52 protein-coding genes (2 of these 52 cut by a window edge) are annotated in these 57,671 nt (G+C 69.5%); 7 read left to right on the top strand and 45 right to left on the bottom strand.

Annotated features, from left to right (window positions below; all coding sequences use genetic code 11):
- From carB to pyrR, 6 genes are all read right to left on the bottom strand, one after another.
- Positions 1 to 2,588: the 5' portion of a carbamoyl-phosphate synthase large subunit gene (gene carB, locus AB0D12_RS10905; RefSeq protein WP_362679470.1), read on the bottom strand. The gene continues 724 nt to the left of window position 1, outside the view; 2,588 of the gene's 3,312 nt are visible here — the first part of the coding sequence; its start codon is at positions 2,586 to 2,588; its stop codon lies beyond the left edge, outside the window.
- On the bottom strand, positions 2,581 to 3,717 hold the full coding sequence (gene carA / locus AB0D12_RS10900) for a glutamine-hydrolyzing carbamoyl-phosphate synthase small subunit (RefSeq protein ID WP_362679467.1): 1,137 nt from the start codon (positions 3,715 to 3,717) through the stop codon (positions 2,581 to 2,583). Before carA ends, carB begins: the two co-directional genes overlap by 8 nt.
- Entirely contained in the window at positions 3,714 to 4,277 is a 564-nt protein-coding gene (locus AB0D12_RS10895) for a hypothetical protein (protein WP_362679464.1), read from the bottom strand. Before AB0D12_RS10895 ends, carA begins: the two co-directional genes overlap by 4 nt.
- Positions 4,274 to 5,560: a dihydroorotase gene (locus AB0D12_RS10890; RefSeq protein WP_362679461.1), complete on the bottom strand. Its 1,287-nt coding sequence runs from the start codon at positions 5,558 to 5,560 to the stop codon at positions 4,274 to 4,276. Before AB0D12_RS10890 ends, AB0D12_RS10895 begins: the two co-directional genes overlap by 4 nt.
- A 2-nt stretch (positions 5,561 to 5,562) precedes the next feature.
- The gene (locus tag AB0D12_RS10885; protein WP_327322283.1) at positions 5,563 to 6,549 is read right to left on the bottom strand and encodes an aspartate carbamoyltransferase catalytic subunit; all 987 of its coding nucleotides are present in this window, start codon (positions 6,547 to 6,549) and stop codon (positions 5,563 to 5,565) included.
- Positions 6,550 to 6,692: 143 nt separating this feature from the next.
- Positions 6,693 to 7,271 carry a bifunctional pyr operon transcriptional regulator/uracil phosphoribosyltransferase PyrR gene (gene pyrR, locus AB0D12_RS10880; protein ID WP_327322284.1) on the bottom strand — a complete coding sequence of 193 codons (579 nt, stop codon included), beginning with the start codon at positions 7,269 to 7,271 and terminating at the stop codon, positions 6,693 to 6,695.
- Positions 7,272 to 7,504: 233 nt separating this feature from the next.
- On the opposite strand from pyrR, the gene bldD reads away from it, so the two are divergent.
- On the top strand, positions 7,505 to 8,005 hold the full coding sequence (gene bldD, locus AB0D12_RS10875) for a transcriptional regulator BldD (protein ID WP_030355502.1): 501 nt from the start codon (positions 7,505 to 7,507) through the stop codon (positions 8,003 to 8,005).
- Positions 8,006 to 8,178: 173 nt separating this feature from the next.
- Here bldD and nusB read toward each other — a convergent pair whose 3' ends face one another.
- The 15 genes from nusB to rpsD all read right to left on the bottom strand — a co-directional run bounded on the left by nusB (position 8,179) and on the right by rpsD (position 22,799).
- Positions 8,179 to 8,607 (bottom strand): transcription antitermination factor NusB, encoded by a 429-nt coding sequence (gene nusB, locus AB0D12_RS10870; protein ID WP_327322285.1) that lies wholly within the window; start codon positions 8,605 to 8,607, stop codon positions 8,179 to 8,181.
- Positions 8,608 to 8,609: 2 nt separating this feature from the next.
- Positions 8,610 to 9,176 (bottom strand): elongation factor P, encoded by a 567-nt coding sequence (gene efp, locus AB0D12_RS10865; RefSeq protein ID WP_326648583.1) that lies wholly within the window; start codon positions 9,174 to 9,176, stop codon positions 8,610 to 8,612.
- Positions 9,177 to 9,236: 60 nt separating this feature from the next.
- Complete coding sequence (locus tag AB0D12_RS10860) at positions 9,237 to 10,343, bottom strand: aminopeptidase P family protein (RefSeq protein WP_362679455.1); 1,107 nt, start codon at positions 10,341 to 10,343, stop codon at positions 9,237 to 9,239.
- Between the two features lie 77 nt (positions 10,344 to 10,420).
- Positions 10,421 to 11,404 (bottom strand): AAA family ATPase, encoded by a 984-nt coding sequence (locus AB0D12_RS10855; protein ID WP_362679452.1) that lies wholly within the window; start codon positions 11,402 to 11,404, stop codon positions 10,421 to 10,423.
- Between the two features lie 123 nt (positions 11,405 to 11,527).
- The gene (aroQ, locus tag AB0D12_RS10850) at positions 11,528 to 11,968 is read right to left on the bottom strand and encodes a type II 3-dehydroquinate dehydratase (protein ID WP_362679449.1); all 441 of its coding nucleotides are present in this window, start codon (positions 11,966 to 11,968) and stop codon (positions 11,528 to 11,530) included.
- Positions 11,965 to 13,059, bottom strand: coding sequence for a 3-dehydroquinate synthase (aroB, locus tag AB0D12_RS10845; protein WP_362679446.1), 1,095 nt, complete (start codon positions 13,057 to 13,059; stop codon positions 11,965 to 11,967). Before aroB ends, aroQ begins: the two co-directional genes overlap by 4 nt.
- Positions 13,056 to 13,571, bottom strand: a complete 516-nt coding sequence (locus AB0D12_RS10840) for a shikimate kinase (RefSeq protein ID WP_362679443.1) — start codon at positions 13,569 to 13,571, stop codon at positions 13,056 to 13,058. The genes aroB and AB0D12_RS10840 overlap by 4 nt, the downstream gene beginning before the upstream one ends.
- On the bottom strand, positions 13,568 to 14,752 hold the full coding sequence (gene aroC, locus AB0D12_RS10835; protein ID WP_362679439.1) for a chorismate synthase: 1,185 nt from the start codon (positions 14,750 to 14,752) through the stop codon (positions 13,568 to 13,570). Before aroC ends, AB0D12_RS10840 begins: the two co-directional genes overlap by 4 nt.
- A gap of 252 nt (positions 14,753 to 15,004) precedes the next feature.
- Positions 15,005 to 15,841: a shikimate dehydrogenase gene (locus AB0D12_RS10830; protein ID WP_362679436.1), complete on the bottom strand. Its 837-nt coding sequence runs from the start codon at positions 15,839 to 15,841 to the stop codon at positions 15,005 to 15,007.
- Complete coding sequence (gene mltG / locus AB0D12_RS10825; RefSeq protein ID WP_362679433.1) at positions 15,838 to 17,547, bottom strand: endolytic transglycosylase MltG; 1,710 nt, start codon at positions 17,545 to 17,547, stop codon at positions 15,838 to 15,840. The genes AB0D12_RS10830 and mltG overlap by 4 nt, the downstream gene beginning before the upstream one ends.
- A 104-nt stretch (positions 17,548 to 17,651) precedes the next feature.
- On the bottom strand, positions 17,652 to 18,116 hold the full coding sequence (gene ruvX, locus AB0D12_RS10820; protein ID WP_362679430.1) for a Holliday junction resolvase RuvX: 465 nt from the start codon (positions 18,114 to 18,116) through the stop codon (positions 17,652 to 17,654).
- A gap of 5 nt (positions 18,117 to 18,121) precedes the next feature.
- Complete coding sequence (gene alaS, locus AB0D12_RS10815; RefSeq protein ID WP_362679427.1) at positions 18,122 to 20,806, bottom strand: alanine--tRNA ligase; 2,685 nt, start codon at positions 20,804 to 20,806, stop codon at positions 18,122 to 18,124.
- Positions 20,806 to 21,135: a DUF6167 family protein gene (locus tag AB0D12_RS10810; protein WP_327322297.1), complete on the bottom strand. Its 330-nt coding sequence runs from the start codon at positions 21,133 to 21,135 to the stop codon at positions 20,806 to 20,808. Before AB0D12_RS10810 ends, alaS begins: the two co-directional genes overlap by 1 nt.
- A 6-nt stretch (positions 21,136 to 21,141) precedes the next feature.
- Entirely contained in the window at positions 21,142 to 21,576 is a 435-nt protein-coding gene (locus tag AB0D12_RS10805; RefSeq protein ID WP_362679424.1) for a DUF948 domain-containing protein, read from the bottom strand.
- Positions 21,577 to 22,184: 608 nt separating this feature from the next.
- Positions 22,185 to 22,799, bottom strand: coding sequence for a 30S ribosomal protein S4 (gene rpsD / locus AB0D12_RS10800; RefSeq protein WP_108147628.1), 615 nt, complete (start codon positions 22,797 to 22,799; stop codon positions 22,185 to 22,187).
- Positions 22,800 to 22,987: 188 nt separating this feature from the next.
- On the opposite strand from rpsD, the gene AB0D12_RS10795 reads away from it, so the two are divergent.
- Entirely contained in the window at positions 22,988 to 23,698 is a 711-nt protein-coding gene (locus AB0D12_RS10795; RefSeq protein WP_362679419.1) for a DUF2470 domain-containing protein, read from the top strand.
- A gap of 61 nt (positions 23,699 to 23,759) precedes the next feature.
- Here AB0D12_RS10795 and AB0D12_RS10790 read toward each other — a convergent pair whose 3' ends face one another.
- The 4 genes from AB0D12_RS10790 to AB0D12_RS10775 all read right to left on the bottom strand — a co-directional run bounded on the left by AB0D12_RS10790 (position 23,760) and on the right by AB0D12_RS10775 (position 28,036).
- Entirely contained in the window at positions 23,760 to 25,127 is a 1,368-nt protein-coding gene (locus tag AB0D12_RS10790) for a replication-associated recombination protein A (protein WP_362679416.1), read from the bottom strand.
- Between the two features lie 45 nt (positions 25,128 to 25,172).
- A complete protein-coding gene (locus AB0D12_RS10785) occupies positions 25,173 to 25,808 on the bottom strand; it encodes a vitamin K epoxide reductase family protein (RefSeq protein ID WP_362679413.1) in 636 nt (211 codons plus the stop codon).
- Positions 25,809 to 26,053: 245 nt separating this feature from the next.
- A complete protein-coding gene (hisS, locus tag AB0D12_RS10780; protein WP_362679410.1) occupies positions 26,054 to 27,316 on the bottom strand; it encodes a histidine--tRNA ligase in 1,263 nt (420 codons plus the stop codon).
- A 12-nt stretch (positions 27,317 to 27,328) separates the two neighbouring features.
- Complete coding sequence (locus AB0D12_RS10775; RefSeq protein WP_362679407.1) at positions 27,329 to 28,036, bottom strand: MBL fold metallo-hydrolase; 708 nt, start codon at positions 28,034 to 28,036, stop codon at positions 27,329 to 27,331.
- A 154-nt stretch (positions 28,037 to 28,190) separates the two neighbouring features.
- On the opposite strand from AB0D12_RS10775, the gene AB0D12_RS10770 reads away from it, so the two are divergent.
- Both AB0D12_RS10770 and AB0D12_RS10765 read left to right on the top strand, forming a co-directional pair.
- Positions 28,191 to 28,979 carry a peptidylprolyl isomerase gene (locus AB0D12_RS10770; RefSeq protein ID WP_362679404.1) on the top strand — a complete coding sequence of 263 codons (789 nt, stop codon included), beginning with the start codon at positions 28,191 to 28,193 and terminating at the stop codon, positions 28,977 to 28,979.
- Positions 28,980 to 29,133: 154 nt separating this feature from the next.
- On the top strand, positions 29,134 to 30,363 hold the full coding sequence (locus AB0D12_RS10765) for a DUF349 domain-containing protein (RefSeq protein ID WP_327322305.1): 1,230 nt from the start codon (positions 29,134 to 29,136) through the stop codon (positions 30,361 to 30,363).
- Between the two features lie 94 nt (positions 30,364 to 30,457).
- Here AB0D12_RS10765 and AB0D12_RS10760 read toward each other — a convergent pair whose 3' ends face one another.
- The 15 genes from AB0D12_RS10760 to pgsA form a co-directional block, all read right to left on the bottom strand.
- Positions 30,458 to 33,016 (bottom strand): RelA/SpoT family protein, encoded by a 2,559-nt coding sequence (locus tag AB0D12_RS10760; protein WP_362679401.1) that lies wholly within the window; start codon positions 33,014 to 33,016, stop codon positions 30,458 to 30,460.
- A gap of 270 nt (positions 33,017 to 33,286) precedes the next feature.
- Positions 33,287 to 33,829: an adenine phosphoribosyltransferase gene (locus AB0D12_RS10755; protein ID WP_362679398.1), complete on the bottom strand. Its 543-nt coding sequence runs from the start codon at positions 33,827 to 33,829 to the stop codon at positions 33,287 to 33,289.
- Positions 33,826 to 34,935: a protein translocase subunit SecF gene (gene secF, locus AB0D12_RS10750; protein ID WP_362679396.1), complete on the bottom strand. Its 1,110-nt coding sequence runs from the start codon at positions 34,933 to 34,935 to the stop codon at positions 33,826 to 33,828. The genes AB0D12_RS10755 and secF overlap by 4 nt, the downstream gene beginning before the upstream one ends.
- A 1-nt stretch (position 34,936) precedes the next feature.
- Positions 34,937 to 36,703, bottom strand: a complete 1,767-nt coding sequence (secD, locus tag AB0D12_RS10745) for a protein translocase subunit SecD (RefSeq protein ID WP_362679393.1) — start codon at positions 36,701 to 36,703, stop codon at positions 34,937 to 34,939.
- Positions 36,704 to 36,849: 146 nt separating this feature from the next.
- On the bottom strand, positions 36,850 to 37,374 hold the full coding sequence (gene yajC / locus AB0D12_RS10740) for a preprotein translocase subunit YajC (protein WP_362679391.1): 525 nt from the start codon (positions 37,372 to 37,374) through the stop codon (positions 36,850 to 36,852).
- 166 nt (positions 37,375 to 37,540) lie between these two features.
- Positions 37,541 to 38,620, bottom strand: a complete 1,080-nt coding sequence (gene ruvB, locus AB0D12_RS10735; protein ID WP_327322311.1) for a Holliday junction branch migration DNA helicase RuvB — start codon at positions 38,618 to 38,620, stop codon at positions 37,541 to 37,543.
- A 19-nt stretch (positions 38,621 to 38,639) separates the two neighbouring features.
- The gene (gene ruvA / locus AB0D12_RS10730) at positions 38,640 to 39,272 is read right to left on the bottom strand and encodes a Holliday junction branch migration protein RuvA (RefSeq protein WP_362679388.1); all 633 of its coding nucleotides are present in this window, start codon (positions 39,270 to 39,272) and stop codon (positions 38,640 to 38,642) included.
- Positions 39,269 to 39,799: a crossover junction endodeoxyribonuclease RuvC gene (ruvC, locus tag AB0D12_RS10725; RefSeq protein ID WP_362679385.1), complete on the bottom strand. Its 531-nt coding sequence runs from the start codon at positions 39,797 to 39,799 to the stop codon at positions 39,269 to 39,271. Before ruvC ends, ruvA begins: the two co-directional genes overlap by 4 nt.
- A gap of 145 nt (positions 39,800 to 39,944) precedes the next feature.
- A complete protein-coding gene (locus AB0D12_RS10720) occupies positions 39,945 to 40,697 on the bottom strand; it encodes a YebC/PmpR family DNA-binding transcriptional regulator (RefSeq protein ID WP_327322314.1) in 753 nt (250 codons plus the stop codon).
- 109 nt (positions 40,698 to 40,806) lie between these two features.
- Positions 40,807 to 41,400 (bottom strand): pyridoxal 5'-phosphate synthase glutaminase subunit PdxT, encoded by a 594-nt coding sequence (gene pdxT / locus AB0D12_RS10715; RefSeq protein WP_362679382.1) that lies wholly within the window; start codon positions 41,398 to 41,400, stop codon positions 40,807 to 40,809.
- Positions 41,400 to 42,314 carry a pyridoxal 5'-phosphate synthase lyase subunit PdxS gene (gene pdxS, locus AB0D12_RS10710; RefSeq protein ID WP_175259218.1) on the bottom strand — a complete coding sequence of 305 codons (915 nt, stop codon included), beginning with the start codon at positions 42,312 to 42,314 and terminating at the stop codon, positions 41,400 to 41,402. Before pdxS ends, pdxT begins: the two co-directional genes overlap by 1 nt.
- Positions 42,315 to 42,433: 119 nt before the next feature.
- Complete coding sequence (locus tag AB0D12_RS10705) at positions 42,434 to 42,979, bottom strand: hypothetical protein (protein WP_362679379.1); 546 nt, start codon at positions 42,977 to 42,979, stop codon at positions 42,434 to 42,436.
- A gap of 767 nt (positions 42,980 to 43,746) precedes the next feature.
- Complete coding sequence (locus tag AB0D12_RS10700; protein ID WP_362679377.1) at positions 43,747 to 44,910, bottom strand: glycosyltransferase family 4 protein; 1,164 nt, start codon at positions 44,908 to 44,910, stop codon at positions 43,747 to 43,749.
- Positions 44,907 to 45,824, bottom strand: a complete 918-nt coding sequence (locus AB0D12_RS10695; RefSeq protein ID WP_362679374.1) for a phosphatidylinositol mannoside acyltransferase — start codon at positions 45,822 to 45,824, stop codon at positions 44,907 to 44,909. Before AB0D12_RS10695 ends, AB0D12_RS10700 begins: the two co-directional genes overlap by 4 nt.
- Complete coding sequence (gene pgsA / locus AB0D12_RS10690; protein ID WP_362679371.1) at positions 45,824 to 46,489, bottom strand: phosphatidylinositol phosphate synthase; 666 nt, start codon at positions 46,487 to 46,489, stop codon at positions 45,824 to 45,826. The genes AB0D12_RS10695 and pgsA overlap by 1 nt, the downstream gene beginning before the upstream one ends.
- Before the next feature lie 264 nt (positions 46,490 to 46,753).
- Between pgsA and AB0D12_RS10685 the strand changes: the two genes are divergently transcribed.
- Both AB0D12_RS10685 and AB0D12_RS10680 read left to right on the top strand, forming a co-directional pair.
- Positions 46,754 to 48,961 carry an elongation factor G-like protein EF-G2 gene (locus AB0D12_RS10685; RefSeq protein WP_362679368.1) on the top strand — a complete coding sequence of 736 codons (2,208 nt, stop codon included), beginning with the start codon at positions 46,754 to 46,756 and terminating at the stop codon, positions 48,959 to 48,961.
- A 166-nt stretch (positions 48,962 to 49,127) separates the two neighbouring features.
- Positions 49,128 to 50,783, top strand: a complete 1,656-nt coding sequence (locus AB0D12_RS10680; protein ID WP_362679365.1) for a hypothetical protein — start codon at positions 49,128 to 49,130, stop codon at positions 50,781 to 50,783.
- An 87-nt stretch (positions 50,784 to 50,870) separates the two neighbouring features.
- On the opposite strand, the gene AB0D12_RS10675 is transcribed toward AB0D12_RS10680, so the two are convergent.
- The 4 genes from AB0D12_RS10675 to AB0D12_RS10660 all read right to left on the bottom strand — a co-directional run bounded on the left by AB0D12_RS10675 (position 50,871) and on the right by AB0D12_RS10660 (position 55,544).
- Positions 50,871 to 51,428, bottom strand: coding sequence for an HIT domain-containing protein (locus tag AB0D12_RS10675; RefSeq protein WP_327322322.1), 558 nt, complete (start codon positions 51,426 to 51,428; stop codon positions 50,871 to 50,873).
- A 101-nt stretch (positions 51,429 to 51,529) separates the two neighbouring features.
- Entirely contained in the window at positions 51,530 to 53,506 is a 1,977-nt protein-coding gene (gene thrS / locus AB0D12_RS10670) for a threonine--tRNA ligase (protein ID WP_362679362.1), read from the bottom strand.
- A 263-nt stretch (positions 53,507 to 53,769) separates the two neighbouring features.
- Positions 53,770 to 54,978: a hypothetical protein gene (locus AB0D12_RS10665; RefSeq protein ID WP_362679360.1), complete on the bottom strand. Its 1,209-nt coding sequence runs from the start codon at positions 54,976 to 54,978 to the stop codon at positions 53,770 to 53,772.
- Positions 54,978 to 55,544: a DUF4365 domain-containing protein gene (locus AB0D12_RS10660; protein ID WP_362679357.1), complete on the bottom strand. Its 567-nt coding sequence runs from the start codon at positions 55,542 to 55,544 to the stop codon at positions 54,978 to 54,980. The genes AB0D12_RS10665 and AB0D12_RS10660 overlap by 1 nt, the downstream gene beginning before the upstream one ends.
- 172 nt (positions 55,545 to 55,716) lie before the next feature.
- Between AB0D12_RS10660 and AB0D12_RS10655 the strand changes: the two genes are divergently transcribed.
- Positions 55,717 to 56,442 carry a 3'-5' exonuclease gene (locus AB0D12_RS10655; RefSeq protein WP_362679355.1) on the top strand — a complete coding sequence of 242 codons (726 nt, stop codon included), beginning with the start codon at positions 55,717 to 55,719 and terminating at the stop codon, positions 56,440 to 56,442.
- A 71-nt stretch (positions 56,443 to 56,513) separates the two neighbouring features.
- Here AB0D12_RS10655 and AB0D12_RS10650 read toward each other — a convergent pair whose 3' ends face one another.
- Positions 56,514 to 57,671: the 3' portion of a carbohydrate binding domain-containing protein gene (locus AB0D12_RS10650; RefSeq protein WP_362679352.1), read on the bottom strand. 513 nt of this gene lie beyond the right edge of the window; only the last 1,158 of its 1,671 coding nucleotides appear in the window; its start codon lies beyond the right edge, outside the window; its stop codon occupies positions 56,514 to 56,516.

The following is a 57,671-nucleotide window of genomic DNA, read 5'->3' as shown; positions in this document are numbered from 1 at the left end:
GGCACTGCGGTCGCCTTCGAGGTGAAGGGGACGGTGCGCGAGGCACGCGGGTTGGCCTCGAGGACATACAGGATGTCGCCGGCCAACGCGAACTGGATGTTGATCAGTCCGCGGACGCCGACGCCCTTGGCGATGGCCTCGGTCGAGGCCCGCAGCCGCTTGATGTCGAAGCCGCCGAGCGTGATCGGGGGCAGCGCGCACGCCGAGTCGCCGGAGTGGATTCCGGCCTCCTCGATGTGCTCCATCACGCCGCCGAGGTAGAGCTCGGTGCCGTCGTAGAGCGCGTCGACGTCGATCTCGATCGCGTCGTCGAGGAAGCGGTCGACCAGGACGGGACGGGTGGGGCTGATCTCGGTGGACTCGGCGATGTACGACTCGAGGCGGGCCTCTTCGTACACGATCTCCATACCGCGCCCGCCCAGCACGTACGACGGGCGTACGAGGACGGGGTAGCCGATCTCGTCGGCGATGGCCTTGGCGCCGGCGAAGGTGGTCGCGGTGCCGTGCTTGGGAGCCGGGAGGCCGGCCTCGGCGAGTACGCGGCCGAAGGCGCCGCGGTCCTCGGCGGCGTGGATCGCCTCGGGCGGGGTGCCCACGACCGGCACGCCGTTGTCCTTGAGCGCCTGCGCGAGACCCAGCGGGGTCTGGCCGCCGAGCTGGACGATGACGCCCGCGATCGGCCCCGCCTGGGACTCCGCGTACACGATCTCCAGGACGTCCTCCAGGGTGAGCGGCTCGAAGTAGAGCCGGTCGGAGGTGTCGTAGTCGGTGGAGACGGTCTCGGGGTTGCAGTTGACCATCACGGTCTCGTAGCCGGCGTCGCTCAGCGCGAAGGAGGCGTGGACACAGGAGTAGTCGAACTCGATGCCCTGGCCGATACGGTTCGGTCCCGAGCCGAGGATGATCACGGCGGGCTTCTCGCGCGGCGCGACCTCGCTCTCCTCGTCGTACGAGGAGTAGAAGTACGGCGTTTTGGCGGCGAATTCGGCGGCGCAGGTGTCGACCGTCTTGTAGACCGGGCGGATGCCGAGCGCGTGCCGGACCTCGCGGACGACGTCCTCGCGCAGCCCGCGGATCTCGGCGATCTGGGCGTCGGAGAAACCGTGGCGCTTGGCGTCGGCGAGCAGCTCGGGGTCGAGCTTCTCGGCGGCGATGAGCTCGTCCGCGTACTCCTTGATCAGGAAGAGCTGGTCGACGAACCACGGGTCGATCTTCGTCGCCTCGAAGACCTCCTCGGGGGTGGCGCCCGCGCGGATGGCCTGCATGACGGTGTTGATCCGGCCGTCGGTGGGGACCTTGGCGGTGAGCAGCAGCTGCGCCTTGTCGCCCGGCTCACCGGTGAAGGAGAACTGCGAGCCCTTCTTCTCCAGCGAGCGCAGCGCCTTGTTGAGCGCCTCGGTGAAGTTCCGGCCGATCGCCATGGCCTCGCCCACCGACTTCATGGTGGTGGTGAGGGTGGCGTCGGCGGACGGGAACTTCTCGAAGGCGAAGCGCGGCACCTTGACGACGACGTAGTCGAGCGTGGGCTCGAACGACGCCGGGGTCTTCTCGGTGATGTCGTTGGGGATCTCGTCGAGCGTGTAGCCGACGGCGAGACGGGCGGCGATCTTGGCGATCGGGAAGCCGGTGGCCTTGGAGGCGAGCGCCGAGGAGCGGGAGACACGCGGGTTCATCTCGATGACGATGATCCGGCCGTCGTCCGGGTTGACGGCGAACTGGATATTGCAGCCGCCGGTGTCGACGCCGACCTCGCGGATGATCGCGATACCGACGTCGCGCAGCCGCTGGTACTCGCGGTCGGTCAGCGTCATCGCCGGAGCGACGGTGATCGAGTCGCCGGTGTGCACGCCCATCGGGTCGAAGTTCTCGATGGAGCAGACGACCACGACATTGTCGTGCTTGTCGCGCATCAGCTCCAGCTCGTACTCCTTCCAGCCGAGGATGGACTCCTCCAGGAGCACCTCGGTGGTCGGCGAGAGCGTGAGGCCCTGACCGGCGATACGACGCAGCTCGTCCTCGTTGTGCGCGAAGCCGGAGCCGGCGCCGCCCATCGTGAACGAGGGGCGGACGACGACGGGATAGCCGCCGAGCGTCTCGACGCCCTTCAGCACATCGTCCATGGAGTGACAGATGACCGAGCGGGCGGACTCACCGTGGCCGATCTTGGCTTTGACGGCCTCGACGACGCCCTTGAACAGCTCGCGGTCCTCGCCCTTGTTGATCGCCTCGACGTTGGCGCCGATGAGCTCGACGCCGTACTTCTCCAGCACACCCTGCTCATGCATGGAGATCGCGGTGTTGAGCGCGGTCTGGCCACCGAGGGTGGGCAGCAGCGCGTCGGGGCGCTCCTTGGCGATGATCTTCTCGACGAACTCCGGGGTGATCGGCTCGACGTAGGTGGCGTCGGCGATCTCCGGGTCGGTCATGATCGTCGCCGGGTTGGAGTTCACCAGGATGACCCGCAGGCCCTCGGACTTGAGGACGCGGCAGGCCTGGGTGCCGGAGTAGTCGAACTCGGCGGCCTGACCGATGACGATCGGGCCGGAGCCGATGACCAGGACGGACTGGATATCGGAGCGCTTAGGCACGCTGGCCCTCCATCAGGGTTACGAAGCGGTCGAAGAGGTACGCGGCGTCGTGCGGGCCCGCGGCCGCCTCGGGGTGGTACTGGACGCTGAAGGCCGGCTGGTCGAGCAGCTGCAGGCCTTCGACCACGTTGTCGTTGAGGCATACGTGGGAGACCTCGGCGCGGCCGTAGGGGGTGTCGGAGATCTTGTCGAGCGGCGCGTCGACGGCGAATCCGTGGTTGTGCGCGGTGACCTCGACCTTGCCGGTGGAGCGGTCCTGAACGGGCTGGTTGATGCCCCGGTGGCCGTACTTCAGCTTGTACGTGCCGAAGCCGAGCGAGCGGCCGAGCAACTGGTTGCCGAAGCAGATGCCGAAGAGCGGCGTCCTGCGCTCGAGGACGCCCTTGACGACGGTCAGATCGGCGGTGGCGGGGTCGCCGGGGCCGTTGGAGAGGAACACACCGTCGGGGTTGACCGCGTACACGTCCTCGACCGTGGCGGTGGCGGGCAGGACGTGCACCTCGATGCCGCGCTCGGCCATGCGGTGCGGGGTCATGCCCTTGATGCCGAGGTCTATGGCGGCGACGGTGAACTTCTTGGTGCCGATCGCCGGGACGACGTACGTCTGCTCCGTCGCGACCTCGGCGGAAAGGTTCGCGCCCTTCATCTGGGGGGCTTCCTGCACCCGGGCCAGCAGTGTGGCCTCGTCGGCGAGAGAGTCACCCGAGAAGATACCGACGCGCATCGCGCCGCGCTCGCGCAGATGGCGGGTGAGCGCGCGGGTGTCGATGTCGCTGATGCCGACCACGCCCTGGGCGACGAGCTGGTCGTCCAGGGAGCGCTGGGAGCGCCAGTTGGAGGGCACGCGCGCGGGGTCACGTACGACATAGCCCGCGACCCAGATCCGCTGCGACTCGTCGTCCTCGTCGTTGACGCCGGTGTTGCCGACGTGCGGGGCGGTCATCACCACGACCTGGCGGTGGTACGACGGGTCGGTGAGGGTCTCCTGGTAGCCGGTCATGCCGGTGTTGAACACCGCCTCGCCGAAGGTCTCCCCCACGGCCCCGTAGGCGCGGCCGCGGAATGTGCGGCCGTCCTCCAGGACGAGTACGGCGGGGGCCTTGGCGGCTCCCCGGGTGGAGATCGTCATCGTGCGGTGCCTTCCGTCGTGTTGATCATGCTGTTGATGGATTCGACCCAGGCGGTGTGCTCGGCCGCGTGGTCGGCGCGGAACCCGGAGTCGATCAGCTTGTCGCCGTGCGCCCAGGTGACGACGAGGAGTCCGCCCTCGGCGAGGACCTTGCCGGCGATGCCCTTGTCGAGCCTGGCCTCGCGCAGCTGCGCTGCCGGGATGAAGAAGTCGGTCGCACCGGGGCGTACGACGTCCAGGCCCGCGTCGGTGAGCGTGAGCTCCACGCGACTGCGGGTGCCCAGGCCGTGGGCCACGATCCGGTCGAGCCACTGTCCGGCGGTCGTGGAGCCGTGGTAGCGGCCGGTCAGCTCAAGTTTCGCCTCGCCGGGCGCGTCGGGCGCGGGGAGCAGCTCGGGGAGGTCGGACTGGAGGCTGCCGCGCCACTTCCATCCCTGGCGCATCAGCCAGTAGACGAAGGCGATGAAGAGCAGCAGTCCGACGACCCAGCCGATGCGGGCCGCCCAGTCGGTGACCTCCGCCGACTTCTGCTCGGCGGCGATGTCGATCAGAGTTGTCACGCCAGCTTCCCGTCCACGACCGTTGCCCGGCCCCGCAGGAAGGTGTGGGTGACGCGTCCCGGCAGCTCACGCCCTTCGTAGGGGGTGTTGCGGCTGCGGGATGCGAAGCCCGCGGGGTCCACCACTCCACGGTATGCCGGATCGACGAGCGTGAGGTTCGCGGGCTCACCTGCCGAGACGGGCCTTCCGTGGCCCTCCAGCCGGCCGATCTGCGCGGGCCGGAAGGACATCCGGTCCGCGACGCCGGCCCAGTCGATGAGGCCGGTGTCGACCATCGTCTGCTGGACGACGGAGAGCGCGGTCTCCAGGCCCACCATGCCCATGGCGGCCGCGGCCCACTCGCAGTCCTTGTCCTCGTGCGGGTGCGGGGCGTGGTCGGTGGCGACGCAGTCGATGGTGCCGTCGGCGAGAGCCTCGCGCAGCGCCAGCACATCGGTCTCGGTGCGCAGCGGCGGGTTCACCTTGTAGACGGGGTTGTACGAGCGTACGAGCTCGTCCGTGAGCAGCAGGTGGTGCGGGGTCACCTCGGCGGTGACGTTCCAGCCCTTGGACTTGGCCCAGCGGACGATCTCGACGGAGCCGGCCGTGGAGAGGTGGCAGATGTGCACCCGGGAGCCGACGTGGGCGGCGAGGAGGACATCGCGGGCGATGATCGACTCCTCGGCGACGGCCGGCCAGCCGCCGAGGCCGAGCTCGGCGGAGACGATGCCCTCGTTCATCTGGGCGCCCTCGGTGAGACGGGGCTCCTGGGCGTGCTGGGCCACGACGCCGTCGAAGGCCTTCACGTACTCCAGAGCGCGGCGCATGATCACCGCGTCGTCGACGCACCTGCCGTCGTCGGAGAAGACCTTCACACCGGCGGCGGAGTCGTGCATCGCGCCGAGTTCGGCGAGCTTCTTGCCCTCGAGGCCGACGGTGACGGCGCCGATGGGCTGCACGTCGCAGTAGCCGGACTCCTTGCCGAGGCGGTAGACCTGCTCGACGACGCCGGCGGTATCGGCGACCGGGAAGGTGTTGGCCATGGCGTGCACGGCGGTGAATCCGCCGACAGCGGCCGCCTTGGTGCCGGTGAGGACGGTCTCGGAGTCCTCACGGCCCGGCTCACGCAGATGGGTGTGCAGGTCGACGAGGCCCGGCAGCAGGATCTGCCCCTCCGCCTCGACGACGGTCGCGTCGTCCGCGCTCAGCCCGGCGCCGACCTGTGCGATGGTCTCGCCGTCGATCAGGACGTCCTGCGCCTCGCCGCCCAGCACCTTCGCGCCACGGATAAGAATCTTGCTCATGGTTACTTGCTCTCCTCGGTGCGCGCGTGGGTGGGGCTGACGGCGGGCTCATTGCCGCCCAGAAGCAGATACAGGACGGCCATGCGGGTCGAGACGCCGTTGGCGACCTGCTCGACGGCCGTGCAGCGGTCGGAGTCGGCGACCTGCGCCGTGATCTCCATGCCGCGGTTCATCGGTCCGGGGTGCATCACGATGGCGTGCTCGGGCATCCGGGCCATGCGGTCGCCGTCCAGGCCGTAGCGGCGTGAGTATTCGCGCTCGGTCGGGAAGAAGGCGGCGTTCATGCGCTCGCGCTGCACACGCAGCATCATCACGGCATCGGACTTCGGCAGCACCTCGTCCAGGTCGTACGAGACCTCGCACGGCCAGTTCTCGACACCGATCGGCACCAGGGTGGGCGGGGCGACGAGGGTGACCTGGGCGCCGAGGGTGTTCAGCAACAGGACGTTGGAGCGGGCCACCCGGCTGTGCAGCACGTCGCCGACGATCGTGATGCGGCGTCCTGCGAGGTCACGCCCTATCCCGGCATCCGGGCCGACCAGGCGACGGCGCATGGTGAAGGCGTCGAGCAGCGCCTGGGTGGGGTGCTCGTGGGTGCCGTCGCCGGCGTTGACGACCGCGCCGTCGATCCAGCCGGAGGTGGCGAGCCGGTAGGGGGCTCCGGAGGCGCCGTGCCGGATGACGACGGCGTCCGCGCCCATGGCCTCCAGGGTCAGCGCGGTGTCCTTGAGGGACTCGCCCTTGGAGACCGAGGATCCCTTGGCGGAGAAGTTGATCACGTCGGCGGAGAGCCGCTTGGCGGCAGCCTCGAAGGAGATCCGGGTCCGGGTCGAGTCCTCGAAGAAGAGGTTGACGACGGTACGGCCGCGCAGGGTCGGCAGCTTCTTGATCGGCCGGTCCGCGACCCGGGCCATCTCCTCGGCGGTGTCGAGGATGAGAACGGCGTCGTCGCGGGTGAGGTCGGCGGCCGAGATGAGGTGACGCTTCATCTGGGTGTGCTCCGTTGTCTGGAAGTCGTGGGTCCGGGGGCCTGCGGCGGAGCCGCCGTCGGGATGCGGCCCCGGACAGCACAGCGGCATGCGGGCGCGCGGGTGGCACGTCCGTACGAGGGTTCGGAGGGCGTACGGAGGTGCTACTGCTCGCCGGCCGGGGCGGTCTCGCGCACACCGAGCAGCACGGTGTCGCGACCGTCCTCCTCGGCGAGCTGAACCTTGACCGTCTCCCGCAGCGACGTGGGGAGGTTCTTGCCGACATAGTCGGCGCGGATGGGGAGTTCGCGGTGGCCGCGGTCGACCAGGACCGCGAGCTGTACGGCGCGCGGTCGGCCGATGTCGCCCAGAGCGTCGAGCGCGGCGCGGATGGTGCGGCCGGAGAAGAGCACGTCGTCGACGAGGACGACCAGCCGGCCGTCGACGCCGTCACCGGGGATCTCGGTGCGCGCCAGCGTGCGGGCGGGCCGCATACGCAGGTCGTCGCGGTACATGGTGATGTCGAGGGAGCCGACCGGAATCTTTCGGCCGGTGATCTCTTCGAGCTTGTCGGCCAGCCGGCGGGCAAGGAACACACCGCGGGTCGGAATGCCGAGAAGCACCACGTCGTCGGCGCCTTTCGCGCGTTCGACGATCTCGTGGGCGATGCGGGTCAGTACCCGCGCGATGTCGGGAGCCTCAAGAACGGGGCGTGCCACATCGGAACTGTCGTGCGAGTCCATATGAAACGGACCTCCTTCTCCGCCTCACGGGACGGATCTTAAAGGACGTCGGAATTACGCCATCAACGGTACCAGGGCCTTGCGCGGCCCCGGCTCCCGCCCCTCGTCCCGCCCCCGGCAGCACCCGCTACGGACCATTCGGCTTGACGAGTCCAAGTAACGCTGCGTAACCTCACAGTGAGTGACCAGCCGCGCGGCGGAGCCGCACGTCGACACAGTGTCCGGGGAGCTATATGTCCAGCGAATACGCAAAACAGCTCGGGGCCAAGCTCCGCGCCATCCGCACCCAGCAGGGGCTTTCCCTCCACGGCGTGGAAGAGAAGTCCCAGGGCCGCTGGAAGGCCGTCGTGGTCGGCTCGTACGAGCGTGGCGACCGTGCCGTGACCGTGCAGCGCCTTGCCGAGCTGGCGGACTTCTACGGCGTCCCGGTGCAGGAACTGCTTCCTGGCACCACGCCGGGCGGGGCCGCCGAGCCGCCGCCGAAGCTCGTCCTGGATCTGGAGCGCCTGGCCCACGTCCCGCAGGAGAAGGCCGGCCCTCTCCAGCGGTACGCCGCCACGATCCAGTCCCAGCGCGGCGACTACAACGGCAAGGTGCTGTCGATCCGCCAGGACGACCTGCGCACCCTCGCCGTCATCTACGACCAGTCGCCGTCGGTCCTGACCGAGCAGCTCATCAGCTGGGGTGTGCTCGACGCGGACGCGCGGCGCGCAGTCGCGCATGAAGAAGGCTGACGCCACTTCAGGAGAAACGTCACGTCGGAGGGCGAACCCGGTTGTTCCGGGTTCGCCCTCCGATGCGTTCGGGGCCTCCCCGGGCAGCGTCAGACGCGGAAGCCGAACATGCACCGGGCCCGTGGCGGAAGACTGTTCGTCTTCCGCCACGGGCCCGGTGGAACCGTCGCGCCCTAGTCTCGGCGCAGGCTCGGCTTGAGGTCCTTGAAGCGGCCCAGCAGGCCGTTCACGAACGACGGGGACTCGTCGGTGGAGAACTCCTTGGCGAGTTGTACCGCCTCGTCGATCACCACCGCGTCCGGGGTCTCGTCCACCCACACCAGCTCGTACGCCCCGAGCCGGATGATGTTCCGGTCGACGACCGGCATCCGGTCGAGCGTCCAGCCGACCGAGTAGGTGGCGATGAGGTCGTCGATCCGGTCCGCGTACTCCGCGTACCCCTCGACCAGCTCCATCGTGTATTCGCCGACCGGCGGCTGCCGGTCGTCGGTCCGCGCGTGCCGCACCCAGTCCGCGAGGACCGTCTGCACGGAGGTACCGCGCTGGTCGGCCTCGAAGAGGATCTGGAAGGCGCGCTTACGGGCCTTGTTCCGGGCAGCCACGGTTAGCTGTTCACCCGGCCGAGGTACTCACCGGAGCGGGTGTCGACCTTGATCTTCTCACCGGTGGTGATGAAGAGCGGGACGCCGATCTCGAAACCGGTCTCCAGCGTGGCCGGCTTGGAGCCACCGGTGGAGCGGTCGCCCTGGACGCCCGGCTCGGTGTGCTGGATGACCAGCTCGACGGCGGCCGGCAGCTCGACGTAGAGCACCTCGCCCTCGTGCGTGGCGACGCTGGCCGTGAAGCCCTCGATCAGATAGTTGGCGGCGTCGCCGACGGACTTGCGGTCGACCATCAGCTGGTCGTACGTCTGCATGTCCATGAAGACGAAGTACTCGCCGTCCATGTACGAGAACTGCATGTCGCGGCGGTCGACGGTGGCCGTCTCGACCTTCACGCCGGCGTTGAACGTCTTGTCGACGACCTTGCCGGAGAGCACGTTCTTGAGCTTGGTGCGCACGAAAGCAGGGCCCTTGCCGGGCTTGACGTGCTGGAACTCGACGACGGACCAGAGCTGGCCTCCGTCGAGCTTGAGCACCATGCCGTTCTTGAGGTCGTTCGTGGAAGCCACGGTTGCGGAATCTCCTGGACTGACGCTGGTGGACGACCGAGGAAGCGCGCTGCAGCGAAGCTAGAGCGCGAGCAGCTCCTTGGTCGTGATGGTGAGTAGCTCGGGTCCGCCGTCCGCCTCCTGGCGTACGACGAGCGTGTCATCGATCCGGACACCGCCCCGGCCCGGGAGGTGGACCCCCGGTTCGACGGTGACCGGCACACAAGCGTCCAGTTTACCCATGGCCGCAGGTGCCAGCTGCGGGTCCTCGTCGATTTCGAGCCCGACACCGTGCCCGGTGAGCGGCGCGAGGCCCTCTCCATGGCCCGCGGCGTCCAGGATCTGCCGGGTCGCATGGTCCACGTCGCGGTACGCGGCGCCCGGTACGAGAGACTCCCGGCCGGCCCGCTGAGCGGCGAAGACAAGGTCGTACAGCTCGATCTGCCAGTCCGCCGGGGTCGCCCCGATCACAAACGTACGGCCGATCTCGCACCGGTAGCCGCGGTAATTGGCGCCGACGCAAACGGAGAGGAAATCGCCCTCCTCGACCCGGCGGTCGGTGGGCCGGTGGCCGCCTTGCCCGGAGTTGGGTCCGGTGGCGACCGAGGTCGCGAAGGCGGGGCCGTCGGCGCCGTGGTCGACGAGCCGGCGCTCCAGCTCGAGCGCGAGATGCCGCTCGGTGCGGCCCACCAGGATCGACTCCAGCAGCTCGCCGAGGGCCTGGTCGGTGATCTCCGCCGCGATCCGCAGGCAGGCGATCTCCTCCTCGTCCTTGACGAGGCGCTGCTGCTCGACGGCAAGACCGAGGTCGGTGAGGCGCAGCCGGGGCGCCACCGAACCCAGCGCCCGATGCCTGGCGACGGTCAGATGGTGTTCCTCGACGGCGAGCGACTCCACCCCCACCGTCCTCGCCAGCTCTGCGGCCGCGACCGCCGGATCGCCGGCCGAGGTCGGCAGGACGGTCAGCCGCAGCTGTTCGTCGGGACGGCCGTCGGCGGGATCGCCGGTGGGCGTACGAGGGCAGAGCAGGATGTCTTCGCCCGGGCCGACCAGCAGTACGGCGCCGGGCGGCGCTCCGCCCGCGAGATAGCGGACGTTGGCGGGGCGGGAGACCAGGGCCCCTGCGCTGCCGGTCGCCGCGCACCGGTCGCGCAGCCTGCCGCGGCGGATCCCATAGACCTCTGACATGCCACGAGCCTACGAGCGTGGGCCCGGCACGGCCTGATCAGCGCGTCCGACCGGGGGTGGGCACGCGAGTGCGCGGCCTACCAGTTCGGCGGGCTGGCGATGGAACGGGCGAGTACGTCGTCGAGGACCCGTGCCGTGGTCTCCACGTCGTACTTGGAGTTGTCGATGATCGGCAGCCCCGATCCGTACCAGCCGGCCATCCGGCCGTGGATGCTCGCGACTTCCTCGTCCGAGAGGCGGCGGTTTCCGCTGCGCTCGGCATTGCGTTCCAGGACGATCTCGAGGCCCGGGAGAAGGACCACGGGCAGCAGACCGGGGCCGACATGGCGCTTCCAGCCGCCTAGGCCGACGACGGGCCGGTCGGGGAAGACCGCGTCGTCGAGGATGCAGGAGATCCCGTTGGCCAGGAAGTTGCGGGCGGCGAAGCCGCAGGTGCGGCGGGCGAGGCGGTACTGGGCCTCGGAGTGGTCGTTCCAGCCGGACTGCGGGTCCGCGAAGCCGGAGCAGACCCATTCGCGTACGTCGTCGAGGCTGATGTGCGCGGTGGGGACGCGGCGTCCGGCGGCCCAGTGGCGCGCCACGGTCGTCTTCCCGGCGCCGGCCGGGCCGATCAGCAGGACGGCGAGGGTGGTCGCGCCGGTGCCGATCTCGGCGGGTGGCGGGGCGGGTATGGGAACCGGCCCGCCCGGCGGCAGCTGGATGTGCCCCGTCGTGTCGCGGGACGGCGGCGCGGAGTCGTGCTGAGGGGCGGGACTCGTCCAGCCGGGGGCGGGACGGCCGCCTTGCGGCTGCGGAGGTCCGGCGGGAGCCGCGGGATGCCCGCCGTGCGGCCGTCCCTGTGGCGGCGGAGGCCCGGCAGGGGCCACGGGCGGAGGTCCGGCGGGAGCCGCGGGATGGCCGCCCTGCGGCACACCCTGCGGCGGCGGAGGGCCGACGGGCGGCGGCGGTCCGGCGGGAGCCCCCTGCACAGGCCCCGGGTGCTGGGCACTGTGTGTCCATCCGGCCGGTCCGTGCCCCGGTCCGTGGGGCGGCGGCAGCGGAGCCCCCACTGCATGCTGCATCCGGTGCCACTCCGTCTCGTACGACTGTCGCTGGTCAGGCGGCAGCTGGGCCGCCTTGCTACCGAACGGTACCTCCCCCGGCCGCCAGAGTGGGAACGGCCGGGGCAGGCCCAAAGTGCCCTGTCAGCCGGTCAATTCTTCGGCCAGCGCGCGCAGGGCGAGCCGGTACGAGCCGACGCCGAAGCCGGCGATCGTGCCGCTGGCCACGGCCGCGACCACCGAGGTGTGCCGAAATGCCTCGCGCGTATACGGGTTGGAGATGTGTACCTCGATGAGCGGGGCGGTCCGCTGAGCGGCCGCGTCGCGCATCCCGTACGAATAGTGGGTGAAGGCACCGGGGTTGAGAACGACCGGAATTGAGCCGTCCGCGGCCTCGTGCAGCCAGCGGATCATCTCGCCCTCGTCGTTCGTCTCGCGTACGTCGACATCGAAGCCGAGCTCCTTGCCGAGCTCCTTGCAGGCCTCCACCAGCCCGGCGTAGGAGGTCGCGCCGTAGACGTCGGGCTCGCGGGAGCCGAGCCGCCCGAGGTTGGGGCCGTTGAGGACCAGCACCCGACGGGTCACGCGGACACCTCTCCGTAGGCGGCGAGCAGTACCGCCGGGTCCGGGCCTTCCAGCACGGTCGGCTTGGCGAGACCGTCGAGAACGATGAAGCGCAGCAGGTTGCCGCGGGACTTCTTGTCGACCTTCATGGTCTCCAGGAGCTTGGGCCACTGGTCGCCGCGGTAGGTCAGCGGCAGTCCGACGGACTCCAGGACGGAGCGGTGCCGGTCGGCGGTCGCGTCGTCAAGACGCCCTGCCAGCCGGCCCAGTTCGGCGGCGAAGACCATACCGACCGACACGGCCGCGCCGTGCCGCCACTTGTAGCGCTCGTTCTTCTCGATCGCATGCGCGAGGGTGTGGCCGTAGTTGAGGATCTCGCGCAGTCCGGATTCCTTGAGGTCGTTGGAGACGACCTCGGCCTTGACCCGGATGGAGCGCTCGATCAGCTCGGCGGTGTGCTGCCCCGTCGGCGTACGCGCACCCTGCGGGTCGGCCTCGACCAGGTCGAGGATCGCGGGGTCGGCGATGAAGCCGGCCTTGATGATCTCAGCCATGCCGCTGACGTAGTCGTTGACCGGCAGCGAGTCCAGGGCGGCCAGATCGCACAGCACTCCGGCCGGCGGATGGAAGGCCCCGACGAGATTCTTGCCCTCGGCGGTATTGATGCCGGTCTTCCCGCCGACCGCCGCGTCGACCATGCCGAGCACGGTCGTCGGGACGGCGATCCAGCGCACCCCGCGCAGCCAGGTCGCCGCGACAAAGCCGGCGACGTCGGTGGTGGCTCCGCCGCCGACGCCGATGATGACGTCGCTGCGGGTGAATCCGGTCTGGCCGAGCGCCTTCCAGCAGTACGCCGCGACCTCGACGGTCTTGGCCTCCTCGGCGTTCGGCAGCTGGATGGCGATGGCTTCGTAGCCCTGGGAGGCCAGATCCTCGCGGATCGTGTCACCGGTGCCGGCGAGCGCCTCGGGGTGCAGCACCGCCACCCGCTGGGCGCGCGGGCCGATCAGTCCGGGCAGCTCGCCCAGCAGTTGCCGGCCGACGAGTACCTCGTACGGATCGGAGCCTTCCGTACCGCCGACCTGAATACGGGTCACTGCCTGATCGGTCATACGTCCTTCAGCTCCAGTGCGTCGAGGACCGCCTGGGCGACCTCTTCGGGGGTGCGGTCGTCGGTGGCCACGACGACGCGTGCCACTTCGGTGTAGAGATGGCGGCGGGCGTCCATCAGCTCCCGCCACTGCCGGCGCGGATTGACCGCGAGCAGCGGGCGCGCCTGGTTGAGTCCGACCCGCCGGACCGCCTCCTCCACGTCCATCGAGAGATAGGCGACGGGCAGGCCCGCCAGCAGTTCACGGGTCGAGTCGTCGAGGATCGCGCCGCCGCCGAGTGCGAGCACTCCGGGGTGCTCGGTCACGGCGGCCCGTACGGCCTTGCGCTCGAGGTCACGGAAGTACGGTTCGCCCTCGTCGACGAAGATGTCCGAGATCTCCCGGCCCTGGGCCGCGACGATATCGGCGTCGGTGTCCCGGTAGGCCACGCCGAGCCGCTCGGCGAGCAGTTCACCCACGGTGGACTTGCCCGAGCCCATGGGCCCGACCAGGACGATCAGCGGGGCGTTCACCGGATGTGCAGATTGTCGAGGTAGGACTGCACGTTGCGGCGAGTCTCGGAGACGCTGTCTCCGCCGAACTTCTCCGCGACGGCGTCCGCGAGGACGAGCGCCACCATCGCCTCGGCCACGATCCCGGCGGCCGGTACGGCGCAGACGTCGGAACGCTGGTGGTGGGCGGCCGCGACCTCGCCGGTGGCGACGTCGACCGTGGCCAGCGCACGCGGCACGGTCGCGATCGGCTTCATCGCGGCCCGTACGCGCAGCAGTTCACCGGTGGACATGCCGCCCTCCGTACCGCCGGAGTGGCCGGATGTGCGGCGGATGCCGTCCTCGGTCGGCACGATCTCGTCGTGCGCCTTCGACCCGGGTACCCGCGCCAGCTCGAAGCCGTCTCCGACCTCGACACCCTTGATGGCCTGGATGCCCATCAGGGCGGCCGCGAGACGGGCGTCGAGGCGCCGGTCCCAGTGCACATGCGAGCCGAGACCGACGGGCACGCCGTAGGCCAGCACCTCGACAACGCCGCCGAGGGTGTCACCGTCCTTGTGGGCCTGGTCGATCTCCGCGACCATCGCCTTCGACGCGTCCGCGTCCAGGCAGCGCACCGGGTCCGCGTCGAGCTTCGCCTCGTCGGCGGGGACGGGAACCACGCCGTGCGGAGCCTTGGCGGCGGCCAGCTCGACGACGTGGGAGACGATCTCGATGCCCGTCGTCTCCTTGAGGTACGAGCGGGCGACCGCGCCGAGCGCGACACGCGCCGCGGTCTCGCGGGCGCTGGCCCGCTCCAGGATCGGCCGGGCCTCTTCGAGCGCGTACTTCTGCATGCCGGCCAGGTCGGCGTGGCCGGGACGCGGCCGGGTCAGCGGGGCGTTGCGGGCCAGCTTCGCGAGCTCATCGGGGTCGACCGGGTCGGCCGACATGACCTGCTCCCACTTCGGCCACTCGGTGTTGCCCACCATGACCGCCACCGGCGAGCCCATGGTCAGTCCGTGCCGTACGCCACCGAGGAAGGTGACCTCGTCACGCTCGAACTTCATCCGCGCACCGCGTCCATAGCCGAGGCGCCGCCGGGCAAGGTGGTCCGCCACCATGTCGGTGGTGATGGGCACACCGGCGGGAAGACCCTCCAGCGTCGCCACCAGTGCGGGTCCGTGCGACTCCCCCGCCGTCAGCCAACGCAACCTGCTCAACGGTGCTCCTCCTGCTCGCGCCTGGAACTGCGACGGCGCGACCGGGTGCGCGGCCCTGGCCCGCCTCCTCCGATCCTCCCACGTCCGGAGCCGTGACCTGGTCTCCGGTCCATCAACCGGACGCCCGAGCCCGCCTCAGCCTCACCAGCAGCACGATCACGGCGATACCGGCGGCCAGTCCGGCGTACACCTGGAGAGGCACCATGTGCAGAAGGAACCTGACGGTGATCTCCGGGACGCGCCCTGCGAGATTTACGCGGTTCCGCCGCTGGTCAGCGCCTTCTCCCCGGCGGCCCGCATGGCCGCGAGCGGCGCGGGGGTCCGCCCCGTCATCTGCTCGACCTGGAGCACCGCCTGGTGGACCAGGAGGTCGAGGCCGCCGACGACATCTCCGTCGTGCCGCGACCAGGCGGCGGCCAGTGCGGTCGGCCAGGGGTCGTACAGCACGTCGAAGAGCGTCCCGGGGCGGGCCGGTACGGCGTGCGCCAGCTCGTCGGTGGCACCGGCCGGCGTGGTGGCGATGACCAGCGGCGCACGCAGCGCCGCGGTGGCCTCGGCCCAGTCGGCGATACGCACCTCGACACCGAGCCGCTCGCCCCAGCCGCGCATCTCGTCCGCCCGGGCGGCACTGCGTACATAGGCGGTGACCGGTCCTGTACAGACCCGCGAGAGCGCGGCGACAGCGGACGACGCGGTCGCGCCCGCGCCCAGCACCGCGGCCGATTCGACCTTGTCGACGCCCCGCTCGCGCAGTGCGGCGATCATGCCGGGGATATCGGTGTTGTCGCCGAGACGGCGGCCGTCCTCGGTGAGGACCACCGTGTTGACGGCTTCCACCGAGGCCGCGGTGTCACTGATGCCGTCGAGCAGCGGAATGATCGCGCGCTTGAGCGGCATGGTCAGCGACAGCCCGGCCCAGGAGTCGTCGAGCCTCTCCACGAACTCCGGCAGCCCCGCCTCGTCCACCTCGAAACGGTCGTACGACCAGTGGGTGAGGCCGAGTTCCGCGTAGGCCGCCCGGTGCAGCGCCGGAGAGAGGGAGTGGGCGATCGGCGATCCGAGGACCGCCGCCCGCTTCGGAGTGCTCACTGCCCGTTCTTCTCCTGCTGCTCTTCGTACTTCTTACGGTTCCGCTCGTGCTCCGCGTTGGTGACCGCGAAGAGCGTCTCGTCCTCGGTGATCGACACGAAGTAGTACCAGGGGCCGGGCGTCGGGTTGAGCGCCGAGCCGAAGGCGTCCAGGCCCGGGTTGCTGATCGGGCCCGGCGGCAGACCCTTGATGTCGTACGTGTTGTACGGATCTTTTATCTTCCGCAGGTTGTCCACGGAACCGACGTCGAGAGTGCTCTCGCTCTTGATGAAGTTGATCGTCGAGTCGAACTCGAGGCGCCCGACCGTCTCGGCGTTGTTCGGCTTGAGGCGGTTGTAGACGACTCGCGAGACCTTGTCGAAGTCCTGCTGGTACTTGCCTTCGGCCTGGACGAGGCTCGCGACAGTGAGCACCTCGAGCGGCGACTTCAGGCCCAGCCTCGCGGCCTCTGCCTTGAGGTCCTTCTTGCCGAATGCCTCGTTCGCCTGGGCGACCATCTTCTGAAGGACAGCTTCCGGCTTCATGCCCTTGGCGACCGGATACGTATCGGGGTAGAGGAAGCCCTCCAGCGGGTCCTTGATGTCCCGGTTGTCATCGGCCCAGTCGGGCAGGCCCAGGGTCTTCACCTTGGCCGTCGCCACGGCCTTGGTGGTTCCTGCCTTGACTCCGAGGCGCTTGTCGATCTGCTCGTAGACCCAGGAATTGCGCTTGCCCGGGGGGACGATCAGGTTGTTGCGGCTGGCCGGGTTGAGCATGGCGGCTACCGCGTTCTTGCCGGACATGCCCTTGGCGAGCGTGTAGACGCCGGCCTCGATGCTCTTTCCGTCGGCGGCGGAGACGAAGGCGCCCGAGCTCTTGACGACACCGGCCTCCCTGAGGATCGCGCCGATCTCTCCGAGGCCCGCCCCCTTGGGGATGTCGATCTGGGCCGAGCCGCTTCCGGCGCCGGTGTAGTCCTCGGGCGCGCCGAACTGGCCCTGCCAGTACTGGTAACCGAAGTAGCCGACACCGCCGAGGCCGCCGACGAGGATCAGCGAGACAACCAGACAGGCGACGCCGTTGCGGCTCTTCTTCTTGGTCTTGCCGCGGCCCTCGCGGCCGCCGCCCCGGCGCGGGTCGTCGTCGTACTCACCGTCGTCGTCCCGGCCGTCGTCGCCGGTGAAGAAGGGGTGGGTCTCCTCCTGCGGCGCCTCCGCATCCCAGTCGGACGTGGGCGGCTCCGGCTCGGCCTGGCGTCGGCCGGGGGGCTGCGGCGGCGGGTAGGCCTCAGGAGTGGCGTAGTAGTCGGCCTCCTGCTGGCTGCCGTAGCCGGGGTGCCGGCCGCCGTAGGTGTCGGCGGGGTCCGCTCCGTACGGCATGGCGGGGTGCTGGCCGGTGTCCCAGGCACCGTTGTACTGCTGCTGGCCGTTGTACTGCTGCTGTTGTTGCTCGCCGTACTGCTGTTGTTGCTGGCCGTACTGCTGTTGTTGCTGGTTGTACTGCTGCTGTTGCTGGTCGAACTGCTGCTGTTGCTGGTCGAACTGCTGCTGGTACGGGTCCTGCTGGTTGCCGTACTGCTGCGGCTGCTGCGGGTACTGCTGCTGCGGCTGGCCGCCGTACGGAGGCTGGCCGGCTGCAGCCTGCTGTCCTCCCCATCCCTGGTCCCCGTACAAGGGGTCCTCGGGATGCCACGGTTCGGAGCCGGGGCTCCGGCCATACTCAGTCATCGATCCCCTAGGGCCGCGAGGCGGGCGTTGGGCCGTCCCGCCTCTTTACTGTGCGGCAGCTGTTCGAACACCGCCGCATCGCGCGGAACGTTACCGTATCGCGATCAGACAACCACTTCGACGCCCTCGCCGGGTGCCTCACCGGACGCCCGTTCGGACTCCAGAGCGTTCTGAAGGATGACCACAGCGGCAGCCTGGTCGATGACGGACCGGCCCTTTTTGGACTTCACGCCCGAAGCGCGCAGCCTCTGACTGGCCGTCACTGTGGTCATCCTCTCGTCGACCAGTCGGACCGGAATGGGAGCGATGCCGCGTGCGAGCTCCTGCGCGAAGCCGCGGACCTTGACCGCGGCCGGGCCCTCACCGCCGCTGAGCGAGCGGGGCAGGCCCACGACGACCTCGATCGGTTCGTACTCCTCGACGATCTGCCGCAGCCGCCGGTGGGCGGCCGGGACATCGCGTCCCGGCACGGTCTCCACCGGCGTGGCGAGGACCCCGTCGGGGTCGCACGAGGCGACCCCGATCCGGGCGTCTCCGACGTCGATCGCGAGACGGCGTCCCCTGCGCATCAGCGTCAGGCCGTCTCGGCGACGAGGCGCTCGACGGCGGCCACGGCGTCGCCGATGGCATCCGGGTTCTGGCCGCCGCCCTGGGCGACGTCCGGCTTGCCGCCACCGCCGCCGCCGAGGGTCTTGGCGGCGGTACGGACCAGGTCACCGGCCTTGAGACCGCGCTCGCGGGCGGCCTCGTTGGTGGCGATGACCGTGAGCGGGCGGCCGTTGGCCGTGGTGAACAGGGCGACCACGGCCGGACGGTCGCCGGCCCCCGACGACTGATCCAGCCGGCCGCGGACGTCGAGGACCAGCTTGCGCAGATCGTCGGCGCCGGTGCCGTCCGGCACCTGGCCGGTGACGACAGCCACGCCACGTACGTCCTTGGCACCCGAGGCGAGACCGGCGGCGGCCTGCAGAACCTTCTCCGCGCGGAACTTCTCGATCTCCTTCTCGGCGTCCTTCAGCTTGCCGAGCATGGCGGAGATCTTCTCGGGGAGCTCCTCGGAACGGCCTTTGACCAGCTCCTGGAGCTGGGCGACGACCGTGTGCTCCTTGGCGAGGAAGTTGTAGGCGTCGACGCCGACGAGAGCCTCGATACGGCGCACCCCGGAGCCGATCGACGACTCGCCGAGCAGCTTCACCAGGCCCAGCTGGGCGGTGTTGTGCACGTGCGTACCGCCGCAGAGCTCCTTGGAGAAGTCGCCGATGGTGACGACACGCACGCGCTCGCCGTACTTCTCGCCGAACTCGGCGATGGCGCCCTGCTTCTTGGCCTCGTCGATGCTCATGACCTCGGCCTGGACGTCGAGTTCACGGGCGAGGACTTCGTTGATCTTCTGCTCGACGTCGGTGAGGACCGTGCCGGGTACGGCGGCGGGCGAACCGAAGTCGAAGCGGAAGCGGCCCGGCGAGTTCTCCGAACCGGCCTGGGCGGCAGTCGGGCCGAGGGCGTCGCGCAGCGCCTGGTGCGTGAGGTGCGTGGCGCTGTGGGCGCGGGCGATGGCACGGCGGCGCGTGATGTCGATGGCGGCGTAGGCGGAGGCGCCGACCGTCACCTCGCCGACCTGCACCGAACCCTTGTGCACGCTGACACCCGGGACCGGCTGCTGCACATCGCGGATCTCGATGACGGCGCCGGTGTCGAGCTTGATCCGGCCCTGGTCGGCCAGCTGGCCGCCGCCCTCGGCGTAGAAGGGCGTGCGGTCGAGCACGACCTCGACCTCGTCGCCCTCGGTGGCGGCGGGCGACGGAACACCGTCGACCAGCAGGCCGACGATCGTCGACTCGCCCTCGGTGGCGGAGTAGCCGGTGAACTCGGTGGAGCCGGAGTTGTCGGCGACCGCACGGTAGGCGGACAGATCGGCGTGACCGGTCTTCTTGGCCTTGGCGTCGGCCTTGGCGCGCTCCCGCTGCTCCTTCATCAGACGGCGGAAGCCGTCCTCGTCCACGGAGAGCCCCTGTTCGGCAGCCATTTCCAGGGTGAGGTCGATCGGGAAGCCCCAGGTGTCGTGGAGCAGGAACGCCTTGTCGCCGGAGAGGACCCTGCCGCCCGAAGCCTTGGTCTCGGTGACGGCGGTGTCGAGGATGTTGGTGCCGCCCTTGAGGGCCTTGAGGAACGCGGCCTCCTCGGCGAGGGCCACGGCCTCGATGCGCTTGCGGTCGGTGATCAGCTCCGGGTACTGCTCGCCCATGGTCTTGATGACCGTGTCGGCGAGTTCGGCGACGACCGGTCCGGTGGCGCCCAACAGCCGCATATTGCGGATGGCGCGGCGCATGATGCGGCGCAGCACATAGCCGCGACCCTCGTTGCCGGGGGTGACTCCGTCGCCGATGAGCATCACGGACGTACGGATGTGGTCGGCGACCACGCGCAGCGAGACGTCCGAGCCGTGGTCGGCGCCGTAGCGCACGCCGGTGAGCTCGGTGGCCTTGTCCATGACGACGCGCAGGGTGTCGGTCTCGTACATGTTCTGTACGCCCTGCAGGATCATGGCGAGACGCTCGAGGCCGAGGCCGGTGTCGATGTTCTTCGACGGCAGGTCGCCGAGGATCGGGAAGTCCTCCTTGCCGTCGCCGGCGCCGCGCTCGTACTGCATGAAGACCAGGTTCCAGATCTCCACGTAGCGCTCGTCGTTGACGGCCGGGCCGCCCTCTTCGCCGAACTCCGGGCCACGGTCGTAGTTGATCTCGGAGCAGGGGCCACAGGGTCCGGGGACGCCCATGGACCAGAAGTTGTCCTTCTTGCCCAGGCGCTGGATGCGCTCGGCCGGTACGCCGATCTTGTCGCGCCAGATCTGCTCGGCCTCGTCGTCGTCGAGGTAGACCGTGATCCAGAGCCGTTCGGGGTCCAGTCCGTAGCCACCGTCGGCCACAGAGCTGGTCAGCAGCTCCCAGGCATAGGTGATGGCGCCTTCCTTGAAGTAGTCGCCGAAGGAGAAGTTGCCGCACATCTGGAAGAACGTGCCGTGGCGGGTGGTCTTGCCGACCTCTTCGATGTCCGGCGTACGGACGCACTTCTGCACGCTGGTGGCGCGCGGGGCGGGCGGCTTGGCCTCACCGAGGAAGTACGGCTTGAACGGCACCATGCCCGCGGGGACCAGCAGCAGAGTCGGGTCGTCCGCGATGAGCGACGCCGAAGGCACGACGGTGTGCCCGCGCTCCTCGAAGAAGCTCAGCCAGCGGCGGCGGATTTCAGCCGACTCCATCAGTGGTCCTCATTCCGGTTGTGCGAGGGGTACGAGTTGTACGTGTGCTTCGGTCGGTCGATGGCAGCGAAGCGTCGCTGCGCGGGGAGTTCGGGCTCGGCGGGTGCCTCCAGGCCCAGCGCCTCGCCCAGTTCGGCCTCGCGCTGGACCATGCCGGCCCTGACGTCGAGTGCGAAGTCCTTGAGCTTGTGGCCCGCGTCGATCGCCTTGTTCGCGGCCTGCGCGGCGAGGCTCTCGGGGGTCAGCTGCTTGAGCTTGCGGTTGACCTTGGTGGTGGCCCAGACGCCGGCTGCGGCGCCCGCGGTGAACCAGAAGGTACGGCGGAACATCGAGCGTCAGCCTTTCCGCTTCTTGCGCCGGGCGGCCGGCACGGTGCGGCCGGCGATCACCGTACGACGGGACGGCGAGGCGGCCGGCACGTCGTCGCTCCTGCGGCTCATGGCCCGGCGTACGCCATAGCCGAAGGCGGCGACCTTGACCAGCGGGCCGCCGAAGGTCGAGGCGACCGTCGTCGAGAGCGCCGATGCGTTGGAGGTGACTTCCTGGACGTCCGTCGCGATGGCGTCGACCCGGTCGAGCTGGGTCTGCGCGGAGCGCACCGTCGCGGAGGCGTCGGCCAGCAGCGGCACCGCCTGCTCGGTCACTTCCGCCACGAGTTTGGTGGTCGCCCTGAGCGTCTGGGCCAGCCTCACCAGCACCACGGCGAGGAAGGAGACCAGGATCGCCCAGAAGACGGCCACCAGGATCCCGGCAACCTCTCCACCGGTCACTCTGCACCGCTCTCTGCTCGTCGATGGGTCCTCGAAAATCGTCCTCCGACCCTATCGCGCCCAGGGTCGCACCCCCGACCGCATTCCGGGCGGGGGAAGGGGGCTGCACAAGCCGGTTGTACGGAGTGCATACATATCGGTACGCTCCGTGTTCCATGCGACCGGACCATCGCTCCTGCGCCCCCGCCGACAATCATCATCCGGCCCAGGGCAATCTCCCCGCAGAGCTGAACCGGTTCGTCGGCCGGGCCGAAGAACTGGCCTTTGCTCGGCCGCCTCCTCGACAACTCCCGACTGGTCACCGTGGCCGGAACAGGCGGCGTCGGGAAGTCGCGGTTCGCCGTGCAGGGCGCCGCAGCACTGCAGAATCGGTACGGCGACGGTGTCTGGCTCGCCGAACTCGCCACGCTCCGCGATCCCGAGGGGCGCGGGCTGTCGCTGGACGCGACCGGTGAAGCGTGCGCTGGCGGCGCCGGAGCGGCCGCGCCCGCAGCTGGGCCGGCAGCCTGCGGTCCGTCCGGCGGCCCTGGGAACGCGAGAGCCCGCCGGCTCCCCCACCGGTAAGGGCGGGGAAGCGGCGGGCTGAAGCGCTGTGAGCTACGCCTTGATCAGCGGGCGTAGTACTCGACGACCAGCTGCTCGTCGCAGATGACCGGAACTTCCTTGCGCTGCGGGTCGCGGTCCAGGCGGAACGCCAGGGCCTTCAGGTTGACCTGCAGGTAGCGGGGGGTCTCGCCATCGGCGGCGAAGCCACCCTCACGCGACACCTGGAAGAGCGACTTCTCGCGGCTGCGCTCGCGGACCATCACGACGTCGTCGGGACGGACACGGAACGACGGCTTGTCGACCTTGCCACCGTTGACCTCGATGTGGCCGTGGACGACCATCTGACGGGCCTGGTAGATGGTGCGAGCGATGCCCGAACGCAGGACCAGGGCGTCGAGGCGGCGCTCGAGCTCGATGACCAGCGCGTCGCCGGTCTTGCCCTCGGCCTTCTTGGCGCGGTCGTAGGCACGCGCCATCTGACGCTCGCTGATGTCGTACTGGGCGCGCAGACGCTGCTTCTCGAGCAGACGCACCTTGTAGTCAGAGTTCTGCTTGCGGCCACGGCCGTGCTCGCCCGGCGGGTAGGGGCGGGCTTCGAAGTACTTGACAGCCTTCGGCGTCAGCGCAATACCGAGCGCGCGTGACTTCTTGACCTTGGGACGCGACTGGTTAGGCACGTTCTCCAGACCTCCGTTGTAGGTTAGGTTAGGCTCACCTTACTCAAGGAGATCGCATGTCTCGCCCTGGGAACACCAAGCGCATCACGGACAGCACAAAGAACGTCGACGCTTCACAGAGCATCGAGGCGACGGAGGTCCGATCAGCTCATGGTCAGCCGCGTCCCAGCGGGCTTGAAAACACTCGGATGCCGTCAGCAGCCGAGCGCACACGAACTCTCGTACAGAGTACATGCTCCGCGGTGGTGCTCATCCCGGGGCCGGACGGAGCACGTCCTGAGCAGCTGACACGTCCTGAGCAGCTGACACCTCGAGCACGGGTCGTGGGGCAGGACGGCGAGGTGTTCCTGCTGTTTCCGGCCGACTCGCCGGCCGTGCGGGCCGCCACGCACGCGCAGGACGACGAGCTGTCCGCTGTGCTGGAGATCACCGACGTCGCGCCGGTCTCCGTGCCCCATCGTATCCGCGGCCGCGCCTGGGTCTCCGGCTGGCTCACCTGCGTACCCGGCCTGGCCGAGCCCGGCTGCATGATGCTGCGGCTCGAGGTGGGTGAGGCGTGGGTCGACGATCTGTGGGGCGCGGAGAGCGTGCAGCCGGAGGAGTTCGCGCAGGCGTCCGTCGATCCTCTCGTGACGCACGAGGCCGGCCTGCTGCAGCACCTGCACTCCGCGCACGGCGAGCAGGTGCAGCGGCTGTGCGGGCTGCTCGGCGAGCGGACGGACGGGACGGGCGTGAACCGGCAGCGCGCGGTACCACTGGCGCTGGACCGGTTCGGGCTGCGGGTGCGGTTCGTGGGCGAGCAGTGCTTCGACGCACGCTTCGACTTTCCCACGCCGGTACGCGATGTCACCGAGCTGCGCCGGGCGATGCACACGCTCTTCGAGGCCGCTTCGCACTGACCGGCGTGGGTCGGCGTAGACCGGCGTGGGTCGGCGTGGTCCGGCGTGGGTTCGCCGGACTTCACCGCCCTTCGGCCTGGCCCTCCACGCGCAGCCGCTCGCGCACCTTCTCGACCACATCGGCGTAGCGCGCCTCCGCGCCGTACCGCGTGGGCTCGTAGTAGCGCTTGCCGTGCACCGCGTCCGGGGCGTACTGCTGGGGCGCGATCGCGCCCGGCACATCGTGCGGATAGACGTAACCCTGGGCATGGCCGAGCTTGGCCGCGCCCTTGTAGTGGCCGTCGCGCAGATGCGGCGGGACCGCTCCGGCCAGTCCGTTCCGTACGTCCGCGAGCGCGGCGCCGATGGCGGTGGTGGCGGCGTTCGACTTGGGGGCAAGCGCCAGCGCGATGGTGGCGTGGCTGAGGGTGAGGGCCGCCTCGGGAAAACCGATCATGGCCACGGCCTGGGCGGCGGCAACCGCGGTCGGCAGAGCCGTCGGGTCCGCGAGGCCGATGTCCTCGCTCGCCGAGATCATCAGCCGGCGGGCGATGAACCGCGGGTCCTCCCCCGCCTCGATCATGCGCGCCAGATAGTGCAGCGCCGCGTCCACATCGGAGCCGCGGATGGACTTGATGAGAGCGCTCGCCACGTCGTAGTGCTGATCGCCGTCGCGGTCGTACTTCACCGCAGCGCGGTCGACGGTCTCCTCCAGCGTCTGGAGGCTGATCGCCTTCTCGCTCTTGTCGATCGCGGCGCCCGCCGCGGCCTCGAGCGCGGTCAGTGCCCGGCGGGCGTCGCCGCCCGCGATGCGCAGCAGATGCGCCTCGGAGTCCTCGGGGAGTGCGACCACGCCGCCCAGGCCGCGCTCCTCGGTGAGCGCCCGGTGCAGCAGTCCGCTCAGATCCTCGTCGGTGAGCGATTCCAGGGTGAGCAGCAGGGAGCGGGAGAGCAGCGGGGAGATGATCGAGAAGTACGGGTTCTCGGTGGTGGCGGCGATCAGCGTGACCCAGCGGTTTTCCACGGCGGGCAGCAGAGAGTCCTGCTGCGCCTTGGAGAAGCGGTGGATCTCGTCGAGGAAGAGGACGGTCTCCTTACCGAAGCCGCCGGCGGCGCGGCGGGCTCCTTCGATGACCGCCCGGACCTCCTTGACGCCCGCGGTGATCGCGGAGAGCTCCACAAAACGCTTGTTGGTGGCCTTGGAGACGACGTACGCGAGGGTCGTCTTGCCGATGCCGGGCGGGCCCCAGAGGATCACGGACGAGGCGCCTGCGGGGCCGCCGCCGCCTTCGCCGACGAGTCGGCGCAGCGGCGATCCCGGCTTCAGCAGATGCTGCTGGCCGACGACTTCATCGAGGGTGCGCGGACGCATCCGAACGGCCAGGGGGCTGCTGGACGGATCCTTCTCCTGGCGTTCTTCCGCTGCGGCGGTAAAGAGGTCGGGCTCCACGCTGTGAAGCCTATGTCAGGGCACTGACAGCGACGTCCGGCCGGGTCAGCTGGTCCAGAAGTCCCACCAGCGGGTCAGGATCAGCATCCCGATGATCCCGGTCCACAGCACCGGCGGCATCCAGTGGAACTCCAGCAGTCCCTTTCGCAGCCCCTCCGGGACCTTGATGACGTAGTGCCTGATGTTGTGCAGAGTGACGTAGCAGAACATCACAATCGTGGCGACCCAGGCCAGCGAGCACCACAGGCACAGCGAGTTGATGTTGTACAGCGACTGGTACTGCAGCCAGGTGCAGAAACCGACGCCGAAGAGACAGCCGGCGTTGAGACCGAGCCAGTACCAGCGGCGGTAGCGCGCCCCGGCCAGCAGCGCGACCCCGATGGCGATCACCATCGAGTACGCCACCAGACCCATCATCGGATTCGGGAACCCGAACGCCGAGGCCTGATCGCTCTTCATGATGTTGCCGCAGGAGACGACCGGATTCAGGCTGCAGCCCGGGGTGAACGACGGATCCTCCGCCAGCTTGATCTTGTCGATCGTGATCACCCACGACGCCAGCAGCCCCGCCGCACCCGTGATCACCAGCAGCCAGGCGAAGGCACGACTGCCACCGATCGTGCCCTTGGAGCCGTCGGCCTGCCGGCCGGAGGACACGTCGTCAACAGGTGCAGTCTTCATATCGCCGATCCATCGCTCAGTAGCCAGCTGGGGCAGGGTCATTCTGCCGCACTCGCCCCCGCGTCCACCGTCCGATGGACACAAGGATGTACGGACGGTCGTCCCGGACTGCTCACCTCAGGGCTCCCTCCCAGGCCCCGTACGCCCTTCGGGCGTGTCCTCAAACACCGGACGGGCTTGATCTGCAAGCCCGTCGGCGTTTGAGGCACGTGGTCCGGGGCGGAGCCCCGCAACCGGCCCGGGTACTAGGCCAGGCGTTCGCGGATCGTGTTCACCGCGTCCGCCAGCGGAACCGGCGACTGCTCGCCGGACTCCATGTCCTTCAACTGGACGACGCCCTCCGCGAGGTCGCGCTCACCGGCCACGACCGTGTACCGCGCGCCCGAGCGGTTGGCGCTCTTCATCGCGCCCTTCAGGCCCTTCGCTCCGTACGAGAAGTCGGCCGCCACTCCCGCCCGGCGCAGCTCGGTCACCAGGCCGAAGAGGACGCGCCGCGCCTCCGTGCCGAGCGGGACCGCGAACACGCTGGTGGTGGAGGGGAGTTCGAGCTCGATGCCCTCCGCCTCCAGCGCCAGGATCGTACGGTCCACGCCGAGTGCCCAGCCGACCGACGGGAGCGCCGGGCCGCCGATCATCTCGGAGAGGCCGTCGTAGCGGCCGCCGCCGCCCACCGCGGACTGCGAGCCGAGACCGTCGTGGACGAACTCGAAGGTCGTGCGCGTGTAGTAGTCGAGGCCGCGCACCAGCTTCTCGTCGTCCTCGTACCCGACACCCGCCGCGGTCAGCAGCTCACGCACCTCCTCGTGGTACGCCTTGCACGCGTCGCACAGATAGTCACGCAGCATCGGCGCGCCCACCAGCTGCTTCTGTACCTCGGCGCGCTTGTCGTCGAGGACCCGCAGGGGGTTGATCTCGATCCGGCGCCGGGTGTCCTCGTCCAGCTCGAGCGCGCGCAGGAAGCCCTGCAGCGCGTCCCGGTAGACGGGGCGGCACTCCTTGTCACCCAGCGAGTTCAGCAGGATGCGGAAATCACGCAGGCCGAGCGAGCGGTACGCCTGGTGGGCCAGGATGATCAGTTCGGCGTCGAGCGCCGGGTCCTCCGCGCCGATCGCCTCGGCGCCGACCTGCGAGAAGTGCCTGTAGCGGCCCTTCTGCGGGCGCTCGTAGCGGTAGTACGAGCCCGAGTACCAGAGCTTTACCGGCAGATTGCCGGTCTTGTGGAGGTTGGCTTCCAGCGCCGCGCGCAGCACGGACGCGGTGCCTTCGGGACGCAGCGCCAGTTTGTCGCCGCCCTTGGTCTCGAAGGCGTACATCTCCTTGGACACGATGTCGGTGGACTCGCCGACACCGCGCGAGAACAGCTCGACGTTCTCGAATCCGGGCGTCTCGATATAGCCGTAGCCGGAGTTCTTCAGCGGCGCGGCAATCGCCTCACGCACCGCGAGGGTCACCGCGGACTTCGGCGGAATCAGGTCGTACGTGCCCTTGGGGGCCTGAAAGGTGCTCACGGGAAACTCTCGTCACATTCCTCGTCGGGGAGCTTCGGCGCTCCCGAGGCCGGTGGCCACATCCCGCAAGTACGGATTGGCGGCACGCTCGCGGCCGATGGTCGTCTGGGGGCCGTGGCCGGACAGCACCACGGTCGAGTCGTCGAGCGGCAGGCACACACGCGCCAGCGACTCGAGCATCTCGGCGTGGTCGCCGCCGGGCAGGTCCGTGCGTCCGATGGAGCCGGCGAAGAGCAGATCTCCCGAGAAGAAGACCGACGGGATGTCATCGGCCTCGGGCATCTGAAACGTCACCGACCCCTTGGTATGGCCGGGCGCATGCGCGACCGAGAAGTCGAGACCGGCGAGGCGCAGCTCGGCGCCGTCGGTCAGTTCCTTGACGTCGTCCGGCTCTCCCACGGTCAGCTCGCCCATCAGCGGCATCCCGATCGACCGGCCCAGCGCCTTCTCCGGGTCGCTCATCATGTACCGGTCCGCGGGGTGGATCCACGCGGGTACGTCATGGGCTCCGCACACCGGCACGACCGAGGCGACATGGTCGATGTGGCCATGAGTCAGCACGACGGCGACAGGTTTGAGCCGATGCTTCGCAAGCGCTTCTTCAACTCCCTGAGCGGCCTGGTGGCCGGGGTCGATGATCACGCACTCCTCGCCTGCGGCCGGGGCGACCAGGTAACAGTTGGTCCCCCAGGCCCCTGCGGGGAACCCGGCAATAAGCACGTTCGTCCTCGGTGTGGTCGTCGAGAGGGATAAAGCTGTATTGAATTGCAGCAGATCAGAGCCTACCGGCGCTGCTCGTCCCACAGCCAACCCGTATACGGTACGGGGCACACTCGGCCGGTCGGCATCACGCGACATACAAGGAGAAAACCCGGTGGTCAGCAGCGATCAGCGGCGGCGTCAGCTCGCCAGGGAGAAGTTCGAGCGCCAGCAGCAGCGTCGGCAGAAGTCCCGGAAGGCGAAGCAGCGGAATACGATCATCGCGGCTGCGGTCGTGTTGGTGCTCGCCGGGGGCGCCGCGTACGCCTCGGTCGGCCTCTCCGACGGGGACACCAAGGTCAAGGAATCGGCGGACGACAGTCAGTCCCCCAGCGCCACCCCGTCCAAGAGCGAGAGCACCAGCCCCGAGCCCGCCATGGCGATCGACAAAGCGGCGAAGTACTCGATGTCGCTCAAGACGAACGAGGGCGACATCAAGATCACGATGGACGCGGCGAAGACCCCGCACACCGCGAACTCCTTCAAGTCCCTCGCGGACAAGGGGTACTTCAACGGTACGAAGTGTCACCGGCTGACCACGCAGGGCATTTTCGTGCTGCAGTGCGGCGACCCGAAGGGCGACGGCACGGGCGGGCCCGGCTACACGATCCCCGACGAGAATCTGACCGCGCTGGGTAAGGCGGCCGCCGACGGCACGGTGACGTATCCGGCCGGGACGGTGGCGATGGCCAATACCGGCCAGCCGCACTCCGGAGGCAGTCAGTTCTTCCTCGTCTACAAGGAGACAAAGCTGCCGCCCAGCTACACGCCGTTCGGAATGATGGACGACGCGGGCCTGAAGGTCGTCCAGGGCGTGGCGAAGGCCGGAGTCGCAGGCGGGGCCCAGGACGGCGGCCCGAAGAAGGCCGTCACCATCGAGAAGGCGGCTGTCACGAAGGTGTGAGCCGGGCAATTTCGGCCGCGCTGAGTGCGGACAGCCGGGCGGCCGGTCGCCTAGATTGGCGTTGTGCAGGGCGGGCGAGCAGCCCGCCCCCAGGAAACTGTGGACGATGCCCGGGGGCAACACCCTCTTGCGGGCATCAGGTGGAGGAGGCGCTGTGAGCAGCGACCCGTGGGGCCGTGTCGATGAGACGGGCACCGTGTACGTGCGTACTGCCGATGGCGAGCAGGTCGTCGGATCGTGGCAGGCGGGCACTCCCGAGGAGGCCCTGGCCTACTTCGAGCGCAAGTACGAGGGCTTGGTGGTCGAGATCGGCCTCCTCGAGCGGCGGGTGAAGACCACCGATCTCTCGGCCAAGGACGCCCAGACCGCCATCGATCATCTGCGTCAGCAGGTGGACGAGCATCACGCCGTGGGTGACCTCGGCGCGCTGCGTGTCCGCCTCGACGCTCTCGTCGCGACGGTGGACAAGCGCCGCGAGGAGCGCAAGGTCCAGAAGGCGAAGCAGAACGACGAGGCGCGGCACTCCAAGGAGGCGCTGGTCGCCGAGGCCGAGGAGCTGGCGCAGAGCGAGCAGTGGCGCTCGGCGGGCGAGCGGCTGCGCGCGCTGGTGGACACCTGGAAGGGCCTTCCCCGGCTCGACCGGAAGTCCGACGATGAGCTGTGGCACCGTTTCTCGCACGCGCGCTCCGCGTTCTCCAAGCGCCGCAAGGCGCACTTCGCCTCGCTGGACGCGCAGCGCGAGGAGGCCCGTAAGGCCAAGGAGAAGCTGGTCGCCGAGGCCGAGTCGCTCTCCGGCTCGACCGACTGGGGTGTGACGGCCGCCCGCTACCGCGAGCTGATGGCGGAGTGGAAGGCAGCGGGCCGCGCCCAGCGCGAGGCCGAGGACGACCTGTGGAACCGTTTCCGCGGCGCCCAGGACGTCTTCTTCGCTGCCCGCAGCGGGGTCTTCGCCGAGCGGGACGCCGAGCAGGGCGAGAACCTCAAGCTCAAGGAGGAGCTCGCCGTCGAGGCCGAGAAGCTGATGCCGGTGACGGACCTCAAGGCCGCGCGTGCCGCCTTCCGGTCCATCAACGAGCGCTGGGAGGCCATCGGCCACGTACCGCGTGACGCCCGGCCCAAGGTCGAGGGCCGGATGCACGCGGTGGAGCGTGCCCTGCAGGAGTCCGAGGAGAACGAGTGGCGCCGGACGAACCCTGAGGCGCGTGCGCGTGCCGCGGGTCTGACGGGTCAGCTCCAGGCGGCCGTGGACAAGCTGCGCGGGCAGATCGACGCGGCGCGCGCGGCGGGCAACAACACCAAGGCCGACAAGCTCGCCAAGGAGCTCGAGGGCCGGCAGGCCCTGCTCGACCAGGCCCTGAAGGGCCTGGAGGAGTTCGGCGGCTGAGAGGCCCCGCAGGCGGCCCCGGTACGGGATGCGTACCGGGGCCGCCTCATGTCCGGCTGGGGGCTGCGGCCACTGCCCGGCTACGGCCTGCGGTTCATGACCCGCTACTGCGGGCCGAGGTCACCCGGTACACGTCGTAGACGCCCTCCACGCCCCGTACCGCCTTCAGTACGTGCCCGAGGTGCTTCGGGTCGCCCATCTCGAAGGTGAAGCGCGAGGTGGCCACCCGGTCGCGGGAGGTCTGGACGGCCGCAGACAGGATGTTGACGTGCTGGTCCGACAGGACGCGGGTGACGTCCGAGAGAAGCCTGGACCGGTCGAGCGCCTCGACCTGGATGGCGACCAGGAAGACGGACGACTGGGTCGGGGCCCATTCGACCTCGAGGATGCGCTCCGGCTGCTGCGAGAGCGAGTCGACGTTGACGCAGTCGGCCCGGTGAACCGATACGCCGGAGCCGCGCGTGACGAAGCCGATGATGGGGTCGCCGGGGACGGGCGTACAACAGCGGGCGAGCTTGACCCAGACATCCTCGACGCCCTTGACGACCACGCCGGGGTCGGCGTTGGCGCGGCGCTTGCTGCGGCCGCCGTGCGTGGGCGGTGTGCTCTCGGCGATGTCCTCGCTCGCGGCCTCCTCGCCGCCGAGGGCCTGCACCAGCTTCTGTACGACGCCCTGCGCGGCCACATGCCCCTCGCCGATCGCCGCGTACAGGGACGAGATGTCCGGGTAGCGCATCTCGTGCGCCAGTGTGACGAGCGAGTCGCCGGTGAGAATGCGCTGGATCGGCAGGTTCTGCTTGCGCATGGCCCGCACGATGGCGTCCTTGCCGTGCTCGATGGCCTCGTCGCGACGCTCCTTGGAGAACCACGCGCGGATCTTGTTGCGCGCCCTGGGCGACTTGACGAAGCCCAGCCAGTCGCGGGAGGGTCCGGCGCCTTCGGCCTTGGAGGTGAAGACCTCCACCAGGTCGCCGTTGTCGAGGGTCGATTCGAGCGGGACGAGCCGTCCGTTGACCCGCGCCCCTATGGTCCGGTGGCCGACCTCGGTGTGTACGGCGTACGCGAAGTCGACGGGCGTGGCGCCGGCCGGCAGCGCTATGACGTCGCCCTTCGGCGTGAAGACGAAGACCTCGTTGCGGGAGAGGTCGAAGCGCAGGGACTCAAGGAACTCGCTGGGGTCCTCGGTCTCCTTCTGCCAGTCGAGGAGCTGGCGCAGCCACGCCATGTCGTTGATGTTGTCGTCCTTGCCGGCCTTCTTCGGTACGTCGGAACGCACCTTGGAGGCACCGGCGGAGGGCTCCTGCTTGTACTTCCAGTGCGCCGCGATGCCGTACTCGGCACGGCGGTGCATGTCGAAGGTACGGATCTGCAGCTCGACGGGCTTGCCGTTGGGGCCGATCACCGTGGTGTGCAGCGACTGGTACATGTTGAACTTGGGCATCGCGATGTAGTCCTTGAACCGGCCGGGGACCGGGTTCCATCGCGCATGGACGGTGCCGAGTGCGGCGTAGCAGTCGCGGACGCTGTCGACGAGGACGCGGATGCCCACCAAGTCGTAGATCTCCGCGAAGTCACGGCCGCGGACGATCATCTTCTGGTAGACGCTGTAGTAGTGCTTCGGCCTGCCTGTGACGGTCGCCTTGATGCGGGCGGCGCGCAGATCGGACTGGACCTCGTCGGTCACTATGGCGAGGTACTCGTCACGCTTGGGCGCGCGTTCGGCGACGAGCCGCACGATCTCGTCGTACATCTTGGGGTAGAGGATCGCGAAGGCGAGGTCCTCCAGCTCCCACTTGATGGTGTTCATGCCCAGGCGGTGGGCCAGGGGCGCGTAGATCTCAAGGGTCTCGCGGGCCTTCTTCTCCTGCTTCTCCCGCTTGAGATAGCGCATGGTGCGCATGTTGTGCAGCCGGTCGGCGAGCTTGATGACCAGGACGCGCGGGTCCTTGGCCATGGCGACGACCATCTTGCGTACGGTCTCGGCCTGCGCGGCCTCGCCGAACTTCACCTTGTCGAGCTTGGTGACGCCGTCGACGAGGAGGGCGACCTGGTCGCCGAAGTCGCGGCGCAGGGTGTCGAGGCCGTACTCGGTGTCCTCGACGGTGTCGTGCAGCAGCCCGGCCATCAGGGTCGCCGGGTCCATGCCGAGTTCGGCGAGGATGGTGGTGACGGCGAGCGGGTGCGTGATGTACGGGTCACCGCTCTTGCGCTTCTGGCCGCGGTGCCAGCGCTCGGCCACCTGGTAGGCACGCTCGACCTGGCGGAGCGTGGAGGTCTCGATCTTGGGGTCGTTGCTGCGCACTATCCGCAGCAGCGGTTCCAGGACGGGGTTGTACGGCGAGGAGCGCTGCACGCCCAGGCGGGCGAGGCGGGCGCGTACGCGGTTCGAGGAGCCGCCGGTCCGGGGCACGGCGGCGGGCGTGGGCTTGGCCGCTGGTGTGGACTTGCCCGCAGGCGTGGGCCTGACGGCGGGCATGGACTTGTCCGTAGGCGTGGACTTGGCGCCAGAGACCGGGGCCGCACCGTTCGCACGCTCGGGCACTGCCGGCCTTGACGTCTCCGCCGGCTTCTTCTCGGGCGTGACAGGGGCTGCCGCGGCCTTTTCGGCCTGCTGGTCGGGCTGCGCGGCGGCGGGCTGGGCCTCGTCTGGCAAGAGCGCTCCTCGTGCGGTTCCGGGTCCCCCGGTCAGGCCCGGAGAGGCCATGGTATCGACCCAGGAGTCACGGTGCTCACGAGGCTGAAGGTCCGCACTTGACGGAAGAGGGCATCCGGATGCCCGCCGTCTGCCCTTCGTCACTTCCTGTCTCCACGCTGTTGCAGCGAGGAGCCGAGCACGCCGACCGGCGGACAGAACAGTGGGCGCCCCGGGAAAATCCCGGGGCGCCCACTGCCGAAGCAAAGCGTTGCGTTGCGTTGCGTTGCGTCAGATCGTGATCAGAGTCTCCAGCGGAGCCCCGCGCAGCGCCGGCTCCAGGCGGGCCCGGCCGGCGAGGAAACCGAGCTCCATCAGGACCGCGACGCCCGCCACGTCGGCGCCGGCCCGGCGGATCAGCTCCAGCGAGGCCTCGGCCGTGCCGCCGGTGGCGAGGACATCGTCGATGACCATGACACGGTCGCCGGACTGAAGGTCCTCGGCATGCACCTCGATCTCGGCAGTGCCGTACTCCAGCTCGTACGCCTGGGAGAGCGTCGCTCCGGGGAGCTTGCCCGCCTTGCGTACGGGAATGAACCCGAGCCCGGCGCGGACCGCGACCGGCGCGGCCAGGATGAAGCCGCGCGCCTCCAGACCAACGATCTTCGTGGCCCCGTGACGTACACAGAGCCCGGCGAGCGCGTCGGTCATGGCGGTGAAGGCCTCGGGATCCGCGAGCAGAGGCGTGATGTCCTTGAACATCACCCCCGGCTTCGGATAGTCGGGGACATCACGGATACGGCTGAGCAGGAACTCCTGCGTACCGACGGTCATCGGCGCTTGCCCGAAGGACGGCCGCGGCCCCGGTTGCGCGGGCCCACCACGGCACCCGCCGCAGCGGTGCCGCCGACCACCTCGTTCTGCGGCTCGCCCGACTCGTCGTCGGAGTCCTCCGCCGACTCACCCCTGGCCGCGGCCTGCGCGCGCTTGGCGAGCACCCGCTTCTTCAGCGCCTTCATCTGGGGCTCGCGCTCCTTGAGGTCGGCGACGAGCGGCGTGGCGATGAAGATCGAGGAGTACGCACCTGCGGCGAGGCCGACGAACAGCGACAGCGAGATGTCGTTGAGCATGCCCGCGCCGAGGAAGCCGCCACCGATGAAGAGCAGGCCGGCCACCGGCAGCAGCGCGACGATGGTGGTGTTGATGGAACGCACCAGCGTGCCGTTGAGGCTGCGGTTGGCGATCTCGCTGTAGGTGTAGCGGGTCTGCTTGGTGATGTCCTTCGACCCCTCCTTGAGACCGTCGAAGACGACGACGGTGTCGTAGAGGGAGTAACCGAGGATGGTCAGCAGACCGATCACAGTGCCCGGCGTGACCTCGAAGCCGACGAGCGCGTACACACCGATGGTGATCGTGAGGTCGTGGATCAGCGCGATCAGGGCGGCGATGGCCATCCGCCACTCGAAGGCGATCGCGAGATAGATCACCACCAGGAGCATGAAGACCGCGAGACCGGTCCATGCCTTGTTGGCGATCTGCTCACCCCAGCTGGGGCCGACGATCTCGGCGTTGATCTTGTCCTTCGGGATGTTCAGCTTGTCGGAAAGCGTCTCGTTGACCTTGTTGGCCTGGGCCTGGTCGAGCTCGCTGACCTGGATCCGCAGCCCGCCGTTGCCGAGCTTCTGGACGATCGCCTCATGGCCCGAGATCTCCTTGGCGTAGGACTGGGCCTTGCTGACGGAGACGCTCGTGCTCGGGGTGGTGAAGACGGCGCCACCCTTGAACTCGATGCCAAGGTTGAGGCCCCGCACCGCCAGGCCGACGATCGCCGTGATGGTGATCAGGATCGAGATCCCGTACCAGATCTTCCGCTTGGCGACGAAGTCATAGCCGACCTCGCCGCGGTAGAGCCGGGCGCCGAGGCTGCCGAGTCGCGACATCTCACGCCTCCTTCGGGTCGGTGGGGACAGAGCCGCGGCGGGAGCGGCGCAGCGGGGGCTTGGCGCCGAGCCGCTTCGGGTCCAGACCGGACCACGGGTGACCGCTCGCGAAGAACTTCCTGCGGGCGAGGAGCGTCATGACCGGCTTGGTGAAGAGGAACACCACGACCACGTCGAGCACGGTGGTCAGACCGAGCGTGAACGCGAAGCCCTGGACCTTGCCGACGGTGACGATGAAAAGCACCGCGGCGGCGAGGAACGACACGAAGTCGGAGACCAGGATGGTGCGCCGGGCACGCGGCCAGGCACGCTCGACGGCGGGCCGGAGCGTACGGCCCTCGCGGATCTCGTCCCGGATGCGTTCGAAGTACACGATGAACGAGTCCGCGGTGATACCGATCGCAACGATCGCACCACACACCGCGGGCAGATTCAGGGCGAAGCCGATGCCGGGGCCGAGCAGAGCCATGATCGTGTACGTCAGGATCGCCGAGACGATGAGGCTGAGGATCGCGATCATAGCCAGGCCGCGGTAGTACGCCACCAGGTAGATGATGACCAGCGCGAGGCCGATCGCACCGGCGATGAGGCCGGCCTGCAGCTGCTCGCCGCCCAGCGCCGCGGTGACGGTCTGGACGCTCTGCTCCTGGAAGGAGAGCGGGAGCGCACCGTACGACAGGATGTTGCCCAGGTCCTGTGCGGACTGCTGGGTGAAGCTGCCGGAGATCTCGGCGTTGGCGCTCAGTGTCTGGCGCACCGAGGGCGCCGAGACGACCTCACCGTCCAGGACGATGGCGAACTGGTTCATCGGGGGCTGCTGCTGCGACAGCCGGCTCGTGATCTTCTGGAACTTCTTGGAGCCGGCGTCGGTGAAGTCCATCTGCACGATCCACTGACCGGTCCGCTGGTCGATCGTCGCCCTGGCGTCGTCGACGTCCTTGCCGTTGACTTCGGCCGGGCCCAGCAGGTACTTCTCCCACACGCCTTCGGAGTTCTTGCCACAGCCGACCGTCGGAGCGGTGGGCAGGACGTTGTCGCCGGCCGCGACGCGGGCCTTCTCCTTCGTGCAGTCGAGAGCCAGGAACTGCTTCTGCAGCTTGTCGGCGCCCGCCGCGGCACCCGAGGGGGTGGGCTTCGGCGTCTCGGCGGTCTTGGGCTTGCCGGCGTCCGAGGGGTTCGGAGTCGGGGTCGCGGCCTTCAGTGCGTCGGTGACGGCACGGCCCTGCGTGGTCGCAGTGGCCGAGGGCGTGGCGGAGGCCGGCGGGTTGACCGTCTCCTTGTTGCCGGCCTTGTCCTTGCCGTCCTTTGCCTTGCCGGACGGCGAGGCGCTCGGGGTGGGCTGCGGAGCCGTGGGGGTCCCGGCGGCGACGGTCAGCACCGGCCGGAAGTAGAGCTGGGCGGTGGTGCCGACCTGCTCACGGGCCTGCTGAGAATTCGTCCCCTTGGGGATGTTGACGATGATGTTCTTCTGGCCCTGGGTCTGAACCTCGGCCTCGGTGACGCCCAGACCATTGACACGGCGCTCGATGATGCCGACCGCGGTGTTCATGTTGGTCTCGTTGATGGCGTTCTTGTTGCCGACGGTGTTCTTCGCCTCGAGCGTGATGGACGTACCGCCCGCCAGGTCGATACCCAGACGCGGTGTGAGCTGACCCGCCAGGAACATTCCGCCTGTGAGCGCGACCATGGCGATCAGAATCAAGGCCAGGGCACGCCCCGGCTTGCTCTGAGCCCCCGCGGGCCTTCGGCCCCTATTCGGTGCTGCCACCTTCTCGTTTCTCCCTGTCCAACCGTCCCGTGCCGGGTGTGCGCCGGGGCGGCCACGAAGTGTTGTGGGGACCTGCCCGCGCAGAAGTCAGCACGGCCCGGGGACCGCCGGACGCCGGTGGGCGCCGCCGCGGTCCCCGATCGTGACTACTTCGCGTCGGTCTCGCCCTCGGCCTTGCCGTCCTTCGGCGTGGCATCGTCCTTCGGCGTGACCTCGTCGTCCTTCGGCGTGACGTCGTCCTTCGCCTCGATCTCGTCCGCCTCGGGCTTCTTGCCGAGGTCGATCTTGGCAGCGTCCGACGAGTCGGAGTCCGCGGCGTCGGAGTCCGTGGTCTGAGTCAGCGAGGAAGCGTCGTCCGGCACGATCGGGCCGTCGACCTTGAGGTCGCCGTCGCCGTGCACGATGCGGTTGTACTCCTCGTCGTCGAGGACCGCGCCGATGGCGTTCTTGGCGTAGATGGCGTGGACGCCGGGGGCCACCTCGAGGAGGACCGTGTCGTCGTGCAGTTCCTTGACGGTGGCGTACATGCCCCCGATCGTCCGGACACCGGTACCGGGCTGCATTTCGTTGCGCATCTGCGCAGCCGCCTGCTGCTTCTTCTTGGCGGACCGGGTCATCAGGAACATGGCCCCGATGAGCACGATGAAGGGGAGGAGGGTCACGAGACTCACGGGACGGAACTTCCTTCGCACGACCGCGCTGGTGAGGCGGCCTTATCTACGGGGGTGGGCACGCCGACCTGGAAGGGCGGCATCGGCGGAGTCTAAGCGAGTCCGCATCGATGGAACAACGCCCAGCATCCCACCCTGGTTCCTGGCCGTGCGAGTCTCCGCGCCGTCACGCCCTGAACAGCCCCGGTTGTCCGCTTGCGCCCGGCGCCTGCTGCGGTGGTACGAGGCCGAGATGCGCCCATGCCGCAGGGGTGGCGACCCGTCCGCGGGGGGTCCGGGCAAGGAGCCCCTCCCGTACCAGGAAGGGCTCGGCCACCTCCTCGACCGTCTCGCGCTCCTCCCCCACGGCCACCGCGAGCGTCGACAGACCCACCGGGCCGCCGCCGAAGAGCTTGAGCAGCGCCTGGAGCACGGCACGGTCGAGGCGGTCGAGTCCGCGGGCGTCGACCTCGTACACCCGCAGGGCCGCGGCGGCCACCTCGCGGGTGATCCGGCCGTCCACCTTGACCTGGGCGTAGTCACGGACGCGGCGCAGCAGCCGGTTGGCGATACGGGGCGTGCCGCGGGAGCGGCCTGCGATCTCGGCGGCGCCGTCGGCCTCTATGTCGACATCGAGAAGCTGGGCGGAGCGGTGGATGACTCGCTCCAGCTCGGCGGGGTCGTAGAACTCCATGTGGGCGGTGAAGCCGAAGCGGTCGCGCAGCGGGGGCGGCAGCAGCCCGGCCCGCGTGGTGGCACCGACCAGGGTGAAGGGCGGGAGCTCGATCGGGATGGCGGTGGCTCCCGGGCCCTTCCCGACGATCACATCGACCCGGAAGTCCTCCATGGCCATGTAGAGCAGCTCTTCGGCCGGCCGCGACATCCGGTGGATCTCGTCGAGGAAGAGAACCTCGCCCTCCTGGAGGGAGGAGAGGATCGCGGCCAGATCGCCGGCGTGCTGGATGGCTGGGCCCGAGGTGATCCGGATCGGGGCGTTCATCTCGGCCGCGATGATCATGGAGAGGGTGGTCTTGCCGAGTCCGGGGGCGCCGGAGAGCAGGACATGGTCTGCGGTGGCGCCGCGTGCGAGGGCCGCTTTCAGGACAAGGTCCAGCTGCTCGCGGACGCGCTCCTGGCCGACGAACTCGGCCAGCGACTTCGGCCGCAGCGCTGCCTCGACGGCCTGGTCCTCGCCGTCGGCGGATGCGCCGACGAGCCGCTCGGTCGCGGTGTCGTCGGTCGGCGGTGCGGTGTCGTCCCAGTTCACAGTGGTAGGCCTCGTGGGGTCAGCGGGTGCGGTTCAGGGTCTGCAGGGCGGCCTTCAGCAGCTGGCCGACCTGGGGTGTGCCGCCCGCGGCGACGGCGGCCTCGGCCTGCGGCGTGACGGCGGCAACCGCCTCGTCGGCCTCCCGGGTGGCATAGCCGAGGCCGATCAGCGCGCCGTGCAGCTGGTCGCGCCAGGCCATCGGGGCCGCGGCGGCGGTGCTCACGCCCTGCCTGCCGATATGCGCGCCGACCGGCTCGCCGAGGCGGTCCTTCAGCTCGAGCAGCAGCTTCTGTGCGCCCTTCTTGCCGATGCCCGGGACAGCGATGAGTGCCTTCTCGTCGCCGGTCGCCACGGCGATACGCAGGGCGTCCGGGGTGTGCACCGCGAGCATCGCCTGGGCCAGGCGTGGGCCGACACCGCTCGCGGTCTGCAGCAGCTCGAAGACCTGGCGCTCGTCGTCGTCCACGAAGCCGTAGAGCGTGAGCGAGTCCTCCCGTACGACGAGGGAGGTGGCGAGCTTGGCCTCCTTGCCGATGCGCAGCTCGGAGAGGGTGTTCGGCGTGCACTGGACTGCCATGCCGATACCGCCGACCTCGATGACCGCGGTGGTGGGGGCGAGGGCGGCGACCGGGCCGCTCACAAAGGCGATCATGCGGTACGGCCTTTCGATGCGTGCAGAGCGACGGCTTGCTGGAGGCGATTCTGCGCGGGTCCGCGCCAGATGTGGCAGATGGCGAGAGCGAGGGCGTCGGCGGCGTCGGCGGGCCTGGGCGGGGCGTCGAGCCGCAGCAGCCGTGTCACCATCGCTCCGACCTGCGCCTTGTCGGCCCGGCCGCTGCCGGTGACGGCCGCCTTGACCTCACTGGGTGTGTGCAGGGCGACGGGGATGCCGCGGCGGGCGGCGCAGAGCATGGCGATCGCGCTGGCCTGTGCGGTGCCCATGACCGTACGGACGTTGTGCTGGCTGAACACCCGCTCGACGGCGACGAATTCGGGGCGGTGCTCGTCCAGCCACTGCTCGATGCCCTGCTCGATGCCGACCAGTCGCCTGCCGAGCTCGGCGTCCGCGGGCGTACGCACGACTCCGACGCCGAGCATCGTCAAGGGGCGGCCCGCGACGCCTTCGACCACACCGATGCCGCACCGGGTCAGCCCCGGGTCCACGCCCAGTACCCGCACGCTGCCCCTCCCCTCACACTTTCGACCATGTGTTCCTGCGTTGCTGCAGGCTATCCGCTCGTACTGACAACGGGCCGACAACGAGGACGGGCCGACAGGGGCGTGTCCCTGTCGGCCCGTCCTCGTACGCGTAGTTGAGCGTCCGTCAGGCGTCGACCTTCTCCATGACCTCGTCCGAGACATCGAAGTTGGCGAAGACGTTCTGTACGTCGTCGCTGTCCTCGAGCGCGTCGATCAGCTTGAAGATCTTGCGCGCGCCCTCTTCGTCGAGCTCGACCTGCATGGTCGGCAGGAAGTTGGCCTCGGCGGAGTCGTAGTCGATGCCCGCCTCCTGGAGCGCGGTGCGGACCGCGACCATGTCGGTGGCCTCGCTGACGACCTCGTACGACTCACCGAGGTCATTGACCTCTTCGGCGCCGGCGTCCAGGACCGCGCCCAGGACGTCGTCCTCGCTCAGCTCACCCTTGGGGACGATCACGACGCCCTTGCGGTTGAAGAGGTACGAGACGGAGCCCGGGTCGGCCATCGAGCCGCCGTTGCGCGTCATCGCGACGCGTACGTCGGAGGCGGCGCGGTTGCGGTTGTCGGTGAGGCACTCGATGAGCACCGCGACGCCGTTCGGGCCGTAGCCCTCGTACATGATCGTCTGGTAGTCGACGCCGCCCGCCTCGAGACCGCCGCCACGCTTGACCGCGGAGTCGATGTTCTTGTTCGGGACGGAGCTCTTCTTCGCCTTCTGGATGGCGTCGACGAGCGTCGGGTTGCCCTCGGGGTCGACTCCGCCGGTGCGGGCCGCGACCTCGATGTTCTTGATCAGCTTCGCGAAGAGCTTGCCGCGCTTGGCGTCAATCACGGCCTTCTTGTGCTTCGTCGTAGCCCATTTAGAGTGGCCGGACATCTGCCTGTCTCCTTCGCGTAACCAAATTCTGGACGAACCCCAGAGATCCTACCGGGATCGGCCCGCCCGTCTCCCGACCACCACCCCAGTGGGGCGCTGAAGCGCGAGCCTACTGAACTGCTGCGCGCACCATGTCGACGAACAGGGCGTGCACCCGGTGGTCACCCGTCAGTTCGGGGTGGAAGGACGTGGCCAGGACATTGCCCTGCCGTACGGCGACGATGTGACCACCGTGCTCGGCGAGCACCTCGACCTCGGCCCCGACCGACTCGACCCACGGGGCGCGGATGAAGACTCCCTCGACCGGGCCGTCGTCCACGCCCGCGACCTCGACGGCCGCCTCGAAGGACTCGTTCTGACGCCCGAAGGCATTACGGCGGACGATCATGTCGATGCCGCCGAGTGTCTCCTGGCCCGAGCGCGGGTCGAGGATCTTGTCGGCGACCATGATCAGGCCGGCGCAGGTGCCGTAGACGGGCAGCCCCGCCGCGATCCGCTCACGCAGCGGCTGGACCATGCCGAACAGCACCGCGAGCTTGGACATCGTGGTGGACTCGCCGCCGGGGACGACAAGGCCGTCGACCTCGGCGAGCTCCTCGGGGCGCCGGACCGGCCTGGCCACGGCATCCGACGCGGCCAGGGCGATCAGGTGCTCCCGTACGTCGCCCTGGAGAGCCAGGACACCGATCACGGGAGTGGTCATTACCAGCCTCGGTTCGCGTAGCGCTCGGCCTCGGGGAGGGTGTCGCAGTTGATGCCGACCATGGCCTCGCCGAGGTTGCGGGACGCGTCCGCGATGATCTTGGGGTCGTCGTAGAAGGTGGTGGCCTTCACGATGGCGGCGGCGCGCTTGGCGGGGTCGCCCGACTTGAAGATGCCGGAGCCGACGAAGACGCCCTCGGCGCCGAGCTGGCGCATCAGCGCGGCGTCGGCGGGGGTGGCCACACCGCCCGCGGAGAAGAGGACCACCGGCAGCTTGCCCAGCTCGGAGACCTCCTTGACCAGCTCGTACGGGGCGCGCAGCTCCTTGGCCGCGGCGTACAGCTCGTTGTTGTCGTAGCCGCGCAGACGGGCGATCTCGTTCTTGATCTGGCGCAGGTGACGGACGGCCTCGACGACATTGCCGGTGCCGGCCTCGCCCTTGGAGCGGATCATGGCCGCGCCCTCGGCGATCCGGCGCAGGGCCTCACCCAGGTTGGTGGCGCCGCAGACGAACGGGGTGGTGAAGGCGAACTTGTCGGAGTGGTTGACCTCGTCGGCCGGGGTCAGCACCTCGGACTCGTCGATGTAGTCGACGCCGAGGGACTGCAGCACCTGGGCCTCGACGAAGTGACCGATCCGGGACTTGGCCATGACCGGGATCGAGACCGCGTCGATGATCTCTTCGATCATGTTCGGGTCGGACATCCGGGCCACGCCGCCGTCCTTGCGGATGTCGGCGGGGACCCGCTCCAGTGCCATGACGGCGACCGCGCCCGCGTCCTCGGCGATCTTCGCCTGCTCGGCGTTGACCACATCCATGATCACGCCGCCCTTGAGCTGCTCAGCCATACCGCGCTTGACGCGCGCGGTGCCGGTCTCGGGGGCCTGCGGGGTGGTGGGGAGGGTGCTGGACACGGAGGGACCTCACTCGGTGAAAGAAAGTTGATGCCTCACAGATGCAACCTCCGAGCACCAGTCCACAGCAAGGGCCAATGCACAGCCGGTGGATCGTTTTGGAATCGAAGGTGCGGCGGTCAGGTGCCCGGGCGGTCAGCCAGCGCGACGGGGGGCTCGTCGTCCATCTCGAAGGCCAGCGGAAACGGCGCGTGTCCGGCCAGCCGGAACCAGCGGACCTTGCGGTGGCGGCGCAGCGCCCGTGCCGCGCGCACCGCGTCGTTGTGGAACCGCCGCGCCATCGGGACCCGGCGTACGGCTTGCGCAAGCTCGCCCGCCGCTTCCTCACCGCCGGGGACCTCGCGCACCGCTTCGACCTGCGCCGCCTCCCCGAAGACGGCCCGCAGCGCCGCGCTGAGCTCGCTCTCCGCGACCTCGCGCTGCTCCTCCTCCGCCTGCCGGGCCGCGTGCGCGGCCTCGTACAGCACGATCGACGCGGCCGGATCGAGCACGCCGGAGGTGGCCAGTTCCTGGGTGACCGAGGCCCGGCGCAGGAGTTGGGCGTCGAGCGCGGCGCGGGCGGCATCGATACGGGTGTGCAGCCGGTCGAGCCGCCCGGCGGTCCAGCTCAGATACAGGCCGATCGCGACGAGGGCGACGACGATCCAGATGAGGGTTACGGTCACGGGCCGCAAGGCTACCTGTGGCGGCGGGGGAGGTTTGTTCCCCTACCCGCCCCTTCCCGAAACTGGGGCAGGCCCCAGGCCCCCTGGGTGGGGTACGTGGGGGGCTGACGCCCCCACACCCCGGAGCGGCAGCTTCGCGCCGCAGACGACAGCACTGGGCCCTGCCCCCCAGGCCGGCAGCTTCACCTCGCAGACCAGACGCCCCGGACCCACCACCGGTCCAAGAACGCGCAGGCGTTCTCCGAACGACCCCAAACCGGCAGCCTCACACCGCAAACCACAGGCACGGCCCCCTACCTCCCCAAAGCGGCAGGCTTCGCGCCACGAACGGGGGGCAAGGCCCCAGCGTCGACGGGCAGCCGGGGCGCCCGCGACCCACTCCCTGTCAGGGGACGCGCAGGGGGCGTGTTCTGCACGTAGAGCGTCGCGACTCGCGCGAAGCGCGGTGAGGAAAGCAGTCCAGGACACGAGCCCCGGAGCGGCCCGTACCCGCGCCAGGCGGACCCGGCTGCCCCCAGCGACCAAAGGCCCGCACCCGGAGACCGCGCACCCCGCAAGGTGCCCGCACCCCCGGGCGAGCCCCCCGCAGCGCGCCCGCACCCCCGGGCCAGGCCCCCGCAGCGCGCCCGCCCCCTCAGTCCCGCGCCAGACCGAATCTCGACCGCAACCCCGGGCCAGGCCCCCTCAGCGCGCCCGCCCCCTCAGTCCCGCGCCAGACCGAATCGCGACCGCAACCCCGGGCCAGGCCCCTCAGCGCGCCCGCCTCCTCAGTCCCGCGCCAGACCGAATCTCGACCGCAACCCCGGCGTGCGCTCGTCCGCCGCCACCGACGCCGCGCCGTCCGTCACCGTCTCGTACACCGCCAAGATGTCCGCCCCGACCGTCGACCAGTCGAAACGCCGCACATGCGCACTGCCCCGCGCCCGCAGCTCCGCCCGCCTCGCCGGGTCCCGCAGCAGCCCTACCGCCGCGTCCGCCAGCGCGTCCGCGTCCTCGTTCGCGAAGAGCTCGCCCGCCGCGCCCTGGTCCAGGACCTGCGCGAACGCGTCCAGGTCGCTCGCCAGCACCGGCGCGCCCGCCGACATCGCCTCGACGAGGATGATGCCGAAGCTCTCGCCGCCCGTGTTGGGCGCGACGTACACATCGACGCTCTGCAGCAGCCGCGCCTTGTCCTCGTCGCTGACCATGCCGAGGAACTCGACCCGCGAGCGCATTTCCTTCGGGAGTACCGCGACCGCCTCCTCCTCGTCGCCCCGGCCCGCCACCAGCAGTCGGGCCTCCGGGCATTCCGCGAGGATCTTCGGCAGCGCCTTCATCAGCACCGGCAGGCCCTTCCGGGGCTCGTCGATGCGCCCGATGAAGCCGATCGTGTTGCCCTGCCACTCCGCCTTCGGCTCGGCCCTTTCGAAGAAGCCGACATCGACGCCGTTCGGGATGACGACCGCGTCCCCGCCCAGATGCTCGACCAGCGTCCGACGGGCGTACTCGCTGACCGCGATCCGGGCGCTGATCTTCTCCAGCGCCGGCTGCAGGATCGGGTAGGCCGCGATCATGGCGCGCGAGCGCGGATTGGAGGTGTGGAACGTCGCGACGATCGGCCCCTGCGCCGCCCAGCAGCTCAGCAGCCCCAGCGACGGCGAGGCGGGCTCATGAATGTGGATGACGTCGAAGGTGCCGTCGTGCAGCCAGCGCCGCACCCGCGCCGCCGACAGGAAGCCGAAGTTCAGCCGGGCGACCGAGCCGTTGTACGGGACGGGTACGGCCCGGCCCGCCGAGACGACGTACGGCGGCAGCGGCGTCTCGTCGTCCGCCGGCGCCAGTACCCACACCTCGTGGCCGAGCCTGATCAGATGCTCTGCCAGGTCCCTGATATGGAATTGGACGCCGCCCGGTACGTCCCAGGAGTACGGGCAGACGATGCCGATCCTCACGCCCGTTCCTCCCGGCGTTCTTGATCCGTCACAGCGAGGTCGGCGAGCCACAGCCGCTGAAGCATGTGCCAGTCCTCCGGGTGCTCGGTGATTCCCGTGGCGTAGGCATCGGCCAGCGCCTGTGTCATGGAGGACGTCTTCTCGGCCTTGGTACCTGTCTCCGGCACCTCGACAGGTGGATGGATCCGGCCCTTCATCAACGGCGCGTCCTCGTACCAGAGGGTGACCGGCAGCAGCACCGCGCCGGTCTGCTGGGCCAGCATCGCAGGCCCGGCAGGCATCCGCGCCGTCTCGCCGAAGTACTTCACCTCGACGCCGGAGGCCGACAGATCCCGGTCGGCGACAAGACACACAAGGCCGCCTGCGCGCAGCCGCCGCGCCAGCGTCCCGAAGGCCGAACCGCCCGTGTGCGGCAGGACCTCCATGCCCAGGCTCTCGCGGTACGCCACGAACCGGTCGTACAGCGACTCGGGCTTGAGGCGCTCGGCGACGGTCGTGAAGGGGATGCCCAGGGTCCTGGTGGCCCAGACACCTGCGAGGTCCCAGTTCGCCAGATGCGGCAGCGCGAGAATCACGCCGCGTCCCGACGCGAGTCCCTCCTTCAGATGGTGGACGTCCTTGATCTCCACGCTGTTCGTGACGCGCTCGGCGCTCCAGGTGGGCAGCCGGAAGGACTCCATCCAGTAGCGCATGTACGAGCGCATGCCGGCCTTCGACAGCTCGGCGAGGCGCTCGGGGCTTGCGTCGGGCACCACCCTGGCAAGGTTGGACTCGAGCCGCAGCACGCTCTTGCCGCGCCGCTTCCACGCGGTGTCCGCGATGGTGCGGCCGAGCGCGGCGGCCGCCGGCTCGGGCAGCATCTTGACGGTGCTCCAGCCGAGTCCGTACAGCCCGTCGGTCAGACGCTCCCGCATCACGTCGCCTCAGCCTCGTTCCCCTGTGCCGCGGCGGCGTCGGCCTCCGCGGACTCCCGTCGTACGGTCACCACCCGCTGCCCCAGCGTCACCAGGCTGCCGACGGCGACGATCCACAGCGCGATCGGCAGCAGAATGTCGATTCCCGGCACCCCGAAGGCCTGCAGTCCGGCGAGTCCGGCGGCGACCAGTGAGATCACCAGCCGCTCGGCGCGCTCGATCAGACCGTTGACCGCCACCGGCAGGCCAATCGATTCACCACGTGCCTTGGTGTACGAGACGACCTGGCCGCTGGCCAGGCAGAAGATGGCGACGGCGCACAGCACATTGTCGTTTCCCGTGCCCGCGTACCAGAGCGCGAAGCCGGCGAAGATCGCGCCGTCGGCGACCCGGTCGAGCGTCGAGTCCAGGAATGCGCCCCAGCGGCTCGAAACCCCGGCCTGCCGCGCCATATTGCCGTCGACGAGGTCGGAGAAGACGAACAGCGTGATGACGATCGTGCCCCAGAAGAACTCTCCCCGGGGGAAGAAGACCAGCGCACCCGCCATCACTCCGGCTGTGCCGATCAGGGTGACCGCGTCGGGGCTCACCCCACGTCGGAGCAGAAATGCGGCGAACGGTGTGAGGACACGCGTGAAGAATGCACGCGCGTACTTGTTCAGCATGGCCTTCCCGGAGGGTCGGTGGGCCGCATGGCCCCATCGGCCACCGGCTGGCCCATCGTAGCCAGGACCGACGCGCTCCACCGCCGGGCACCCGCCTCCCGCGGTCGCGTACGACGTATGGACGCACCGTGACGTGAGTGGAAAGCTCGAAAGACCACCGCGGGCATCGCCGGAGCTGCCCCGGACGTCTCCGGGACCTCCCTCATGGCTCCCCGCACCCGCGGCCCCTCTCCTCACCGGGCAATCGATCGGGAGGCATGAATCATGGGCGACAAGGCGAATGCACACCCCGGAGCCGCCGGCAGGGCGGTTACGGCCGACCAGCCCTCATCCGTACGGAACGTGGTGCTGGTCGGCCACAGCGGATCGGGAAAGACGACGTTGATCGAGGCCCTCGCGCTGACCGCGGGCGCGGTCAACCGGGCGGGCCGCGTCGAGGACGGCGGCACGGTCTCCGACTACGACGAGATCGAGCACCGGCAGCAACGTTCCGTACAGCTCTCACTCGTCCCTGTCGAATGGGGCGGGTACAAGATCAATCTGCTGGACACTCCCGGATATGCCGACTTCGTAGGGGAGCTGAGGGCCGGTCTGCGAGCAGCGGACGCGGCCCTTTTCGTTGTGTCGGCGGCACAGGAGGCCGATGCGATCGCGGGCGCGACCCGGACGGTGTGGGAGGAGTGCGCGGCGGTCGGAATGCCGCGCGCGATCGTCGTCACGCACCTGGAGACCGCGCGCACCGATTTCGAGGAGCTGACCCGCGTCTGCGGGCGGATCTTCGGCGGGGACGACCCCGATGCCGTACTGCCGCTGTATCTGCCGCAGTACGGGGCGCAGACCCCCGACGGCCACGCCCCGGTCACCGGCCTGGTCGGACTGCTCTCCCAGAAGATCTTCGACTACTCCTCCGGCGAACGTAAGGAGACACCGCCCGATCCGGAACAGACCCCGTTGCTCGAGGAGGCCCGCAACCGGCTGATCGAAGGAATCATCGCCGAGAGCGAGGACGAGACCCTCATGGACCGCTATCTCGGCGGCGCGGAGATCGGCCTCGACACCTTGATCCAGGATCTGGAGAAGGCCGTCACGCGCGGCATCTTCCATCCCGTGCTCGCGGCCGCCCCGGCGCTCGATGGCGCCAAGCAGGGTCTCGGTACGGTCGAGCTGCTGGAGCTGATCACGGGCGGTTTCCCGACCCCGCTGGAGCCTGCGGCTCCCTCCGTCACCACCCCGCAGGGCGCAGCGCGCCCGCAGATCAGCTGCGATCCGCAGGGGCCGCTGGTGGCCGAGGTGGTCAAGACCGCGTCCGACCCGTATGTCGGCCGGATCTCTCTCGTACGCGTCTTCTCCGGCACCCTGCGTCCGGACGAGACGGTGCATGTGTCGGGGCACGGGCTCGCCGACCGCGGCCACGAGGACCATGACGTCGACGAACGGGTCGGCGCGCTCTCCGCGCCCTTCGGCAAGCAGCAGCGCCCGCTCCCCCAGGTCATCGCCGGAGACCTCGCCTGTGTGGCGAAGCTGTCCCGGGCGGAGACCGGGGACACGCTCTCCTCGAAGGACGACCCGCTGCTGATGGAGCCCTGGACGATGCCCGATCCCCTGCTGCCGCTGGCCATCCAGGCGCACAGCAAGGCGGACGAGGACAAGCTCTCCCAGGGGCTTTCGCGGCTGGTCGCCGAGGATCCGACGATGCGGCTCGAGCAGAACCAGGCCACGCACCAGGTGGTGCTGTGGTGCCTCGGCGAGGCGCATGCGGATGTCGCGCTGGAGCGGCTGCGCAGCCGGTACGGCGTCCAGGTCGACGTGGTGCCGCACAAGGTGTCGCTGCGGGAGACCTTCGGGGAGAAGTCTGCGGGCCGGGGACGGCATGTGAAGCAGTCCGGCGGGCACGGCCAGTACGCGATCTGCGAGATCGACGTGGATCCGCTGCCGCCGGGGTCCGGGATCGAGTTCGTCGACAAGGTCGTGGGCGGCGCGGTGCCGCGGCAGTTCATCCCGTCCGTGGAGAAGGGCGTACGTGCCCAGGCGGCGCGCGGCGTGGCGGCCGGTTACCCGCTCGTCGACGTACGGATCACGCTGCTGGACGGCAAGGCGCACTCGGTGGACTCCTCCGACGCCGCCTTCCAGACGGCGGGCGCGCTGGCGCTGCGGGAGGCGGCGGCGGATGCGCCCATCCATCTGCTGGAGCCGGTCGCCGAGGTGCGGGTGCTGGTCTCGGACGAGTATGTGGGTCCGGTGATGAGCGATCTGTCGGGGCGGCGCGGCCGGGTGGTCGGCACCGAGCAGGCCGTCGGGTCGCGGACGCTCGTACGGGCCGAGGTGCCGGAGATCGAGATCGGGCGGTACGCGGTGGATCTGCGGTCGATCTCGCATGGGACCGGGCAGTTCAGCCGTTCGTACGCGCGCCATGAGGCGATGCCGCCACAGTTGGCCCAGAAGCTCCGCCAACAGGCGGAAAACGGCTCGTAGTTGATGGTGCCGCCCGTTGTGCGCCCTTGCGGCGGGCGGCATTTCAGTGTCCTCTGACGAAGGCGGCACACCCCGGATACGCTGTGGTGCCCAGCTCAGAAGGTGTGCGGGGCACGGTAGTTGGGAACAGGCCGCAGTGCGGATGCTTGCGGCGATGGGGGCGGTAGTGGCGAACGACGTTTTCGATTTCACTCCGGGGGCTCAGGTCCCGCTCCTCGGCTCGGCCGGGCAGACGGCGGCGACACATGCGCTCGCCTCGGCCGCGTACCGCGACAGTCCCGTCGCGGACCTTCTCAAGGCGAACGGCGAGTGGCACAAGTCCGAGGTGAAGAAGGGCAAGTTCTCGCTCTTCGAGCCGAATCTGGGCGAGGCGTTCTCGCGGGCCGTCCAGATCCGGATGCTGGGCGGTGCCCGAAAGGCGCTGATCCAGTCCTTCGGCACCGAGCCGCAGGCGGTGGTCGAGCACTGTCTGGCCGCCACCCGTATCCGCAAGGAGCGGGACACCAAGCTCACCGGTGTGATGGCGGTCTTCGGGCTGCTCTTCCTGCCCGGACTGCTGCTCTGGCTGGCGGTCTTCCAGCTCCGCCGCACGATAGCGGGCGCGCAGAACAAGCGTGCCGGGGCGCTTGGCACCGCGCTGCTCGCCGCCTTCGGCATTCTCGCCGTGATCTTCCTGGTGCGGCTGCCCTTCAGCGGACTCCTGGGGTACTACATCCGCGGCATGATCCTCGCGCCGGTCGTCGGCTGGCTGCTGGCCAAGCGGATCTGCGAGTCCACGGCGAAGGACATGCGCGCCCGCTGGGAGACCCTGCTCGCGGGCGGCGGCATCGGGGCCAAGGTGCCCGAGGCCGTGCCGGGCCACCCCAACGAGACCGCGCGCGAGCAGCTGCGCCAGGGGCTGGAGAAGCTCACCGCCGAACAGCAGTCCAACGCGGTCTTCTACGCGGGCCCCAAGGGAATACTGGGCATGGGCACCCGCTGGGGCAGCTGGCAGCTCGCCGAGGAGCTGGTGTCCAAGGAGCCGGGCAAGGACATCAACCAGTTCCGCAGCTGGGACGTCATCCGCGCGATCCACGATCGGCTGAAGATGCTGGAGCGGGGTCCGCTGAACTCCGGCGGCTTCCCCACCCCCTCGGTCAAGCACTGGATCGTGGCTCCGGTCGGCGAGAACGCCGCAGAGGTGGCCCGGCCGGAGGGCCAGGACGTGGAGACCTTCCAGGTCAAGGGCCACGAGATACAGCGGATCTGCAACCACCAGCAGTTCGGCGGCGGCAATCGCCACTATCTGGGCATTCAGTTCACACTCTGGGACGGTCAGTTGGTGATCACCATGATGATCACTGTCACCGTGCTCCACGAGACACTGCGCATCGAGGTGACCGGGCACGCGCTCGGCCCGGTGCACTCCCTGTTCACCACCAAGCCCGCGCCCAAGACCGTCACGGTCGCCAAGACGGTCCGCTTCTGGGAGACGACCGACCGGCAGCTTCCGCTGGTGGAGACGCCCGAGGTGGTACGCCTCGCGGTGCGCGCGCCCTTCACCTGGTACCCGCCGATGCTGGACTTCCTCGGCGGCAAGCTGGTCCTTCCCGAGCCCTTCGGGCTGCGCCACGCCTGGGCGGACAAGCCCTGGCGGCACCGGTTCATGGCGGACGACGCGATGCGCGCTGCCACGCCCGTACTGCGCGTCACGCACGCCGCGGCCATGAAGGTGCTCGAGGAGAACGGCGTGGACACCGAGCGCTTCGGCAACCGCTCCATGATCGTGAGCGGCCTGGTCCAGGACCCGTCGCCGCGCCAGGCCGACCTGTACGACGCCTAGCGGCACGAGCACCGGGCCCCGTCAGGCGCTGGGCCCGGTCAGGCGTCGGGTCCGGTCAGGCGCTGGGTCCGGCCATGCAGGCGTCGGTCAGACGGGCCAGGCCTCCGCCAGCATCTTCCGCGTATCGCCGAGGAGCTGGGGCAGCACCTTGGTGTGCCCGATGACCGGCATGAAGTTGGTGTCGCCGCCCCAGCGCGGAACAACGTGCTGGTGCAGATGTGCGGCGATACCGGCGCCGGCGACCGCGCCCTGGTTCAGCCCGATGTTGAAGCCGTGCGCCCCCGACGCCGTACGCAGCGCGGTCATCGCGCGCTTGGTGAACACCGCGAGCTCGGCGGTCTCCGCCTCGTCCAGCTCGGTGTAGTCGGCGACATGGCGGAACGGCACCACCATCAGATGTCCGCCGTTGTACGGGTAGAGGTTGAGCACCGCGTAGACCCGCGAGCCGCGGGCGATGACGAGTCCGTCCTCGTCCGACTTGGACGGGATGGAGCAGAAGGGACAGCCGTCGTCGGCGCCTGGCCCGGTCGGCTTGTTCTCGCCCTGGATGTACGCCATCCGGTGCGGCGTCCACAGGCGCTGAAACGCGTCCTGCGTCCCGACTCCGATCTGCTGTTCCGGCTCACTCGTCATGTTGTGCAGCATATGACTTCGCCCGGCCGCGCAGGCCAGAGACCCCCGCAGGCCGATCGCACTGCGGGGGTCCCCTACGCCTTGCCGGCCTCGTACGCCCGGTCTGTCTCATGTCAGAGCTGGACGCGGTCCTCGACGACCTTCGCGATCTTCGCGATGGCCTCGTCGACCGGGATGCCGTTCTCCTGCGAGCCGTCGCGGTAGCGGAAGGAGACCGCGCCGGCGGCCATGTCCTCGTCGCCCGCGATGACCATGAAGGGCACCTTCTGCTTCTGGGCGTTGCGGATCTTCTTCTGCATACGGTCCGAGGAGGCGTCCACCTCGACCCGCAGCCCCTTGGCCTTCGCCTTGGCGGCGAACTCCTGGAGGTACGGGATGTGCGCGTCGCCGATCGGGATGCCGAGCGCCTGCACCGGCGCCAGCCAGGCCGGGAACGCGCCCGCGTAGTGCTCGAGCAGCACCGCGAAGAAGCGCTCGATCGAACCGAACAGCGCACGGTGGATCATGACCGGGCGCTGCTTGGTGCCGTCGGGACCGGTGTACTCCAGGTCGAAGCGCTCCGGCAGGTTGAAGTCCAGCTGGACGGTGGACATCTGCCAGGTACGGCCGATGGCGTCCTTCGCCTGGACGGAGATCTTCGGGCCGTAGAACGCGGCGCCGCCCGGGTCCGGGACCAGCGGGAGGCCCTGCTTCTCGGCGACCTTGCGCAGTGTCTCGGTCGCCTCCTCCCAGACCTCGTCGGAGCCGACGAACTTCTCCGGGTCCTTGGTGGAGAGCTCCAGGTAGAAGTCGGTGAGGCCGTAGTCGCGCAGCAGGTTCAGCACAAATGTCAGCGTCGAGTCGAGCTCGTCCGCCATCTGCTCCTTGGTGCAGTAGATGTGCGCGTCGTCCTGGGTGAAGCCGCGGGCCCGGGTCAGGCCGTGCACGACGCCCGACTTCTCGTACCGGTACACGGTCCCGAACTCGAAGAGGCGCAGCGGCAGTTCACGGTAGGACCGGCCGCGCGCGTCGAAGATCAGGTTGTGCATCGGGCAGTTCATGGGCTTGAGGTAGTAGTCCGTGCCCTCGTCGAGCTGCATGGGCGGGTACATGCCGTCGGCGTACCAGTCCAGGTGGCCCGAGGTCTCGAAGAGCTTCCCCTTGGTGGCGTGCGGGGTGTAGACGAACTCGTACCCCTCCTCCTCGTGCCGCTTGCGGGAGTAGTCCTCCATGACCCGGCGGACGACTCCGCCCTTGGGGTGGAAGACCGCGAGGCCGGAACCGATCTGGTCCGGGATGGAGAACAGGTCCAGCTCGTTGCCGAGCTTGCGGTGGTCGCGCTTCTCGGCCTCGGCGAGGAACTCCAGATGAGCCTTGAGCTCGTCCTTGGAGGGCCAGGCGGTGCCGTAGATGCGCTGCAGCATCGGGTTCTTCTCGCTGCCCCGCCAGTACGCGGCGGCGTTGCGCATCAGCTTGAACGCCGGGATGTTGCGGGTGGTGGGCAGGTGCGGACCGCGGCAGAGGTCCTTCCAGCACAGCTCGCCGGTCTTGGCGTCGAGGTTGTCGTAGATAGTCAGCTCGCCCGCGCCGACCTCGACGTCCGCGCCGTCGTCGGAGGACGCGGAACCCTTGAGCCCGATGAGCTCGAGCTTGTACGGCTCGTCGGCGAGCTCTGCGCGAGCGGCCTCGTCGGTGACGACGCGCCGCGAGAAGCGCTGGCCGCGCTTCTGGATCTCCTGCATCTTCTTCTCGATGACCTTGAGGTCATCGGGGTGGAAGGGCTTCTCGACATCGAAGTCGTAGTAGAAGCCGTCCTTGACCGGCGGACCGATGCCGAGCTTGGCCTCGGGGAAGAGCTCCTGCACGGCCTGTGCCATCACGTGCGCGGTGGAGTGGCGCAGGATGTTGAGGCCGTCCTCGGAGGAGATCTCGACGGGCTCGACCTCCTCGCCGTCCTTGATCTCGTATGCCAGGTCCTTCAGCTCACCGGCGATGCGCGCGGCGACGATGGTGCGCTCGCCGGCGAAGAGCTCGGCCGCCGTAGTGCCCGTCGTCACCACGCGTTCTTCCCGCTCGGAATCGCGTTGGATGATCACACGGACGTCTGACACCGGTCTCTCCTGCCTGAAGGGTGCGCCGCATTCGTATGGCGTGCGCGATACGAATCGTACCGAGCCGACGGGGTGCCTTGCGAAACGGTTTGCTCCCCTGCCTGCCTCTTCCCTTGACTGAGGGCAGGCCCCCAGACCCCGTACGCCCTGCGGGCGTGCCCTCAATCGCCGGACGGGCTGGATTCAGCCTCGCCGGCGATTGAGGCGCGGGGTCCGGGGCGGAGCCCCAGTTCCAGGGAAGGTGCCGCAGGCGGGCCGCACCCTCACTCCCCCTGACACGCCTCCTCGAAGTAGTCCAGATTCTCGTACAGCGACTTCATCAGGCGGTCCCGCTCGGACTCGTCCACCTGGACAGGGACCACGTTCGACGCGTCCGTCAGGCGTCGGAAGCCGCCGCGTCGCTCCAGCCGGCCCACGACCCGGATCGGCAGTCCGACCAGATGCGCATGGCCCGCCGTCCGGTACGACTCCTCGTCGAGCGCCACCCGTACGTGCGGTACCTCGGCCCCGGCCAGCACCCGCAGCCGTACCGTGCCCGCACCGCGCGGTCCCGAGCGCCGCATCCGGACCACCGTGCCCGTGATCCGTACCGGAACGGACGGCTCGTCCCGGAGATAGCGCGCGCCCGCCTCGCGCAGCGCGGGCAGGTCGCCGGGCGAGAACTCCACGGGGTCGTTGCGCGCCGCGCACCCCTGTGGCACGCCCGCCGCCGGCGACCACTCCAGCGCGATCCGCGCGCCCTCCGAGCCGCGCACCAGCGCGATCACGGCCTCCGTCAGCTCGCGGCTCACGCCCGCCTGCACGGCAGCGTCGAAGGCTTCCATTCCTCCGGTCGCCCGCTGGTAGTCGGCGGCCTCCCGGGCCGCGTGCAGCGCGTGATAGAGCCGGACCATGACCGCACGGCCGTCGTCCACCGGCACGAACGCGGTGAGGCTGCGCCCGCCCTGCGCGGGACCCACCAGTACCCCTTCCAGCGAGGCCTGTGCCTGCCGCCGGTGCCGCGCGCCGTAGTAGCCCGCCCGTTCACGGGCCGCAAGCGCACCGGCCATCAGTATCTGCCGGGCGGCCGCCCGCAGTTGCTCCTGTACGGTCCACGAAGCCGCGCCCGACGGCCCCTGCGGCACGTCCCGCCACCACCGGATCTCGTCGCTGGGTACGGTCAGCCCGACGAGCACCTCACGGGCCGAGGGTGCCGCACTGCGAGCCAGCGCGGTGAGCGCCTCGCCCAGCAGGTCCTCGCAGTCGGGGAAGGACCTGCTCTCCGGTACGAGCAGACTCGTGCCGCCCGCACCGGGCCCCGGCGGCGTCCAGCGTGCATAGCGCCCCGCCGCTCCCCCGCGCCGCCGCCAGCCGTGCCGGTCGAGCAGTGCGCCGAGGACGACAGGGTCGACCTGGGCGGGGTCCGGCTCCCCGCTCCCGTACCAAGGTCCCGGCACATCGCCCGTCAGGTGGGGCCGTATCGACTCCTGCATCAGGGTCTCCCTCCCGCCCCGACCCTCGTCATGATCTCGCAGAGCGCCCGGTCGTCGAAGATCCGTGAGGTCGGGATCCGCACGGTGGTCCTGCGCCTGCCCGTCACCGGGTGGCCGGCCAGATTGGTCCAGTAGCAGCAGTGCCGCAGATCGAGCCGGTCGTGACTGGCGCGCAGCCACTCGCCCTGGGTCCGGGGGACGAGCATCACGACAAGGATCTTGTGCACCGAGACGGGGGTGCGGGCCAGTTTCACCAGGTGGTCGTTGTCGAGCGTGAACGAGAACGCCGCACCGGGTGGGTGCGGGGGGATCTGGTACGTGCACTTGAGCTGCACTTTGATGGTCACCTCGTCGTCGACCGTGTGTCCGGCGGAGCTGTGACTGACGTGCCAGTCGATGCCGTTGTCCGGAAACGGCTGCGAGAGCGAGCAGCCGGCCGCGGCGGCGACCGCGTGCAGATAGCCCACCTGGAGAGTCTCCATGCAGGCGGTGGTGGCGAGTCCGCCGCGCAGCGGTGCGATCCGCTCGGGCAGCAGCCCGCCCGGTTCGGGCTGCGCGAGCGCCATGGCTCTTCGTGCCTTCCGGGCTGTACCGATCAGTGTCCCCACGACGGGGCGTCAATTTCCGTACCCCTCATCTGTGTTGTCACCGCCCTGCGTACAGCGCAAACAGCCCGGGTATCACCGATTCGGGCAGGGGGATCACGCCATCTGCCGGGCATGTGCGAGGAGTTCAGCGATGACGCACTGGTATGACGGCCCCCTGGCCGCATTTGACACCGAGACCACCGGAGTTGACGTCGAGGAGGACCGCATCGTTTCGGCTGCGGTCGTCGTCCAGGACATGGCGGGCGGCCGGCCGCGCGTCATGCGCTGGCTGGTCAATCCGGGGGTGCCCGTGCCGCCGGGCGCCACCGAGGTGCACGGGCTCACCGACGACCACCTGCAGCGCAACGGCCGCTGGCCGGCACCTGCGATGGAGGAGATAGCCAGGGCGCTGGCCGAGCAGTGCGCCGCGGCCCGCCCGCTCGTCGTGATGAACGCGCCGTTCGACCTGACCATCCTCGACCGGGAACTGCGCCGCCACCGCGCCGCGTCGCTGGGCCGCTATCTGGAGAACGTGCCGCTGTGCGTGCTGGACCCGCGAGTCCTCGACAAGCATCTTGACCGCTACCGCAAGGGCCGCCGCACCCTCACCGATCTGTGCGCGCAGTACGAGGTGGTGCTGGACGACGCCCATGATGCGGCCGCGGACGCGATGGCCGCGCTCGACGTCGTACGGGCGGTGGGGCGACGTTTCGCCTCGCGGATGGAGCGGCTGTCACCGTCGGAGCTGCACGCGCTCCAGGCTGTGTGGCACGCGGCGCAGGCGCGCGGTCTGCAGGCGTGGTTCGCCCGCAGCGGTGCTCCGGAGCCGGTGGACCCGCACTGGCCGCTGCGACCGGATCTCGCCGCCGCGGCCTGACTCCGGGTGGCGCCCCGCTCGGGGGCGCCACCCGAAGGCACGTCGGGCGGCGGCTGTCGGTCAGGCGTCCGTCAGCCGGTGAATCCCGCGGTGATGGAAGTGAACTGCCAGTTGCTCTGGCTGATGCCGGAGCAGTTGCTGACCACACCGCCGCCGGGGCAGGGCCGGTCACGGTTGACCGACCAGAACGCGAGGCGGGCGATGTGGTGCGAGTTGGACCAGTCCTTGATCTGCGTCCAGGTCGCCGGGCTGGTCTGCTCCTGCTGGTCGCTGAGGCCGTTCATGCCCGAGATGCCGATATGGGCGTAGGCGGTGGCGTCCGACCAGCCGAAGGTGCTCATCAGCTTGGTCTTCAGCCCTTCGGTGGCGTTGACGGTGTTGCCGTACATGTCGGCGCCGCCGCCGAAGTCGAACGGCATGATGGTGAAGACGTCGATGTCCGCCTGGAGTGCGTTGGCGCGCTCGATGAGGCGGCTGCCCCACCAGGTCGGCCCAGTGGTGGACGTACCGAAGGTGAGGATCGTCCTCAGGCCGGGGTTGTTCTGCTTGACGATCTTCAGGGCGCCCAGAATCCGGTCCTGGACGACCTCGTTCTCGAACTCGTCGCTGTTCTCGATGTCGACGTCGATCGCCTTCAGTCCGTATGCGCTGATCACCTTCTGATAGGCGCCGGCCAGTGCCTCAGGGCTGGAACAGTTCGGGCCGAGCTTGTTGCCCGACCAGCCGCCGATGGACGGGACGATGTCACCACCCGCGCCACGGATCGCGTTGATGGTGGACTGGTCGGCGCCGCCGGCGAGCGGACGCGTGCCGTCCCAGGCGGGGTTGCAGCCGCCGGAGGAGAGGATGAAGGCCATGGTGAACCACTTGATGCCGGTGGCGCTCATCACAGAGGTGGCGCTCGGCGGATCGCCCCAGCCCAGGTAGAGGTACGGGGCTGCCTGCTTGAAGCCGCCACCGCCGCCACCGCCGGCGTCGGTCGTCACGCTGACGGCGGTCGAGGCCGCCGAGAGGTTGCCGGCCGCGTCACGGGCGCGGACCGTGAAGCTGTACGAGGTGCTCGCAGCCAGACCGCTGACCGTGGCACTGGTGCCGGTCACCGTGAGCGCCCTCGTCGGGCCCTGGTAGACGTCGTAACCCGTGACTCCGACATTGTCGGACGACGCGTTCCAGGCCAGCGAGACACTGGAGGACGTCTTCGCGGTGGAGCGCAGATTCGTGGGCGTCGT

Source organism: Streptomyces sp. NPDC048479, assembly GCF_040651435.1.
Taxonomy (GTDB): domain Bacteria; phylum Actinomycetota; class Actinomycetes; order Streptomycetales; family Streptomycetaceae; genus Streptomyces.
This window is presented reverse-complemented; position numbering and strand designations above follow the sequence as displayed.

Coding starts and splice junctions, on each gene's coding strand:
- carA (WP_362679467.1), bottom strand. CDS start 3,717: ATGACGATCTCCACCCGGGGAGCCGCCAAGGCCCCCGCCGTACTCGTC.
- AB0D12_RS10890 (WP_362679461.1), bottom strand. CDS start 5,560: ATGAGCAAGATTCTTATCCGTGGCGCGAAGGTGCTGGGCGGCGAGGCG.
- AB0D12_RS10885 (WP_327322283.1), bottom strand. CDS start 6,549: ATGAAGCGTCACCTCATCTCGGCCGCCGACCTCACCCGCGACGACGCC.
- pyrR (WP_327322284.1), bottom strand. CDS start 7,271: ATGGACTCGCACGACAGTTCCGATGTGGCACGCCCCGTTCTTGAGGCT.
- bldD (WP_030355502.1), top strand. CDS start 7,505: ATGTCCAGCGAATACGCAAAACAGCTCGGGGCCAAGCTCCGCGCCATC.
- AB0D12_RS10860 (WP_362679455.1), bottom strand. CDS start 10,343: ATGTCAGAGGTCTATGGGATCCGCCGCGGCAGGCTGCGCGACCGGTGC.
- AB0D12_RS10855 (WP_362679452.1), bottom strand. CDS start 11,404: ATGCAGCATGCAGTGGGGGCTCCGCTGCCGCCGCCCCACGGACCGGGG.
- aroB (WP_362679446.1), bottom strand. CDS start 13,059: ATGACCGATCAGGCAGTGACCCGTATTCAGGTCGGCGGTACGGAAGGC.
- mltG (WP_362679433.1), bottom strand. CDS start 17,547: ATGACTGAGTATGGCCGGAGCCCCGGCTCCGAACCGTGGCATCCCGAG.
- ruvX (WP_362679430.1), bottom strand. CDS start 18,116: ATGCGCAGGGGACGCCGTCTCGCGATCGACGTCGGAGACGCCCGGATC.
- alaS (WP_362679427.1), bottom strand. CDS start 20,806: ATGGAGTCGGCTGAAATCCGCCGCCGCTGGCTGAGCTTCTTCGAGGAG.
- AB0D12_RS10810 (WP_327322297.1), bottom strand. CDS start 21,135: ATGTTCCGCCGTACCTTCTGGTTCACCGCGGGCGCCGCAGCCGGCGTC.
- AB0D12_RS10795 (WP_362679419.1), top strand. CDS start 22,988: ATGCCGTCAGCAGCCGAGCGCACACGAACTCTCGTACAGAGTACATGC.
- AB0D12_RS10785 (WP_362679413.1), bottom strand. CDS start 25,808: ATGAAGACTGCACCTGTTGACGACGTGTCCTCCGGCCGGCAGGCCGAC.
- AB0D12_RS10755 (WP_362679398.1), bottom strand. CDS start 33,829: ATGACCGTCGGTACGCAGGAGTTCCTGCTCAGCCGTATCCGTGATGTC.
- secF (WP_362679396.1), bottom strand. CDS start 34,935: ATGTCGCGACTCGGCAGCCTCGGCGCCCGGCTCTACCGCGGCGAGGTC.
- ruvA (WP_362679388.1), bottom strand. CDS start 39,272: ATGATCGCCTTTGTGAGCGGCCCGGTCGCCGCCCTCGCCCCCACCACC.
- AB0D12_RS10720 (WP_327322314.1), bottom strand. CDS start 40,697: ATGTCCGGCCACTCTAAATGGGCTACGACGAAGCACAAGAAGGCCGTG.
- pdxT (WP_362679382.1), bottom strand. CDS start 41,400: ATGACCACTCCCGTGATCGGTGTCCTGGCTCTCCAGGGCGACGTACGG.
- AB0D12_RS10695 (WP_362679374.1), bottom strand. CDS start 45,824: ATGCGGGAGCGTCTGACCGACGGGCTGTACGGACTCGGCTGGAGCACC.
- pgsA (WP_362679371.1), bottom strand. CDS start 46,489: ATGCTGAACAAGTACGCGCGTGCATTCTTCACGCGTGTCCTCACACCG.
- AB0D12_RS10685 (WP_362679368.1), top strand. CDS start 46,754: ATGGGCGACAAGGCGAATGCACACCCCGGAGCCGCCGGCAGGGCGGTT.
- AB0D12_RS10675 (WP_327322322.1), bottom strand. CDS start 51,428: ATGCTGCACAACATGACGAGTGAGCCGGAACAGCAGATCGGAGTCGGG.
- AB0D12_RS10665 (WP_362679360.1), bottom strand. CDS start 54,978: ATGCAGGAGTCGATACGGCCCCACCTGACGGGCGATGTGCCGGGACCT.
- AB0D12_RS10660 (WP_362679357.1), bottom strand. CDS start 55,544: ATGGCGCTCGCGCAGCCCGAACCGGGCGGGCTGCTGCCCGAGCGGATC.
- AB0D12_RS10655 (WP_362679355.1), top strand. CDS start 55,717: ATGACGCACTGGTATGACGGCCCCCTGGCCGCATTTGACACCGAGACC.